Source organism: Algibacter aquimarinus, from assembly GCF_039543265.1.
In the GTDB taxonomy this organism is placed as follows: domain Bacteria; phylum Bacteroidota; class Bacteroidia; order Flavobacteriales; family Flavobacteriaceae; genus Algibacter_B; species Algibacter_B aquimarinus.
The window spans coordinates 1-57,671 of the sequence record NZ_BAABJK010000007.1 but is presented as its reverse complement, the minus strand read 5'-3'; the positions used below and the strand labels follow the sequence as shown (position 1 = coordinate 57,671).

Below are 57,671 nucleotides of genomic sequence, written 5' to 3'. Positions count from 1 at the left end.
AACAGTATTAACAATAGGGTCATATAATTTCACATACACTATTACAGATTCTAATGGTTGTACAAATAGTTCAACTGTTGTTGTAACTGTTGAAGATGCACCAGAATCAGGAACAGTTAATCCACCACTAGAAGTTTGTTTAGTTGATGTAGGAATTGTTTTTGTTGTAGATTTATTCTCTTTACTAGAAAATGAAGATCAAACGGGAGTTTGGAACGATGATGATGCTACGGGAGGTTTAACAGGAAACTCAGCCAATATTAGTGGTTTGCCAGCTGGAACATACAATTTTACATATGATGTAGATGCCATTGGTACTTGCGATGATGTAAATGTTACAGTTAGTATTATTATTAACGATACACCAGCACCTTCGGCTACATCGCCTCAGGAATTTTGTGATACGGCTACAGTTGCAGATCTAGCAGCCACTGGAAATGCTATTCAATGGTACGATGTTTTATCGGGAGGTACACCTTTAGCAACTACAGATGCTTTGATTGATGGTCAAACCTATTATGCTACTCAAACAGATGCTTCAACAAATTGTGAATCATCAGTAAGAACAGCAGTAGCGGTTACAATATATCAATCACCAAATGCGGGTAGCCCAAATACCACGGCTATATTAGCATGTAACAATAATAATGGTATAGATTTAAACACTGGTTTAGACGGCACACAGGATACAGGTGGTGTTTGGCAAGATACAGATGGAACAGGTGCACTTACTGGTAATTTTTTAGATGCTACTGGCCTTACAGCAGGCACCTATCAATTTACTTATTTGGTAACAGCAACAGCACCATGCGTTGATGATAGTACAATAATTACAGTAACCATTGATGAACCTTTAAATGCAGGTACAGATGGTGCTCCATTAGACCTTTGTAGTAATAATGGCACTATAGATTTATTTACCCAATTAGGAGGAACTCCTGACACAGGAGGCACATGGTCACCAGCATTAACAAGTGGTTCAGGTATTTTTGATCCTTTAGTTGATACTTCAGGTACATATACTTATACCTTAACAAATGGCTGCGGAACGGCATCAAGTGAAATCGTTGTAACAGTTACTCAAGCACCAAACGCTGGAACAGATAATTCAGTTACAATTTGTGTAATTGATGGAGTTACGGATTTATTTCCTTTACTAGGAAATGCCGCGCAAAGTGGAGGAACGTGGTCACCTGCTTTAATTAGCGGAACTGGAGAATTCGATCCAAATTTAGATGCAGCAGCAGTTTATACATATACAGTAGTAGCGGTATCGCCTTGTACAACAGATGCCACTGCTGAAATAACAGTAACTATTGATGATACGCCAACACCAACTGTAAGCGATCCTAACCCTGAATTTTGTTTGGGTGATAGCCCTCTAGTTTCAGATTTAGATGCTAGTATTACATCAGCAGGAAGTATAATATGGTATGAAGATGCAGCATTAACAATAGTTGCTGGTTCAACAGATAATTTAATTGATGGTGAAGATTATTATGCAACGCAAACCAACGGTTCTGGTTGTGAGTCTTCAACAAGTGTTTTAATTACAGTTACAATAAACGACGCTCCAACACCAACGTTGATATCTTCAAATCAAGAATTATGTATTAACGATAATCCTACTATAGGCGAGTTAACATCTAATATAGATTTTGATTCCTCTTTATATAGTGTGCTTTGGTACGACAATGATACTTTAGGTTCTGCTATCTCAGACAGCAGTTTATTAAGTAATGGATCAACGTACTATGCTGTTTTAGTAGATTTAGCAACAGGCTGCGAAAGTAGTGTAAGATTAGCAGTTACGCCCGATTTAACATCGTGTGGAGATTTAATAATTCCAGATGGGTTTTCACCAAATGGAGATGGAGTTAATGATACGTTTGATGTAGATAATTTAGCCATTCTATATCCAAATTTCGAAATAGAAATATTTAACCGAAACGGAAACGTGGTCTACAAAGGAAATGCAAATACACCAAGATTTGATGGAACATCAAACCAATCTAGAGTTGTCTCTAATGGCAATTTACCAGTTGGCGTGTATTTCTATATTTTCAAATATAATGACAATGAAAACAAACCAGAACAAGGACGCTTATACTTAAGCAGATAATTTATATATAAAGCAAAATTTAAGACAATGAAAAATTTAAATATATATCATAAAATAGCTGCTTTGTTAAGTATCATCGTTTTGTCCTTTCAAAGCAACGCACAACAAGATCCTCAATTTACACAGTATATGTATAATATGAGTGTAATAAACCCAGCTTACGCAACTGCAGATGAAGGTATTTTAAACCTCGGTGCACTTTACAGAACGCAATGGGTTGGTTTAGAAGGAGCTCCCAAAACAGGAACCTTTTTTGCTCACACACCCATAAATGATAAAATTGAGATGGGTATCTCTTTTACAAATGATAATATTGGTGATGTTGTAAACGAAAACAATGTATTTGTAGATTTCGCTTACGTATTACCTGTAGGAATTGAAAGTAAAATATCCTTCGGATTAAAAGGAGGATTTACGTTTTTCGATACGACATTTGATGGTTTCATATTACAATCTGGAAACACAACTACAGATGTCGCTTTTAATGAGAACGTGAGTAAAGTATTCCCAAACATAGGAATTGGTGCTTTCTTCTTTACCGATAATTATTATTTAGGTTTATCGGCTCCAAATATGTTATCAACTAAACATCTTGAAACAGAAAATGGAGTAAGAGCAACAGGAGTACAAAATGTACATTATTTTTTAACAGGAGGTTACGTTTTTGATATTGATCAAAACCTAAAGTTAAAACCTGCGTTTATGGCAAGAGCTGTAAAAGGAGCACCGCTAGCAGTAGATATTACAGCAAATGTTTTAATAAATGAAAGATTAGAAGCTGGATTGGGATACCGTTTAGGAGATGCCATTAGTGGTTTAGTCAATTTTAGAATAAGTCCAGAATTACGCATTGGATATGCTTACGATTTTACAACTTCTAACTTAGGTGACTTTAATTCAGGGTCGCACGAAATCTTCATTTTGTTTGATGTCGATTTATTCGGTTTCAAAGGAGGTTACGACCGTTCACCAAGATTCTTCTAAAATTTAATAATAGGAAAACATGAAAAAACAAATATACATACTTGCAGGCCTTTTATTAGTTAGTGGAATAGCATTAGCACAAAAAGGGAAAACAAAAAGAGCCAATAAACTTTTTGAAATGCGCGCTTATACTCAAGCGGCAGAATTATACGAAACCAAAGAAAGAAACCAAGAAGTACTACAAAATTTGGCAGATAGCTACTATTATAATACAAGCCTTCAAAAAGCGATTAAAACTTATAGAGAGTTATTTGTGGAATATGGCGATTCAATAGATATAGAATATCATTTTCGTTTTGCACAAGCATTAAAAGGTGTGGAAAACTATAAAGAAGCAGATAAACACTTAAAAAGGTACTATAATAAACCAATTAATACAAGTGAATTTATTGAGGCTAATACAAAAACGACTCCTCACAATTTTGAATTAAAACAAATTGTAAATCAAGGGTCTAGTAGCGACTTCGGATTGTCGTTTTATGGTGATAATAAAGTAGCTTTTGCATCTGCAAGAAATACCGAAAACCCATCGTATTCTTGGAACAATTTACCATATCTCGATTTGTATAGTGCAACATTAACAGATAACAATACTTTAAAAGATATTACACCTTTTTCTGAAGCTATAAATACAGATTCTCATGAAAGTAATGTTGTTTTTACAAAAGATGGTAAAACCATGTATTTTAATAGAACAAATACAACCCGTAAAAAAACAGATGCGGAACGTATTGCACATATTAAAATCTATAAGGCAGAATTAGTTAACGAAGAATGGACTAATGTTACTGCTTTACCATTTACATCAAACAGTTATAGTACAGAGCATCCTGCATTAAGTAAAGATGGAAAAACACTTTATTTTGCTAGTGATATGCCCGGAACATATGGAAGTTTTGATATTTATAAAGTTTCAATTAATGAAGATGGTACTTATGGCGAGCCAGAAAATTTAGGAGAAACCATCAATACAAAACACAGAGAGCAATTTCCTTTTATGAGCGAGTTTAATGTATTGTATTTCTCATCAATAGGTCATCAAGGTTATGGTGGTTTAGATGTTTTTAGAAGCAATATGGTAAACGGTGGTTTTGATAAACCGGTAAATTTAGGAAGTTCTATAAATAGCAATTTAGATGATTTTGCTTATGTAGTTAGAGAGAAGGATAATATGGGTTATGTATCATCAAACAGAACTGGTTTTGATAGATTATATGGTTTTGCAAGAGAAGAAAACCCATTAACTAAATATCAAGTTGAAGGTTTAGTACAAGACTTAAATAGTAAAGACTTATTAGCAGGTTCTTTGGTAACATTGTTTGATGAATCCAATACGGTAATTCAAGATACTATTGTTGGAGACGATGCATATTATATTTTTAAAATTGAGCCTAATAAAAAGTATAAAGTTAGAGGAACTCGAAAAGCATACATACCTCAAGATGTAGAATTCTCGACTGATAGTAAAGGAAAAGTACAGCATAATATTTATTTAAATCTAGAATCTTTTGCTGATGCCGAAGAGCGTGTAAAAGAAAAAGAAGATGGTAATATGCAAGTTGAATTAGATAAAATTTATTTTGATTTTGATGCCTCAGAAATACGAGAAGATGCTGCAGTAACTTTACAAGTATTAGTTGATTTAATGAAGAAATACCCAACTATGGAAGTTGAAGTATCTGCACATACAGATGCTCGTGGTCCAGATCAATACAATCTAGATTTATCTAAACGTCGAGCAGCATCTACTTTAGAATATTTAGTAAGTCAAGGCATTGAAAGAAACCGATTAAAAAGTATTGGTTACGGCGAAATGCAACCACTTAATAAATGTGTAAAGGAAGGTATTTGTGATGATGAAGAATATGATATTAACAGACGATGTGAGTTTACAATTTTAAAATAACCAAAAACCTATAACCAACCCTTAACCAACCAAAATTATTTGCCAAAGCCTTTCCAATTCGGAAAGGCTTTTTGTTTATATTTGTGAAGCATGAACGAGAATTTAGATCCAACAGACGAAAATTTTTCACCAGAAGAATTAGATGTAGAAAGAAAGTTAAGGCCTTTATCATTTGATGATTTTACAGGTCAAGATCAAGTGTTGGAAAATCTTCAAATTTTTGTTCAGGCTGCGAACTTAAGAACCGAAGCTTTAGACCACACTTTATTTCATGGTCCTCCAGGATTAGGAAAAACGACACTTGCTCATATTTTGGCAAACGAATTAGAAGTTGGAATTAAAGTAACCTCTGGACCTGTTTTAGATAAACCTGGTGATTTAGCAGGATTGCTTACTAATCTTGATGAGCGAGATGTATTATTTATTGATGAAATTCATCGCTTAAGCCCCATTGTTGAAGAGTATTTGTACTCGGCTATGGAAGATTATAAAATTGATATTATGATTGAAACGGGGCCAAATGCCAGAACGGTTCAAATCAATTTAAATCCATTTACACTTATTGGAGCAACAACACGTTCCGGTTTATTAACGGCACCTATGCGTGCACGTTTTGGAATTCAAAGCAGACTTCAATATTACAAAACAGATTTACTAACTACTATTGTACAACGAAGTGCTATGATTTTAGATGTTCCCATTTCTATGGAAGCAGCTGTTGAAATTGCTGGGCGAAGTAGAGGAACCCCTAGAATTGCTAATGCACTATTACGTCGTGTTCGAGATTTTGCACAAATAAAAGGCACCGGAAGTATCGATATTAAAATAGCAAAATATGCTCTTGAAGCTTTAAATGTTGATGCACATGGGTTGGATGAAATGGATAACAAAATTTTAACCACAATTATTGAAAAATTTAAAGGTGGTCCTGTAGGAATTACAACTATAGCAACAGCAGTAAGTGAAAGCTCTGAAACTATTGAAGAAGTTTACGAACCTTTTTTAATACAACAAGGTTTTATAATGCGAACTCCTCGCGGCCGTGAAGTAACCGAGCAAGCATACAAGCATTTAGGCAAGGTTAAAGGACCTACTCAAGGAGGTTTATTTTGATCGATAATAAAACGAAATACACACAACTTATAAAAACCGAAGCAAAACGCCTCGGTTTTTTGTCTTGTGGTATTAGTAAAGCACAATTTCTAGAAGAAGAAGCGCCAAGGTTAGAGAAGTGGTTAAATAATAATATGCATGGCGAAATGCGTTACATGGAAAACCATTTTGATAAGCGTTTAGATCCAACATTATTAGTTGATGGTTCGAAAAGTGTGGTTTCATTACTACTTAATTATTTTCCTTCTGAAGAGCAAAACCAAAACACCTTTAAGGTTTCAAAATATGCTTATGGAACAGATTACCATTTCGTAATAAAAGATAAATTAAAAGCACTTTTACACTTTATTCAAGATAAAATTGGAGACGTTCATGGTCGAGCTTTTGTAGATTCTGCACCAGTATTAGATAAAGCTTGGGCAGCCAAAAGTGGTTTAGGTTGGATAGGGAAGCATAGTAATTTGCTTACCCAACAAGTAGGTTCGTTTTATTTTATAGGAGAATTAATTATCGATTTAGAATTAGAATATGATACGCCAGTAACAGATCATTGCGGTACTTGTACTGCTTGTATTGATGCTTGCCCAACAGGGGCTATTACAGAACCTTATGTAGTTGACGGTAGTAAATGCATCTCTTATTTTACCATTGAATTAAAAGAAAATATCCCAACAGAATTCAAAGGAAAATTTGACGATTGGATGTTTGGTTGCGATATATGTCAAGATGTTTGTCCGTGGAACCGCTTTTCAAAATCTCATAACGAGCCACTTTTTAATCCGCATCCAGAATTACTTTCTATGACTAAAAAAGATTGGGAGGAGATTACAGAAGATACCTTTAAAAAAGTATTTCAAAAATCTGCAGTAAAGCGAACCAAATATTCTGGTTTAAAAAGAAATATCAATTTTTTAAAAGAATAGATTTATTTTTCTGTTGATTCTCTTTCAATCAATTTAGTTTCAAGCGTAATGGTTTTGGGTCTTTTAGGTTTATTATTTTTAATAGCTTGTATTTCTTTATAGAGCTGTTTAAATGCTGTCTTTCCCATTTTAAAACCAGGTTGATCAATTGTGGTTAGAGTTGGAGAAATAACGGAAGACATAAACCAATTACTAAATCCAACTATGCTTATATCTTCAGGAACTTTTACACCTTGATTATTAAATTCTGTCATAGCACCAATGGCTACTAAATCCGTATTGATAAAAATACCATCCACATCATCATGGTCTTTTAATAATTGTTTCGCATTTTTTTTACCCTCTTCAAAACTCATATCTCCGCATTCGCAGATATAAACCAAAGAGGGGTCATAAGGAAGATTATTATCTAACAAAGCTTTTTTATAACCTAGAAATCTATCTATTGAATTTTGGGGTAGAAGTGCACCTCTAAAATGTGCAACACGTTTACAGCCAATATCTATTAAATGTTGTGTTGCTATATAAGCTGCTTTTCTGTCGTCGATAATAACTTTAGAACATTGTACTATTTTGGCAATTTTGTCAAACATTACTAAAGGTTTTTCCTGATCAATTATTTGATTTAAATGGCTAAAATCTGCAGTCCCATTTGCTAAAGAAATAATAATACCATCAACTCTTTGGCTTAATAATAAATCTATTTGTTTTTTTTCTAGTTCATAAGATTCATTAGATTGAAGAATAATAACTAGATACCCTTTTTTTTCGGCTTGCGAAATAATACCTTTAATAACATTTGAAAAAAAATGATGGACAATAACGGGAATTATTAAACCTACAGTTTTAGATTCTTTAGTTCTGAGGTTAACCGCAAAAGTATTGGGTTTATAATTTAATGTTTTGGCTAGTTCTTTAACTAAACCTTTGGTCTTTTTGCTAACATCAGGATAATCTTTTAATGCTTTCGAAACTGTAGTAACAGATATGTTTAATTGTTCTGCAATTTCTTTTAATGTAACAGGTTTCATATATTTATTTTAAAGTGTAAATATAATAATTAAAACATCATCGAAAACGTTTTCGGTAAAATCGAAAACGTTTTCGTTATGAAAAATATAAATTGAATGTATCTTAAATATAGATTTGTCAAAAATTAACTAAATAAAATATCAAATAACTAAAATTTAGACAAATGAATTCGATTAGAAAAAATGGATTTTTATTGATCTTGCTATTAATCTCAGTTAGTACTGCTATGGCACAATCAATATCAGGAAATGTAAAAGATCAAGCTGGAGTGCCTTTACCAGGAGTAAATGTTATTGTTGATGGAACCACAAAAGGTGCCGTTACAGATTTTGACGGTAACTATATCATTAATGATTTAGAAAATGGTAGCTACACTCTATCTGCAACGTTTATTGGGTATGCAAAAACATCACAAAGTATTACTATTGATGGAGCAGATATTACTGTAAACTTTACTATGTTGGAGGACGCTCAGTCTTTAGATCAAGTAGTAGTAACAGGTGTTGTTAACCAAAAATCAAAATTAGAGTCTAGTGTGTCTGTTTCTACTATGGGTGCTAAACTTATTGAACAAGCTTCTCCAAGAAGCGCAGGTGAGCTTTTTAGAAATATACCAGGTATACGTGCCGAATCTTCAGGAGGTGAAGGTAATGCAAACTTTAATGTACGTGGTATTCCAGTATCTTCTGGTGGTTCAAGATATTTTCAAATTCAAGAAGATGGTCTTCCGCTTATGTTATTTGGAGATATTTCATTTGGTAATGCCGACAACTTCTTAAGAATCGATTCTAATATTGGCAGAGTTGAAGCTATTAGAGGTGGTTCTGCATCTACACAAACATCAAATGGGCCAGCGGGTATAATAAACATGATAAGTAAAACTGGTGCTACTGAAGGCGGTTCTTTAGCTACAACTTTTGGTTTAGACTATCAGACTAGTAGGTTAGATTTTGAATATGGTTCGCCACTAGGAAATGGATTTTCTTTTCACTTAGGAGGATTTATGAGAACTGGTGAAGGTCCAAGAGATATTGGATATCAAGGAAATAAAGGTGGGCAATTTAAAGCGAATCTTACAAAAAGATTTGAAAATGGATATGTACGTGTTTATACCAAATTTTTAAATGATAGAACTGTTATGTACATGCCAATGCCTGTAGGTTTAACAGGAACAAATGATAATCCTACTTTTGGAAACTTAGATGGATTTGATATCACTAGTGATGCTCCTCAGTCTGCTAACATCCAAAACACTTATGGTGTATATGATGGTAATCCTGTTCAAAACGATATGAGAGACGGTAATAACCCTGTAAGTAAGTCAATTGGTGCAGAGTTTTCTTTTGATCTTGGAGATGATTGGAAAATTAAAGGTAAAGCAAGATACTCTAATAATTCAGGGCAATGGAATGCTCCATTTACTGCTGGTGTAGGAACTGTAGCAGATATAGAGCAAGGCGTAAGAGATGCTAGTGGAGCAACTGGAGCTTTAGTATATCAAGACGGAACACCATTTGCTCCTGCTAATGGGCTTGCACAGGATATCAGATATTTTGATGTAACTATAGATGATTTAGGTAACTTTTTTAGTGATGTAAAAATTACAAAGGCTTTTGGTGAAAATATAGGTGTAACAGCAGGTTTGTTTACTGCAACACAAAATACTAAAATTGGTTGGCACTGGAATTCTGCAATTTCTGAAGTTGCTGGAAACGGAGAAGCTAGATTGGGAATATTTGAAGGATTTTCTGAAGGTGGAGCCTATTCTTTTGGTCAACCAGTTTGGGGTAACTGTTGTCAAAGAAAATATAATACAGTACATAATGTAAACTCTCCTTATGTTGGTGTAGATGTTGCTATTAATGAGAAATTAAATTTTGACGGTAGTATTCGTTTTGAAAATGTTAGTGTTAATGGTACAATTAATTCAGGTCAGTTATCTAATTTAGATGCAAACGGAGACTTAATAGGTTTTGATTATAATAGTGATGGAGTTATAAGTCCTTTTGAATCAACTATTCCTACAATTGCTGGTAATCCAGGTCAGACTGTAAACGATGAATATAATTTCACTTCTTTCTCAGCTGGTTTAAATTATAAAATGAATGATGGAGCTGCTGTATTTTCAAGATATAGTAAAGGTGCTTCAGGAAGAGCAGCAGATAGAAATACTTATGGAGCAAATGGAATAGCTGATGTACAGTTTGATGAAGTAGCTCAATTTGAAGTTGGATATAAACAAAGATTGAATAATGGTGTTTTTAACGCTACTCTTTTTTCAAGTAAAACCGAAGAAGGTTTAAGCAACGAATTAAATAATGTTGTTGGTAGCCCATTTAAAGCTATTGGTTTAGAGTTAGAGTCAGCAATGAGATTTGGTGATTTCTCTGTAAACGGCTCAGTTACTTACACAAAAGCTGAGATTGACGGTGATGGCCCAAATGCTGGTAATACACCAAGAAGGCAAGCTGATTTTGTTTATAATCTAGCGCCTACTTATTCTTTTGGTAAGAGTAAACAACATCTTTTAGGTTTAACATTATTAGGTACTTCAGAATCTTATGCTCAGGACGATAACGATCTTGTTATGCCAGGTTACGCATACTTAAATGCAGTTATTAGAGTAGGATTAACTGAAGGGTTATCTTTAAGCTTAAATGCCAATAACTTGTTTGATACAATTGGAGTTACAGAAGTAGAAGGTAATGGAAATATTTCTGCTGGTTTAGCTAGAGCTAGAACTATATCTGGTACTTCAACAACTATGTCATTAGCATACAAATTTTAAGAAATGTATTTAGTTTGATTTGAGTTTGTTAACAAAAGAGTTGGAGTTTTATGCTAAGTTCCAACTCTTTTTAATTAAATATTTTAAATAATGAAAGCTTTTATTTATTCAATAGTATTTATTTTAAGCATTACTAACGTTAGTTTTGGTCAAGTTTCAAATTCAAAATTAGGTAGTGGTACAGAACTAAAAAAATCTAAAAAGATGATTGTTTACGGTAGTGATACCTGCCATTATTGTATTGATACTAAAGCATATTTAAAAGAAAGAAATATAGATTTTATTTATTACGATGTAGATGTGAATCTTTTAAAACAAAGAGAAATGCTAATAAAACTTCAAAAGGCAGGAGTTCCGGTTGATAACTTATCCTTGCCAGTTGTAGATTTAGGAGAGAAGCTTATTATGAATGGTGCTAATTTTGAAAATTTCCTTAAAAAATTAAACTAAGATGAAGATAAAAAAACCAAGTTTATCCTTTTGGCAAATTTTCAATATGAATGTGGGTTTCTTAGGCATTCAATTTAGCTTTGGTTTGCAACAAACAGCAGTTAATCCTATATTTTCATTTTTAGGAGCACATCATGAAGATTTACCATTATTGAATCTTGCTGGGCCAGTTACAGGTCTAATTATTCAGCCAATTATTGGAGCAATTTCAGATAAAACATGGTCTCCACGTTGGGGAAGGCGTAAACCGTTTTTTTTAATAGGTGCGATAATAGGTAGCTTATGTTTATTCGCATTTCCTTTCAGTCCAACACTTTGGTTTGCTGTTGGTTTGTTGTGGATTCTTGATGTTGGGAATAACATGGCTATGGAGCCTTATCGTGCTTTTGTAGGGGATAAATTACCAAATAAGCAGTTAAGTTTTGGGTATCAAATGCAAAGTTTATTTGTTGGTGCTGGTATTGTTTTGGCAAATGCTTCTATATTTCTTTTTCAAGATTGGTTTGGTGCTCCAGAAGCAGTTGAGGCATCAAGTGGTATTCCTAGATGGTTGTATTATTCATTTTTTATAGGTGCTTTGTTATCGGTTTCAACAATTTTGTGGTCGGTTTTAAAAACACCAGAAATACCTCCATCTGATGAAGAATTTGAAGAGATAAAAAAGCATAATGCTCTACCATTTTCTGATAGGATAAAAACACCATTTATAGAAATAGTAGATGCCATAAAGGATATGCCCAAATTTATGTGGAAATTATCAGGGGTGTATTTATTTCAATGGTATGCGCTATTTGTATACTGGCAGTTTATCTCTCCAATGTTTGAAGAGAGTATGGGTTTTAATAAATCTGAAGCTTTAAGTCAAGCAGCAAAAATGAATACGACATATAATGTCTCAACAATAGTTTTTGCATTAGCACTTGTGCCATTGGCTTTAAAGTTTGGAGGAAAAAAAGTATATGTGTTTAGTTTGTTTTTAACAGGAATTGCAATGCTTAGTATTCCGTATATACAGGATCCGCTATTAGTTATATTACCAATGATTTTGTTTGGTATAGGTTGGGCTGCAATGATGGGTATTCCTTATTCTATGGTTTCTAAAATTGTACCTCAAGAACGACGCGGTGTTTACATGGGAATATTAAATATGATGATTGTTATTCCTATGGGTATTCAAACTGTAACATTTGGTCCTGTTGTAAAAAATCTATTGAATAATAGTGCAGTTAATGCCATATTATTTGGTGGTATATTTTTTATAATAGCTGGTGTTTTAGCCTTGAGACTCAAACAACCAGAATCTAATGATGAAATCGAAAATTTAGACATTCAAGTGGGTGGCGGTCATTAATTTATAATTAAGAAAAAATAGTTTTGAAAAATAACAATAAAGATATAGATGTTCTTTGTGTTGGTGAGGTACTTGTAGATTTCATTGGGCATCAAACAGGAGTGCTTATTAATAATACAAGAGACTATCACAGATATCTAGGAGGTTCTCCAGCAAATGTTGCTATGAATTCAGCAAGATTAGGTTTGAAATCTGTATTAGTAGCAACTGTAGGTGATGATGGTTTTGGTGAGTATATTTTTGAAAGACTCAATGAAGTTGGTGTAAATACGAATCATATTAAAATAATAAACAAAAAGCCTACAAGTGTTATTTTTGTATCAAAAACAGATAGTACACCAGATTTTATTCCTTTCAGAAAAGCAGATTCTCATATTTTAGAAGGCCAAATTTCAAAAGACTTACTTTTAAAAACAAATATATACCATACAACTTGTTTCGCTTTAAGTAAAGACCCTGCACAAACTACTATTCTAAAAAAAGCAGAAGAGGCTTTTGGTTTAGGTTGTAAATTGAGTATTGATGTTAATTATGCAAAAAAATTATGGCAAAATCAAGAAGAAGCACTAAATGTTATAAAATCGTACTGTAAATTTAATCCTTTGGTAAAGGTTAGTGAAGACGATATGCTTAGGCTTTTTGAGAAAAAGATGGAACATCAAGACATATTTGATTTTTTCCATTCTGAAGGTGTAGATACTGTTTGTTTAACCTTGGGAAGTAAAGGCGTAAAGTTATCTCAAAAAGGAAAAGATATTGTTCAATTACCTGCCATAAAAATTGATGTTGTGCAAGATGCAACAGGTGCAGGTGATGCATTTTGGTCTGGGTTTTTGTTTGCATATATAAAAGAAAAGCCTATTGAAAAATGCTTAGAGGTAGCGCTTCAATTGGCGGCATTAAAACTTCAAAATGTAGGCAGACTACCAGATAATATAAATATTCTATCCGAACTTTTATAAAAATTAATGATGTCTAAAAATTCAAATATTACTAACGGCGTTATGCTTAATGCATACCCAGATAGTATTGGTAATACATTAAGCGATACTATAAGTGTACTTGAAATGCCAGAGTTTAAAGGTGTTTTTTCGTTGTTTTATGTATTGCCAACCTTTTTTAATAGTGATTTAGATAGAGGGTTTTCTATAATAGACTATAATCTTAATAAAGATTTGGTTTCAAAAGATGATCTGAAAGCGTTAGAGAAATTAAATATTCAACTCAAATTTGATATTGTACTAAATCATTTATCGGTAGCATCACCCCAATTTAAAGATTTACTCAAAAACGGTGAGCAATCAAAATACAAAGATTTTTTTATCAATTGGAATAGCTTCTGGGAAGATCATGGTGCTTTAGGGGAAGATGGTATCATCATTCCAGATGAAGAATTTCTTAGTAAATTGTTTATGAGAAAATCAGGTCTTCCAATTTTAAAAGTACCTTTTCCTGATGGTACAGAGCAACCATATTGGAATACCTTTTACCAAAAAGTTAATGAGGATAACACCTTATTAGGTCAAATGGATGTTAATGCAAAATCTGAATTGGTTTGGGGTTTTTATGAGGAGACCTTACAAAAAGTTAGCGACTATGGTTGTAAAATTTTAAGACTAGATGCCTTTGCTTATTTACATAAAGAAATTGGACAATCTAACTTTTTTAACACACCAGGTACTTGGCAATATTTAGAGCGAATTAAGGACATTGCAGATAAAAATGATTTAACGCTTTTACCAGAAATTCATGCAGAATACGGTTTGCATTTACATGATGAGGTTGCAAATAAAGGGTATCAAATTTATGACTTTTTTTTACCAGGATTAACTATTCATACCATTGAAACTAGTAATTGTAAAGCGCTTATTACATGGGCTAAAGAAATTATTAGTAAAGGTTATAAAACAGTAAATATGTTGGGTTGTCATGATGGGATTCCTGTACTAGATTTAAAAGGTAAAACAGTTAATGGTAATTATAACAAAGGTTTACTGGAAGATGATGAGATTGAAACTATCATGAGGACAATTATGAAACGTGGTGGTCGTGTAAAAAATTTATATGACCCTGAAGGAAACAAGATTTCATATTATCAAGTAAATGCTACATTTTTTAGTGCATTAGGTGAAGATGAAAAAAAATTATTACTAGCCAGAGCTATTCAAATATTTATGCCAGGGATTCCTCAAATATGGTATTTAGATATTTTTGCGGGTGAAAATAATTATGAAGCAGCTGATACTGGAGGAAGTGCTGGACATAAAGAAATTAATAGAACTAATTTAACCATGCAAAATGTTAAAGAAGGACTTAAAAGAAAGGTTGTGTTAAATCAGCTCAAATTATTAAGATTAAGGAATACTTCCAAAGCATTTTTAGGAACCGTAAGAATCAATGAAACTTCAGATAAGATAATCGATATTAAATGGGTTAATCAAAATGAATTTGCTCATTTTGTAGCAAACCTTAACACATACAGCTTTAAAATAAACTACACAGAAGGAGAGCGACTCAAATGTTATACTTTTTAAAGTATAAATTTATATTTAAAAAGAAATATCAATTTCATAAAAGATTAGGCATTTACTTCTAAGGATTGTTATATTTGTTCGTTTAGTTAATAATCCATTATCATGAGCGAAGAAAGCAAACGAAGAGAGGCCCTTATATACCACGCAAAACCAACTCCAGGAAAAATTAAAGTTGTTCCAACCAAAAAATACGCTAGTCAAAGAGATTTGTCACTGGCCTATTCACCCGGAGTTGCTGCACCTTGTCTAGAGATTGAAAAGGATAAGGATTCAGTTTATCGTTACACTGCAAAAGGAAATTTAGTAGCTGTAATTTCTAACGGAACGGCTGTTTTGGGTCTGGGAAATATTGGTCCTGAAGCCTCAAAACCAGTGATGGAAGGGAAAGGTTTATTGTTCAAAATTTTTGCAGATATAGATGTTTTCGATATTGAGGTTGATACCGAGAATGTTGATGAATTTATTGAAACCGTAAAAAATATTGCGCCCACTTTCGGTGGAATAAACCTTGAAGATATTAAAGCGCCAGAAGCGTTTGAAATTGAAAGACGTTTAAAAGAAGAACTGGATATTCCAGTAATGCACGACGACCAACATGGTACAGCAATTATTTCGGCCGCAGCTTTACTAAATGCAGTAGAATTAGCAAACAAAAAACTTGAAGAAGTAAAAATAGTTATTAGTGGAGCTGGAGCTGCTGCAATCTCATGCTCACGATTATATCAAGCCTGTGGCGCAAAACTTGAAAACATGGTGATGTTGGATAGTAAAGGCGTTATTAGAAAAGATAGAGCTAGTTTAACTCCTGAAAAAGCAGAATTTGCAACAGATAGAAAAATAGATACACTTGATGAAGCTATGAAAGATGCCGATGTATTTATCGGGCTTTCTATGGCAGATATTGTTACTCCAGAAATGTTGTTAGTAATGGCTAAAAACCCAATAGTTTTTGCTATGGCTAACCCAAATCCAGAAATAAAATACGATTTAGCTATTGCAACACGAAAGGATATCATTATGGCCACTGGGCGAAGCGACCATCCTAATCAAGTAAATAATGTTTTAGGATTTCCTTTTATCTTTAGGGGTGCATTAGATGTTCGAGCTACTAAAATTAATGAAGCTATGAAAATGGCAGCGGTTAAAGCGCTTGCACGATTAGCTAAAGAACCAGTGCCAGAACAAGTTAATATCGCATACGGGGAAACACGTTTAGCTTTCGGGAAAAATTATATTATTCCAAAACCTTTCGATCCGCGTTTAATTGCCGAAATACCACCAGCAGTTGCTAAAGCTGCTATAGAAAGTGGTGTAGCTAAGCATCCTATTAAAGATTGGGTAAAATATGAGGACACACTGCTTGAGCGATTAGGTTCTGATAATAAGTTGGTAAGATTGCTTTTAAATAGAGCGAAATTAAACCCAAAACGAGTTGTTTTTGCTGAAGCAGATCAGTTAGATGTTTTAAAAGCTGCCCAAATTGTATATGAAGACGGTATTGCAATTCCAATTTTATTAGGTAGGAAAGAGACTATTGAATCATTAATGAAAGAAATTGAATTTGATGCCGATATTACGATTATTGACCCAAAAACTGAGGAAGAAAACCACCATAAAAATAAATACGCTAAAGTATATTGGCAACAACGAAAACGTAGAGGTGTTACCTATTATGCGGCGCAACGTTTAATGAGAGAGCGAAATTATTTCGCAGCTATGATGGTAAATGAAGGCGATGCAGATGCTGTAATATCTGGATATTCAAGAAATTATCCTACGGTTGTAAAGCCTATGTTAGAGCTTATTGGTTTAATGCCAGGTGTAAGTAGAGCAGCTACAACCAATTTAATGATGACCAAAAGAGGTCCTCTATTTTTAAGTGATACCTCAATAAATATAGATCCAGATGCAAAAACATTGGCTAAAATTACTCAAATGACTAATAGTGTTATTAAAATGTTTGGGTTAAATCCTGTTTTGGCTATGGTTTCTTATTCCAATTTTGGTTCATCAGGAAACGAGAGAGCTTCAAAAGTAAGAGAAGCCGTTTCATTGTTGCACAGAAATTTTCCTGATATGGTTGTCGATGGAGAGTTGCAAACAGATTTTGCCTTGAATGATGAGATGCTTCGTGAACGTTTTCCGTTTTCAAAATTAGTTGGCAAAAAAGTGAATGCGCTAATCTTTCCAAATTTAGATTCAGCCAATATTACATACAAATTATTAAAAGAATTACATGAGGCAGATTCAATTGGGCCAATAATGTTAGGTATGCGAAAACCGGTTCATATTCTTCAATTAGGAGCTAGCGTTGATGAAATTGTAAATATGTCGGCTATTGCTGTTATTGATGCACAGCATAAAGAAAAATGGGAAATGGAACATGCAGAAAAATAGAGTATTTAAATGTGAATAATTTTATTACATTTGGCTAACTAACAACAACTCATGATAACTCATATTCAAGGAAAGCTTTCCGAGAAAAACCCAACACACGTCGTTATAGATTGCAACGGTGTTGGCTATATGTTAAATATTTCACTTCATACCTATTCTCAAATTCCTGATGATGAAAATTTAAAATTGTATACACATCTTCAGGTTAAAGAAGATTCCCATACATTGTTTGGTTTTTCATCTTTAGCAGAACGAGAAATTTTCAGATTACTACTATCTGTAAGTGGTATAGGTGCTAGTACAGCACGAACTATGTTATCTTCCTTAACACCAAAACAAGTAAGAGAAGGTATAGCAACTGGTGATGTGGCTTTAATACAGTCTATAAAAGGGATTGGTGCAAAAACAGCACAACGTGTTATTTTAGATTTAAAAGACAAAGTTTTAAAGATTTATGATATTGATGAAGTTTCTGTTTCTAAAGGCAATACCAATAAAGAAGAAGCGTTATCTGCTTTAGAAGTGCTTGGTTTTATAAAAAAACAGGCTGAACGTGTTGTGGACAAAATTGTTGTGCAACAACCAGATGCTAGTGTTGAAGTTATTATTAAGCAAGCCTTAAAAAATTTGTAATAGATTTTGAATATAACTAACCTCGAATTATATAAATCACTAAATTATTGTTACTCAAAGCGCAGAAGTACTTTTTTAATTTTCGTGTTTTTGTACTCAGCGTTTGCTTGGTCGCAACAACCAAGTCAGCCTCAAGATTCCATAAAAAAGGGCTTTAATTTAGGGACAATTAAAACACCAAATCCTAATAGTGTTGAGTCTAAATATACTTACGATCCTATTTCTAACAGATATATTTATACCCAAAAAATTGGAAGTTATGATATTAATTATCCAATAATACTTACTCCAAAAGAGTATTATGATTTAGTAGCCAAGGAAAGCTTAAAATCATATTACAAAGAAAAGATTGATGCGTTTTCGGGTAAAAAAGATGGTACAGACGATTCGCAGAAAAACTTATTGCCAGAGTTTTATGTGAATTCAGATTTTTTCTCGTCTATTTTTGGTAGTAATACTATAGAGGTAGTGCCTCAAGGATCTGTTGAAATGGATTTAGGTATACTATTTTCTCAACAAGATAATCCATCATTCTCTCCAAGAAATAGAAGTAATTTCACTTTCGATTTTGACCAACGAATTAGTTTAAGTTTATTAGGAAAAGTTGGTACTCGACTTCAAGTAACAGCAAATTACGATACGCAATCTACTTTCGATTTTCAAAACCTTGTAAAGTTAGAATATACTCCAACCGAGGATGATATCATTCAAAAGATAGAAGTAGGTAACGTAAATATGCCACTAAATAGCTCTTTAATTACTGGCGCACAGAGTCTATTTGGTGTAAAAGCACAATTACAATTCGGAAGAACAACGGTTACAGGTGTGTTTTCTGAACAAAAGTCGCAAGCGAATACCGTTGTAGCACAAGGCGGTGGCACTCTTGAAGAGTTTGAATTGTTTATTAGAGATTATGATGAAAATAGACACTTCTTTTTATCGCAATACTTCAGAGATAATTATGATATTGCCCTAGAAGACTATCCATTTATAAACAACAAAGGATTACAAATAACAAGAATTGAGGTTTGGATGACAAACCGTAGTAATAGAACAGATAATGTTAGAAACATAGTAGCACTTCAAGATTTAGGAGAATCTGATATTATTGGGCTGCAAACACCTCCTGCAGGTTTTGTAAACACTGGTTTTGGGGCTTTTCCTGATAATAACAATAATGATTTTGACCCAAGCAATATTGGAGGGGCTGGCTCTCAATTAACAGAATCTATTAGAGATATAGCAACCGTGCCATCTGGAATATTAATTCCAAACGTTAACGAAGGTTTTGATTATGCCAACCTAGAAAATGCTCGAAAATTAATTCAAGGACAAGAATATACTTTAAATACGCAATTAGGTTATATATCGCTTAATCAACGTTTAAACAATGATGAGGTTTTAGCTGTAGCATTTCAATTTACAGTTGGCGGACAAGTTTATCAAGTAGGTGAATTTGCAAACGATGGTGTGGACGCAACCGATGTAGATAATAACTCAGGGCAGATTACTAATCAGAATTTAATATTAAAACTATTAAAAAGTAGTATTACAAATGTAGATTTACCAGTTTGGGATTTAATGATGAAAAACATCTACGACACGGGTGCCTTTAATTTGAGTCAAGATGATTTTAAGCTTAATATTTTTTATAATGAAGCATCACCGCTAAACTTTATTACACCAGTTGGTACAACACCATTCCCAGATCCAGGGCAAAATGAAGATCCTCTTGATGAAAGTCCTTTATTACGTGTTTTTAATTTAGATAAATTAAACTTTAACAACGACCCACAGTTAAAAGGTGATGGGTTTTTTGATTTTGTACCAGGAATGACGGTTCTTCCTCAATCTGGTAGAATAATATTTCCAAGTGCAGAACCTTTTGGAGAATTCTTATTTAAGAAATTATCCCTTAACACTTCTGAAGATTACGCAGATACTAATACCTACAACGAAAATCAAGCAAAATATGTTTACGATATACTTTACAGCAGTACAAAAACAGCTGCTTTAGAAGAGGTAGAGAAAAACAAGTTTAAACTTCAAGGGCGTTATAAATCTTCTGGTAGTAGTGGTGGTATTCCTATAGGCGGCTTTAATGTGCCCAGAGGATCGGTAAGAGTTACTGCTGGTGGGCGTGTCTTAGTTGAGGGTGTAGATTACACCGTAAATTATACCGCAGGAACTGTGCAAATTTTAGATGAAGCTTTAAAAGCTTCTAATACTCCTATTGAAGTATCTACAGAAAATAACGCCGTTTTTGGTCAACAAACAAGACGTTTTACAGGAATTAATATTGAGCATAAGTTCAATGAAAATTTCATAATTGGAGGAACATTACTAAACTTAAATGAGCGGCCAATAACACAAAAAGCTAACTTTGGTACAGAACCTATAAATAATACTATTGTTGGTTTTAATGGGAATTTCTCATCTAAAGTACCATTCTTAACACGAATGGCTAATAAGTTGCCAAATATAGATACAGATGTAGAGTCTAACTTATCTTTAAGAGGCGAGTTTGCTTATTTAGCTCCAGGAGCACCAAAAGGTACTAATTTTAATGGTGAAGCAACATCTTACATTGATGATTTTGAAGGCTCTCAAAATGGTATAGACTTACGCTCGCAGCAATCTTGGTTTTTATCGAGTAGACCTTTGGGTTTAAATACAGATATAAATCCAACAGCAGATGAGAATGGAGTTCAAAATGGTTTTGAGAGAGCTTTGTTAAACTGGTATAGTATAGACCCTATATTTTACAGCAGCCAAAGACCAGCCGAAATTTCAGATGAGGATTTATCAAGTTTATATACCAGTCGCGTTTTTATAAATGAATTATTTCCTGATAGACAAGTAGTGCAGGGGCAAAATTCGGTACTTTTCACTCTAGATTTGGCGTATTACCCACAAGAAAGAGGACCATATAATTATGAGCCTTCAGCTTCAGATGATGTTCTAGAAAATCCAGAAGATTCTTGGGCAGGAATTACAAGGCAATTAACGTCGACAGATTTTGAACAACAAAATGTAGAGTATATAGATTTTTGGGTGCAAGATCCTTTTCAAGATAATCCAACAAATCCTGGTGGTAAACTAGTATTTAACTTAGGAAATATTTCTGAGGATATTATAAAAGATGGTAGAAAATTATATGAAAACGGTTTACCACAAGATGGAGATGTGTCGCTTCTGCCAAAAACACAATGGGGGAGTGTTGTTCCGCAAAACCAATCATTAATTTATGCATTCGATACTACTGGCGAAGAACGTACAAATCAGGATGTAGGTTATGATGGTTATGATGATTCGGAAGAAGCACCAAGTGATGATCCTAGGTTTTCAGCATTTAGTAGTTTAGAAGACCCTGCGAAAGATAATTATGAATTTTTCTTAAATGCAGAAGGTAATATTTTTGAACGCTATAAAAAATACAATGGTATTGAGGGGAATACTCCAGATACGTTTACAAATACGGATCGAGGCGCAAATACGCAACCCGATGTTGAGGATATTAATCGTGACAACACCATGAACACGATTGATAGTTATTTTGAATATGAATTAGATATTACAAGACAAAATTTGCCATTATCAAAAGCTGATTTTGAAAATTTACCAAGCACCAATCGTTTAAAAGATTTTTTAAGAGATTTTAAAGAAACACCTCGTACATTACCAAATGGAGAAACCAGAAATGTAAGATGGTATCAATTTAGAATTCCAATTAATGTACCATTAGAAAAGTTTGACGATACAAATTTTCCAGAATACAAAAGATTTGGAGGAATTACCGATTTCAGATCCATTCGATTTACCAGAATTTATTTAAAAGAGTTTCAACAACCTACTGTATTTCGTTTTGGAACACTAGACTTAGTAAGAAGTGATTGGAGACGCTACACACAAGCTTTGGATGTAAATGACCCAACGCCAGACGACCCACAAACAGATTTCACAGTTGGTATTATTGGTACTTTAGAAAACGAGGGGAGTTATGATAGGCCCCCAGGAATTGAGCCTGAGCAATTGTTTAACAACAATACAGTAGTGCCTCAAAACGAGCAATCTTTAGTCGTTAAGGTATGTAATCTAGAAACAGAAGACTCTAAAGCAGTATTTAAAAATATCAGCATTGATATGCGTCAATTTAAACGTATAAGAATGTTTATGCACGCAGAGGATGATGATGTAGGCACTTTAACTGATAATGAGTTGGTAGGTTTTATAAGAATGGGTAACGACCTTAATGAAAACTACTATCAAATAGAAATTCCTTTACAGGTTTCAACGTCAACAACAAGAGAAGGTTTATGGCCAGAAGCCAATGAAATCAATTTACCAATTGAATTATTGGGTCAAATTAAAGCTCTAGGTATTGCAGATGGCTCTTTGTCAAATGTAGATGCTACGTTTTATGATGTTATAAATGATGAGGCTATTCTTGCTTCAGACCCTTTTTCTGGTTACGTTTCAGGACAGCAAAGAATTGCCATAAAAGGGAACCCGAATTTTGGAGATGTTAGAACACTTATGGTTGGTGTTAAAAACGCAACCAATAGAAACGATCTTTGTGGTGAAGTATGGTTTAACGAATTGCGTTTATCTGATATGGATAATGAAGGTGGTTGGGCTGCCGTAGTTAGTATGGATACTAATATTGCCGACTTTGCAAATATTAGTGCTACTGCAAGACAAAGTACTTCTGGTTTTGGTTCGATAGAGCAAGGCCCAAGTCAACGTAGTTTAGAAGACGTTAAGCAGTACGATGTAGTAACTAATATAAATGTTGGTCAGTTATTACCAAAAAAATGGGGTTTACAAGTGCCTTTTAATTATTCACAGAGCGAAGAACTTGTTACACCAAAATACGATCAATTTTATAAAGATTTAACCCTAGAATCTAGATTGGCTGCTGCAAATGATAATGCAGAAAGAGAGCAGATTAAACAAAATTCTGAAGATTATACTAGGCGCCAAAGTATAAACTTTATAGGTGTTAGGAAAAACAGAACAACAGACAAGAAACCACGTATATATGATGTTGAAAATTTAACACTAAATTACTCATACAACAAAGTGGAACACAGAGATTTTGAAATTGAAAACTCGGTTGATAAAACCTTGCGAATGGGAGCTAATTATGCTTTTAATTTTAATCCTGTAAAAATTGAACCTTTTAAAAAGAATGACTCGCTTTTTACAGGTAAATATTGGAAAATTTTAAAGGATTTCAACCTTAATTTGTTGCCAGCAAGTTTTACAGTTAATACAAATTTAAATAGACAGTTTAATAAGCAAAAGTTTAGAGAAATAGATCTTGGTGGAGGCAATATTGGTATAGAGGAATTGTTTAGGCGTAACTATACTTTCGATTTTGAATACAACATAAACTATAATTTAACTGATGCTTTACAGTTTAATTTTTCGGCATCAAATAATAATATAGTTCGTAATTATTTTCAAGATAACATTTTAAATGGAGAACAAGATCCAACTTTAGATGTTTGGGATGGGCTTTTTGATTTTGGCGACCCTAACAGGCAATACCAACGATTAGGGGTAACATATCAATTACCTATAAATAAAATTCCAACCTTTAGTTTTATAAATGCAACTTACGAGTACAGTGGCGATTTTCAATGGCAAAAGGGATCGGATTTATTTGGAGATCTTGAGTTTGAGGGGGAAACTTACGACTTAGGAAACACCATTCAAAATTCTAATACGCACAATATAAATGCTTCATTAGATATGAATAGGTTTTATAAGTATATTGGATTGGTTAAAAAACCAATCAGACGAGTTAGAACAAGAACAAGTGGAGGGCCTCCGGGAGCAAAACCAAAAGACTCTAAATCTGTAAAACAAAAAAGTCAGGCAGTTACGAAGCTTCTAAATGCTGGAGTTGATATATTAACAAGTATTAAAAGAGTACAAATTAACTATTCTGAAAACAACGGAACCTTTTTACCAGGTTTCACTCAAACACCAGGTTTTATAGGTACTTTAAGGCCTACTTTAGGCTTTACATTTGGAAGTCAAAGTGATATAAGAGATTTAGCTGCCAGAAGAGGATGGTTAACCTTTTTCCCAGAATTTAATCAACAATACACAACAACAAATACAAAGCAATTAGACTTTTCTGCGAATTTAGAGCCTGTAAAAGACTTGAAAATTGATATTGTAGGTAATAGAGCATACAATGAGAATTTTTCAGAAAACTTTAATGTAGATCAAAGTACAGGTATTTACAATCCTTTAACGCCAAATACTTTTGGTAATTTTAATATATCTACAATTTTAATTAAAACAGCTTTTAGTAAAAGTGATGGAGTATCATCTGATGCGTTTGATGATTTTAGAGACAACAGAATTACAGTAGCTAGAAGATTAGCAGCAGAAAGAGGTTTTGATGTAAATGATGTAGATGCTGACGGTTTTCCGAAAGGTTTTGGAAAAACCAACCAAGCAGTATTGTTGCCAGCATTTTTAGCAGCTTACTCAGGACAAGACGCAAGTAAAGTAAAAACAAGTGCTTTTAGAGATGTTCCAATTCCTAACTGGGATTTGAAGTATACAGGTTTCATGAAATTTAATTGGTTTAAAAAACGATTCAAACGTTTCTCATTAACTCATGGCTATCGCTCTACTTACACAATCAATCAATTTCAAACAAATTTAGATTACAATTCAGCAAATCCCAATATTCCATATGAATCACCTTTACAATCTATAGCATTAGATCAAGCAGGGAATTTTAAAAACGAAAGATTATTTAGTAATATAAATTTAACAGAAACTTTTAGCCCTTTAGTACGAATAGATATGGAGATGAAAAATTCTATAAAAATTCTTGCTGAAGTTAGAAAAGATAGGATGCTTTCATTAAGTTTTGATAATAACTTAATGACTGAAATTTTAGGAAACGAATACATTATTGGTCTAGGTTACAGAATTAAAGATTTAAGAATTCGATCTAATTTAGCAGGACCAAGTAAACGAATTGTAAGCGATTTAAATATGAAAGCAGACATTTCTGTTCGAGATAATAAAACCATTATTAGATATTTAGATTTAGAAAACAATCAAGTTACAGCTGGTCAAACTATTTGGGGTTTAAAATATTCAGCAGATTATGCGTTTAGTAAAAACTTAACAGGAATATTTTATTTTGATTATTCTTTCTCTGAATACGCTATATCTACAGCATTTCCATTAACAACAATAAGGTCTGGATTAACTATCAGATATAATTTTGGGAATTAACAAATATCTGTTTGAATTTTGAATTTGAATAAATACATTTGTGAAAACTAACTTATAAAAAACATGAATATACCATCAGGATTAAAATATACTAAAGACCACGAGTGGATAAAAATAGATGGCGATGTTGCTACAATTGGTATAACAGATTTTGCACAAAGTGAATTAGGCGACATTGTTTATGTAGAAGTTGAAACACTTGACGAAACATTAGAAGCTGAAGAAATTTTTGGAACTGTTGAGGCTGTTAAAACAGTGTCAGATTTGTTTTTACCATTATCAGGAGAAATTACCGATTTTAATGAAGCTTTAGAAGATGAGCCAGAAAAAGTAAATAGCGACCCTTACGGCGATGGCTGGATGATTAAAGTGAAGTGTTCAGATTTGTCTGAAGTTGATGGTTTGATGTCTGCAGAGGATTATAAAGCTTTAATTGGTGCTTAAAAAATCAGCTTTATTAGCTGCTCTGGTTTATTCATCTATATTAATTTATGTAAGTTTAATAAGACTCAAGAATGTCCCAGATATTGGAGTAGAATTTGGCGATAAAATATTTCATTTTTTAGCATATTGCGTCCTAACTTTTTTATGGTTTAGTGCCTTTAGTTATAACTTTTACTTCAAAAGAAATAAGGCCATAATTTACTCAGCAATATTTTCTATAACTTTTGGTATAATTATTGAAGTACTTCAAGATACAATGACATCTTATAGGTCATTAGATGTTTTTGACATAATAGCAAATACCTCCGGAGTAATTTTGATAGTATTATTGCTTATTTTAAAAAAGAATATTGACGTTAAAAAAATATAAAGGCTTGTTTTTTTAATAAATAAATAGTTACTTTAGCAATCCTGAGTAAAACAAGAAAATTATGGAACCTAAAAAAAATCCTAAAGCAAATGTTGGACGTAACAGTTCACTGTATTTCGCAATTGGTTTAGCATTAATGTTGTTTCTAACAAATTATGCTATCAATTACAAAACCTATGATAAATCAGATATTGACATAGGACAGTTAAACTTAGATGAACTGGATGATGAAGAAATTCCAATCACAGAACAATTACTTACGCCACCACCTCCACCACCTCCACCAGCAGCTCCTGAAGTTATAGAAGTTGTTGAAGATGAAGAAGAAGTTGAGGAAACTGTAATTGAGTCAACAGAAGCAGATCAAGAAACTGAAATTGTTGAGGTTGAAGAAGTACAAGTTGAAGAAGTAGAAGAAGATATAGAAGTTCCATTTGCAGTTATTGAAAACGTACCCGTTTTTCCAGGCTGTGAAAAAGGAAATAATGCAGCAAAAAAAGCATGTATGTCTAAAAAAATATCTCAATTTGTAAATAGAAAATTTAATACAGAATTAGCTTCAGATTTAGGTTTATCGGGAAGACAACGTATAAACGTTATATTTAAAATTGACAAAACTGGAAATATAACAGGAATTCGTGCAAGAGCTCCGCACCCAGGTTTGGAAAAAGAGGCAGCTCGTGTTATTGGGCAATTGCCTAAAATGAAACCGGGTAAGCAAAGAGGTAAAGCGGTTACAGTACCTTACTCATTACCAATTATCTTTCAAGTACAAGACTAATATTTTAAGCATCTAGCTTAATATATTCTAAATATAAAATCCCGTTACATTTATGTAACGGGATTTCTTTTTTTGGTATACTTATTGTGACTTCATCATAATATTAACATATAAACTATAATAATTATGAGTAATTCAAAGAAAACTCACGAACTCATTCGGCAAAATGAGCAAATCGTGAAGAAATCACAAAAGCATGATGCAAATTTACGAAAAAACTCAACCCTTTACTTTCAAGTAGGATTGATTATTTGTCTCTTATTTACCTATGGTCTTTTTGAAATGACTTTCGAAACAGATATTCCAGAAATATCTAAGCGAATTGAAATTGTAGAACCTTTTTCTATAGAGATTCCAATAATCAAACCTGTAGAGCCAACCTTTGATGAACCAATAGAAAAAAAAAGAGTAAAAGATCCATCTGACTACATTGAAGTTCCAAATGAAACTCCAGATGAAATTTTTAAAAAGGACCCCACTGAAACAGTTCCTTCTGAACCAGACTTTGATCCAAATAGTATTCCTCCTTTGGAAAAGAAGCCAGAAGATGATGTTGATATTCCTTTTACTTCAATTGAACAGGTTCCTGTCTATCCAGGTTGTGAAAATAAAAAGACAAACGATGCAAAACGTAAATGCATGTCTGATAAGATTACTAAACTAGTACAAAGAAAATTTGATACAGAATTAGCTAACGAATTAGGTCTTTCAGGTAAACAGGTTATTCGTACTCAGTTTAAAATTGACAACACAGGAAAAGTAGTTGATATTAAAACAAGAGGTACACATCCAGATCTTGAAAAAGAAGCAGAGCGTGTAATTAATATAATACCAGAAATGACACCGGGAAAACAACGTGATATAAATGTAGGTGTTATTTATAGTTTACCAATAGTATTTCAGGTGCAATAGAACTACCTTATAATTTCATGCTTTAAAAACCGTTATCAATTGTATGATAGCGGTTTTTTTATAACTTGTCTTATCAAATTATAGTATCTTTCAGTTTTGAATCAATTCTTTACAACAATTATGAAGCAATTCATTGTTCTACTCCTACTTTTAGTTCAATATAATAGTTATACACAAAGTAATTCTTATTTCGAAAAACCACCAGTTTTTCCAAATTGTCAATCTGTAGCAATAGACTCGTTGCAACAATGTTTTGATAATAAGGTATACACTCATATTTATGAGAATTTTAAAGTGCCCCAAAAGGTTTTAGATGAAAAATATAAAGGTGAAGCGGTAGTGCTTTTTGAAGTAGATACTACAGGGCAATTTAGAGTTATGTATGTTGATGCCATGTATTCAGAGCTAAAAACAGAGGTAAAGCGTGTGTTTTCAATATTGCCAAAAATTAAACCAGCAACTTATAACGGACGAGTTACTTACAAGCAATATTCCATGCCTATTAAAATACCATTGATAGACCAAACAGTTTCAACTCAAGATTTAGCAAAAGAAAAGGAATTTTCAGAATTAGAAGAACGTGCAAAAGCTGAGTTTGATAGTGTTAATAGAAGTCTACAGGTTTTTAATGACAGGAGGTTTTCTAGTCAGTTAAATATTCAGTTTATACATAGTGATTATGCTAGATTCGACAGACAAATGAATCTTGTTGGAACAAATAGCCATACCGCATCAAAACCCTTTGTTTATGAAGAGGTTTCAAAATATTATGATTTTAATGCTGAAAAAGAAAAACTTCAAAAAGAAACTGAAACTTGGTTTGGCAGAAAATTTTGGAATGAACACTTAGTGCAATTGCAGGGTAAGGACTATTGGTTTACTATAGATCCTGTGTTTGATTTACAAGTTGGTAAGGATACCGATGCAGATTTTAGCTCAACCTATAATAATACTAGAGGCTTTTTTGTTCAAGGTGGTTTAGGGAAAAAGTTTAGTTTTTTTGCTTCAGTTTTTGAGAGTCAAGGACGTTTTGCCGACTATGTAAACCGCTATTCAGAAAGCTTAAAAGCTTTTGGTCCAGATCCAGCCATTATCCCAGGTCGCGGCATAGCAAAGCGTTTTAAAACGGATTCTTACGATTACCCTGTAGCTGAAGGCTATCTATCTTATGCTCCTGCAAAATTCATCAATGTTCAATTTGGGCATGGTAAAAATTTTATAGGTGATGGATATCGTTCATTGTTATTAAGCGATGTTACTAGCCCTCATCCTTTTTTAAAACTTAACACCAAATTCTGGAAATTAAAATACACAAATACTTGGATGTGGTTAAAAGATGTAAGGCCAGAAGTTACAGAAGATGGTGCCTTCTTAACAAAATATATTGCAAACCATTACTTAAGTTGGAATGTGTCTAAGCGGTTTAATCTTGGTTTGTTTGAATCTGTAATGTGGAGAGATACTAACGATAGGGGCTTTGATATTAATTACTTAAATCCTGTAATATTTTACAGAGCTATAGAATTCCAAACGGGGCAAGCAGCCGGTAATGCTATTTTAGGAGCTACAGCTAAATATAAATGGAATGATAATATTAATATTTATAGTCAATTTATTCTTGATGAATTTTCTTTAGAAGATGTTAAAGCTGGAGAAAAAAGCTGGAAAAATAAATTCGGTTATCAAATAGGTGTCAAGTATTTCAATGCTTTTAAGGTTGATAATTTATTACTTCAGTTTGAATATAATAGGGTTCGTCCTTTTACCTATTCGCACAATACAATTGTTTTAAACTATGCTAATGCTAATCAACCTATGGCCCATTTATGGGGTGCTAATTTTAGTGAAGCTATTTTTATTGGTCGATACCGCTATAAACGTTGGTACGCAGATGCAAAACTTATTTTTGGAGTTCGTGGGCTAGATTTTAATGATGGTACAGACAATTTTAGCTACGGAGCTGATGTATATAGAAACTATAATGATAGACCATTTGATAATGGAGTTGAAATAGGACAGGGGATTAAAACTAAAGTGTTTAATGGAAATCTTCAAGCGGGTTATATTATCAATCCATCATCTAACATGAAAATATTTACGGATATAACTGTACGTAATTTTGATCCAGAAGCCACTACAGCTACTACTTTTAAAAACAGTACCACTTGGTTTAATTTTGGATTGAGAACAGATTTATTTAACTGGTATTTTGATAACTAATACACATCTTTAAAAAACAATATAATGCCTATAATTAAACCTTTAAACGGTAAATCACCGCAAATACCAAATGATTGTTATGTGGCAGAAAACGCTACAATAGTTGGCGATGTAATTATGGGAAACCAATGTAGTATTTGGTTTAATGCTGTAATTCGAGGAGATGTGCACTTCATAAAAATGGGTAATAAAGTAAATGTTCAAGATGGAGCTGTTATTCATGCAACTTATCAAAAATCTCCAACTACAATTGGTAATAATGTGTCTATTGGACATAACGCTATTGTTCACGGATGTACTATAAATGATAATGTTCTAGTTGGTATGGGAAGTATTATTATGGATGATTGTGTGATTGAAAGCAACAGTATTATAGCTGCTGGTGCAGTTATAACCAAAAACACAAAAGTAGAAGCAGGAAGCATTTATGCTGGTGTTCCAGCAAAAAAAGTAAAAGACATTAGTAAAGAATTGATCTCTGGAGAAATAGATAGAATTGCTAATAATTATGTGAAGTATTCCAGTTGGTTTAAGGAATAATTTATTAATTAGTAAAGATTAACTAAAAATCTAAGTATTCAATATTAGCTTTTTCTTCTAAAAGAGATGCCATTATTTTAGGATTTCCATTTGTGTAAAAGTTGTTTTTACTACTTGTATTACTAGTATTCAACAAATTATGTTTTTCCAAAATAGCTTTAGTTTGTCTCGCTACAGCTTCACCAGAATCTATAATTTTTACATGTTTTGGTAGCAACTCTATAAGTATGGGAATTAAATAAGGATAATGTGTACACCCTAAAACCAGATAATCAATATTAGCATCAATCATTGGTTCTAAGTATAGCTTTAAAAGTGATTTCATTTCATCAGAATATAATTTTCCACTTTCAATAAGTTCTACAATACCATTTCCATTCTGTTCTATAACTCTAATATTACTTGCAAAAATGGTAGACGTTTTAGAAAATAATTCACTACTGAGTGTGCCTTGAGTTGCTAAAATACCAATGGCATTGGTTTTAGTTTGTAATGCAGCGGGTTTTATTGCGGGTTCTATACCTATAAAGGGAATAGAGTAAGTAGCTCTTAAATAATCTATAGTGTTTGTTGTAGCAGTATTGCATGCCACTACTATAATTTTACAGTTTTTACTTAGTAAGTACTCTGTGTTTTTGATACTTAAGTTAATAATAGTATCCTTCCCTTTTGTACCGTAAGGTGCATTTTTACTATCAGCAAGATATATAGTATTCTCATTTGGTAAAAGATGATGAATCTCTTTCCAAATTGATGTACCACCAACGCCAGAATCAAAAATGCCAATAGGGTTTTTACTCATAATTTAACAAAAATAAAAAAGCTGCCTTTTAAAAGCAGCTTTTAACATATTTATTATTTTACAGATATAATTATATGCCTAATTCTTTTTTAACATCGTCAAGTAAGTTTTTACCGTCAGCTAAAATAGCAACTCCTAATGAAGAATCTAAAACATAGTCAAAACCCTGGGCTCTTCCAACTTTTAAAATAGCTGTTTTTGCTTTTTCTGATATTGGCTTTATTAATTCTTCCTGTTTTTTTGCTAAATCTTGCTGAGCATCAGCTTGAAATTGCTGTATACGTTGTTGTTTTTCTTGAAGTTCAACTGCTCTTTTTTGATTTTCTTCAGCTGTTTTAGTATTAACCTCTGCTTCATACTGTTTTACAGTATTTTGGTATTCAGTTCCCATAGCTTGAAAATCTGTTTGATAGGTTTTGCTTAAAGTTTCAAGCTCAGTTTGTGCCGCTTTCATCTCAGGCATTGCTTGAATTAATTCCTGAGTGTTTATATGGGCAACTTTACTTTGTGCTTGTGTGAAACTTAAAGTTCCAATACATAATGCAGTTGCTAATAAAATAGTTTTTAATCGTTTCATTTTAAATAGTATTAATGTGTTATAAATATTAATTGTTTTTGTTTATACTGTCTTGTGCCTTTTGTCGATCTTCTAAAATTTTCTTTTTCTTGTCTTCTAAAGCCTTTTTTCTAGCGGCTCTATCAGCTAACTTTTTTTGTCTATTTTCTTCTATTAGTTGCGCTCTTGTTTTTGTTTCTTTTACTGGCTCTTTTTTTATTTCAGTTTTGTTACTAATAGTATCGTTTTCTGTTTTTACAGTTGTTGTTTTGCTTCTTTCATCAAGTTTTGCTTGTTTAGCTTTTGCTCTATCATCTAATATTTTCTGGCGTCTTTCTTCAGCAGCTTTTACTTTAGCAGCTCTAGCGTCTAATTTTTCTTGTCTAGCTTTTTCAATTGCACTTTCTCTTTGCGCTTTCTTTTCTTCTAATGCTTTTTCGCGAGCTTCAAGTTCTAAATTAACTTCAGGTATTAATTCTTCATCTTTAGCTGCTCTTTTTTCAGCTTTTGATTGTGCTTGTTTACGTTTTGACGATCTTGTTATACTTCGTAACACTTGTTCGCTTACATCAAGTGATTTATTAGAGTATAGCATTATCGTTTCAGTTTTGTCAAGAATAAGATCATACTTTCTTCCTGCTGCCATATCTTGTACTGCTGCAAAAATTTGATCTTGTATGGGCTGCATTAATTGCTTTTTTTGAATAAACAAATCGCCATTTGGACCAAATCGTTTTTGCTGATAATCTAGAATTTCCTTTTCCTCAAATGAAATATCCTCTTCTCGTTCGCTAATAAGCTCTGCTGTTAAAAGTGCTTTTTCATTGCTTAAGTTTTTTCGCTTTTGCTCAATAATATCCAGTTTGGCTGCAATTTCATTTTTCCATTTATCTGCTTTTGCATTTAATTGCACTGTTGCTTCTTGATATTCTGGAACATTTTCTAAAATATATTCAGTATCTATATAAGCGATTCTTACACCACGCTGTGCATCTACAGAAAAGCTACATAGCACAAAAACTAATATCAGTAAAAAAAGAACTTTATTTCGCATCTGTTTTAATATTTTTCAAATTTATATCTTATAAATTCTAAAAACGACAGATGATTTATTTGTAATTCTGCCACCTTTTTGAATTGTATCTTCAAAATTAACGAATTTTAATCTTAAAAATTTCAATTCTTATTCAAATCATCAAAGTGTTATTAGAAAATATCGTGCCAAAGTTAAAATTGCTGTCCAATTATGAAGTGTGTTTCCCATCCATTTTTAGGTCCTGTATTGCCAATTGGATCAAATCCATGACCAAAATCAATACCTAATAAACCAAATGCTGGCATGAAAATTCTAACACCCAAACCTGCAGAACGCTTTAACGTAAAAGGGTTATAATCTCTAAAACTGTTATACGAAGCTCCACCTTCTAAAAAACCTAAAGCATAAATTTTTGCTGAGGCTTTTAGTGTTATAGGATAGCGAAGTTCTAAAGAAAATTTATTGTAAATAGTACTTCCATCTTGGTCTGATAAAGATTGATTTGGATAACCACGTAACTGAACAACTTCTCTACCATCTAATGCGAAATTACCTAAACCATCTCCTCCTAAGAAGAAACGTTCGAAAGGAATTTCACCTCTGTCATTATTATAAGCTCCTAAAAACCCAAATTCTACACTTGGCCTTAAAACTAAGTCTTTAGCTAATTGTGTGTACCATTCTCCTTTAAAGTTTACTTTGTAAAATTCAAGCCATTTATAGCGTTCTTGGTCTATTTCAGCAATTCTATTTGAAGCGTTGGTTCTAACAGTTTCAGATTGTGTAGGGTCGTTTAAGATGGTTTCATTTATGTCACGTTCATCTTTTAACTCACCATAATCTACATCACTAAATAATGAGTAAGGTGGTGAGAACTTAGCAGTAACAGAAAAACTTGAACCGTTTGTTGGGAAAATAGGATCTACACTAGTATTATTTCTACTTAACCCAACTGTATAAGATAAATTGTTTGAGAATCCATCACCAAAGGTAAATAGTCCAGTATTATAATTATTTAAATCGTAACGTTGAAAACTGATCGATTGAGATAATATAAAGTAATCATCAGGAACCGTTAAGCGTTTTGCTAAACCAAACGTTATACCTGTAATATTAAAACTTCTGCTTTTATCGGCATCTCTTGTTAAAGGGTTAAATAAAAACTGTTTTGTATGCGATATTGAGGTTGAAAATTGCACAGGGCGTTTGCCTCCTAACCAAGGTTCGGAGAAGGAAAAACTATAGGTTTGAAAAAAGCGACTCGCTTGTAAGCGCAATGCTAATTTTTGACCATCTCCCATCGGTATTGGCTTATAAGCATCTTTCTTAAAAATATCTTTAATGGAGAAGTTATTAAAAGATAAACCAAGCGTACCAATAAAACCACCACCACCATAACCACCTTGTAGTTCAATTTGACTAGACCCGGTTTCTTTAACCGAATATTCCATATCTATAGTGCCTTCAACTGGATTAGGATTAATAAAGTTAGGTGCTATTTCTTGAGCATCAAAAAAGCCTAATTGACCTAATTCCCTAACTGTACGTACCACATTGGCTTTACTGTATAATTGTCCTGGTTTTGTGCGTATTTCTCTGTATATAACGTGGTCGTTAGTTTTGTCATTTCCAACTACACTAACACTATTAAAATAAGCTGGTTTACCTTCAGATATTCTAATTTCCATATCAATTACATTACCATCTGCACTTACTTCAACAGGGTTTATACTTGAAAACAAATAACCGTTATTTTGATAAAGGTTTGTTATATCTGCGGCATCTGGTTTAGTATTATCTGCAATTCTTTTTTGTAATTCTACACCATTGTAAGTATCACCTTTTCTTATTCTTAAAAGTCTATTGAGTTGTTCGTTTGTGTAAACGGTGTTCCCAATAAATGTAATATCTCCAAATGTATATTGATCACCTTCAATTACATCTATTTCAAGAGAGATGGTTTTGTCATCATTATATATGATGCTATCAGAAAGTATTCGGGCATCACGATATCCGTTTTCTTTATAAAAATCTATTACATGTCCCAAATCTGCCTGATAAGTAGAATCAATAAATTTAGAACGTTTTAAAATACGAATACGATTAATCTTTTTTGTGCCCTTCATGCTTTTTCTAAGCTTTTTATCGCTTAAAACTTCATTCCCATTAAATGTAATATCTTTTATTTTTACTTTTTCTCCCTTGTCTATATTTAGTACCATATTAACTCTAGCAGTTTTGATAGAGTCTTCAACTTCAATGGTATTGATAAGTACTTTGGAATTTAAAAAACCTTGTTTTTTGTATTTCTTTTCAAGAAAGTTTTTTGTAGTTGTTATAAGGTTTTCAGTGACTTTAGTTCCTTTTTTTAATTTATTATCTGCAATAATAGATTCTTTTTTAGACTTTTTTACTCCGTTAATCTTGAGTTCATTTAATTGCGGTAAGTCTGAAAGGCGTATTTCTAGAGTAGCAACATTACCTTCTATTTTGGTAATGTATATTTCTATATCACTAAATAAGTTAGACTTCCAAAGTTTTTTAATAGCGTCACTAATATCCTCTCCAGGAATAGTCATTTCTTTTCCTTTTCTCAATCCAGAATAAGCGACTATAGTTTGTTCGCTAAAACTAGTGTTTCCAGAAACTTTAATTTCGCCTAGAGTATATTTTTCACCATTACTATATTTTAGGTTTTGAGCAGAAACATTAAAACAAAGCCCTAAAAATAATATGGCAATGAGGTACTTTATATGTTTAAAAAGTAAAGTATTAGCTAAGTTGTTCACTTGTCTTCCCAAATCGTCGTTCTCTTTTTTGATATTCAATAATAGCTTCATACAAATGTTGCTTTGTAAAATCTGGCCATAAAACATTTGTAAAATGTAATTCGGCGTAAGCAATTTGCCAAAGCAAGAAGTTACTTATACGTTGTTCTCCACTGGTTCTAATAAGCAAATCTACGTCTGGTAAATTTTGCGTGTAAAGATGCTCATTTATAATTGATTCATCAATATTTTCGAGAGAAATTATATTATTTTTAACTTTAAAACTAATTTCTTTAACAGTGTTTAGCAATTCTTCGCGCGAACCATAACTTAAAGCTAATGTTAAAGTCATTCTGTTATTATTTTTTGTGATTTCTATAACATCATGAAGCTCTTTAAATACCTTTTTTGGTAAATTCTGCAGGTTTCCAATAGCAGCAAGTTTAATATTATTATCTTGAAGTGTATTTATTTCTTTCTTTAATGATGAGACTAGAAGTTTCATTAGCGTTTGAACTTCTAATTTAGGGCGGTTCCAATTTTCAGTAGAAAATGCATAAAGCGTTAAATTCTCAACTCCAATTTCTGCTGAAGCCTCAACAACCTGACGTACAGATTTTGTGCCATTTTCATGACCAAAAGCGCGTAACATCCCCTTTTGTTTAGCCCAACGCCCATTACCATCCATAATAATGGCAATGTGTTTAGGGAGTCTTGTAGTTATAATGCTTTCTTTTAAATCCATTTTATTCCACGCAATAGCAAGGGTTTTCTCCAAAGGTGTAAGTTAAGGTAATTCCTGAAAATACATACCAATCGTTATTGTTTATATTTCCGAATTGAAATTGCTGTAATGCATCTGTGTCTGGAGCGCTTCCATCCAGCTGGTCCGAAAATGTGTAACGTGCTCCTACTTCAATTCCTAAAATGAAATTGCCTAGAAAATTAGTTTTATAACCTAAAGCCATAGGTATTCCATATGCCCAACTAGAATTATTTTCAGGGGTTTGACTTCCATTTAAGAAATAATGATTGTCGTGTTTCGCCGCACTTAAACCAGCAAATAAATATGGTGTTCCTATTTTTTCGCCAGTATGAAGATTAAAATCTAAGAAAGTGAATTCCATACCAAGAGAAATTTCTAACAAATTAGACTCAAAACTATAATCTCGTTGGATTCGTTTTATATCGTCAGATTCATTGTCATTGGCTTGTAAATCAGAATATATTATTGATGCTCTCCATGAGTGTCTTGCACTAGCATTCCATTTATATATTAAGCCTAAAGTGGGGCTATTTGGTGCGATATAATCTGTTGCGCCAACATCACCTATAAAATTACTACCACCTGCAAAAAAACCAATTTCGTTAATTTGAGAGTGGCTTAATTGAAGTGTTAAAATGCTTAATATCAATATGTTTAAATACCTCATAGATGTTTAAAAGTTTGCAAATATAATAAATAAGATTAGTTAAGTATAATCTGAATCAATTAGTATGAGTTTAAAACAGGATTTTTGTAGAATTATTGTTTAATTACGCTTATCCTCACCCCAAAGAAGTTTTTTACGAAGTGTTACTAAAAAGCTTTCATTTAATAAGTCTATCATTTTTATTTTAAAATCGGCTTTTTTTATTTTTATAATGGTTCCATTATCTAATGTAGCAATTCTAGAGTCTAAGGATACTAAATGCTGTTCTTCTCTGCCAAATACTTTTAGTCTTATTTCTGTAGAATCTGGGATTACCAGTGGGCGAGCGCTTAAGTTATGAGGAGCAATAGGTGTTAAAACAAAACTGTTTGTGCCTGGTGTTATTACTGGACCTCCACAACTTAAAGAATACCCTGTGGAACCTGTTGGCGTTGATATAATTAAGCCATCACTCCAATAGGATGTTAAATATTCGTCATCTAAATGGGTTTCTACAGTAATCATAGAAGTGGTGTTTTTTCTACTTACCGCAATTTCGTTTAACGCAAAATTTAATGAGGTTATATCATCATTTTCTGGAGTTGTCTCAACAGATAGTAAACTGCGCTCAGAGATTTTGTAGTTACCATCAATAATGTCTTGAATAGCATTTTCTATTTGGTTTACTTGAATGGTTGCTAAAAAACCTAGTCGGCCAGTATTAATTCCTATTATTGGAATATCAAAATCTTTAACAAAAGTAATGGCTCTTAAAATGGTGCCATCTCCACCAACACTTACTAACAAATTAAAAGAATCATCTAAAACGTCAAAGTTTTTAAATGAAGAATAATCTATTTTATTTTGAGATTCGTTTTTTATAAGGTTAGAAAACTCTGTTTCTATGTATGCATCAATACCTTTTTTTAAAAAATAATTAAAGAGTGTTTCAACCGATGTTGTGGTTGTTTTATTGTAAAATCGCCCAAAAACTGCAACCTTCATTTGTTTACATGTTTAAGTATTTGTTTAAATAGTCTGATCGCTCTTTCAAACTTTCAATATAACCATCTTCTTCGTGTCCAGAAACAATATTGTAGCTATATCGCCTAAATGTTTGAATAACATCATTAAGTCCCGTATTGCCTATTTTTAAGGTGATTTGAACCAAATCTGTATTCATTTTAGAGATAAAAGCACCAAGTAATTTCCCATCATTAGATTCTACTATTTGACTTACCTCACTAAACGAATAATCATTAATTCCTTTTTCTACAACTAAAATACCTCCAGCTTCAGAGAAAAATGGAGACTCGCTAAATAGACTAATAATATCGTTAAGTTCATAATAACCTAAATACTTGTTTTCAGTGTTTAAAACAGGCATAATGTTAGCAGAATTAACAGCGAAAGCTTCTAAAACATCAAGCCATAACGTAGTATCTCGAACAAAAAAATCCTCAAGAGCATATATATGTTCGCTTAAAGGATTTTCAGCATCAAAACAATGCGCGTCTGTTTCAGAAAAACAACCTATATAAGCATTGTCACTATTTTTAACCGGAATATGAGAAAATGTAAGCTGATTAAATAATTCTTGTAAATCACTCACTTTACTCAAGTTATTTAGAGGTTTTATATCGTTAATTATAAGTTCTGAAAGTTTCATTTGTAGCTTCTATTTTATTAATTCTTTCAAATGTATTCGCTTATTAATTTGCTAAATTAAAACTAAATTTATGGTTTAGCTCGGTCCATTTGTTCAAATAAATAGAACTGCAAATTAATTAAAAAAATAGTATCAATGGGTGTTCTACTTTGTATTTTTGTCTTTTAAAATTGATTTATGACCAAGTTAAGTGTTAATATTAATAAGATTGCAACTTTAAGGAACTCCCGAGGTGGCGATGTCCCTAATGTAGTTGAATTTGCTAAAGATGTGCAACGTTTTGGTGCTGAGGGCGTAACTATACACCCACGACCAGATGAAAGACATATTAAATATCAAGACGCTCGTGATTTAAAACCTGAAGTTTATACAGAGTACAATATTGAGGGAAACCCCATAGAATCTTTTGTTTATTTAGTTTTAGAAGTTAAACCAACACAAGTTACTTTGGTACCAGATGCTGTTGATGCAATTACCAGTAATGCAGGTTGGGACACTATAAAGCATAAAGATTTTTTGGTTGATGTTATTAAAGAATTTCAAAGTAATGATATTAGAACGTCCATTTTTGTAGACCCTGTATTAAAGCAAATTGAAGGTGCAAAGGAAACTGGAACGGATAGAATTGAATTGTATACAGAAGCTTTTGCACACCAACACAATATAGGAAATAAAGATGCTGTTAAACCTTACGCAGAAAGTGCAGAGTTAGCAAATAGTTTAGGATTAGGTATAAATGCGGGTCACGATTTGTCTTTGGATAATATCAAATTTTTTAAAGAAAATATTCCAGATTTATTAGAGGTTTCTATTGGGCATGCTCTAATTGCTGAAAGTTTATATTTAGGAGTTGAAAATGTTATTCAAATGTATTTACATAAATTAAAATAATGCTTTTACACTCAAATATCTTAGGTGAAGGAAAGCCTTTTGTAATTTTACATGGGTTTTTAGGAATGAAAGACAATTGGAAAACGCTTGGGACCCAATTTAGCGAATTAGGATTTCAAGTGCATTTAGTAGACCAAAGAAATCACGGTAGAAGTTTTCATGATGATGCTTTTAATTATGAAGTTTTAGCAGAAGATTTGAAACACTATTGTGAAGTACATAATTTATCGGATGTTGTTTTACTTGGTCATTCTATGGGCGGAAAAACAGCCATGTTATTTGCAGCAGAATATCCTGAATTGGTATCGAAATTATTAGTTGCAGATATTTCTCCTAGATTTTATCCAGTGCACCATGATGCTATTTTAAATGGGTTAAGCGCGTTAGATTTTAATATTATAAAATCTAGAGGGCAAGCAGATAAAGCTTTAAGTAATTATGTGTCTGATATTGGAACACGAATGTTTTTGCTTAAAAATTTGTATTGGGTTGAAAAAGGACAATTAGGTTTAAGAATAAACCTTGAAGTTTTAAAAAATGAAGTTGCAGAAGTAGGAGAGTCATTACCAAGCTATGCTATCTTTGAAAAAGATACGTTGTTTTTGCGTGGAGACCGCTCAGAATATATAGGTGTTGATGATGAACGGATCATTTCAAACCACTTTCCAAAGTCTGAAATAGCTACTATTTCTAATGCAGGACATTGGTTACATGCAGAAAACCCTAAAGATTTTTTTAAGGCCGTTGTTAAATTCATTGGTTAGATATTTTTTGTACATTTAATAAAAATCAAAATTCATGAAACTTATCATCAAACTTTTATTAAACGCTATCGCAGTATTTATTTTAGCACACGTTTTGTCTGGAGTAAATGTTGATGGTTATGTAACAGCAATAATAGTTGCCGTAGTTTTGTCTTTATTAAACCTTTTGGTTAAGCCTATTTTAGTCATTTTTACATTGCCCATAACAATTGTAACATTAGGCTTATTTCTATTAGTAATAAATGCATTAATTATTCTTTTGGCAGATAAATTAATAGATGGTTTTTCGGTTAGTACGTTTTGGTGGGCTATACTTTTTAGCGTTTTACTTTCCATACTTCAATCAGCATTACATTCGTTACTAAAAGAAAGTAAAAAATAGCCTCAAAATCAAGCAATTAAAAACTTTGCTAGGTGGTAAAAAAAGTTGTATTTTTGCCACCCAATTTTAGGTATATTAAACCCAATTTTTAAAATGAATATTACAAGAGAAAACGTTGATGCATTAAATGCTGTAGTAAAAGTAGATATTGCTAAAGAAGATTATAATGATAAAGTAGAAAAAATCTTAACAGATTACCGTAAAACAGCAAACATTCCTGGTTTTAGAAAAGGTCATGTGCCAATGGGTATGGTAAAAAAGCAATATGGTAAAGCTGTTTTGGTTGATGAGGTAAATAAGCTTTTACAAGATGCCTTAAATAAATATTTAACTGAAGAAAAGTTAGATGTGCTTGGGCAGCCACTTCCAAAAACACAAGATGAGATAGATTGGGAAGCAGATGGATTTTCTTTTGAATTTGAGTTAGGTTTAGCACCAGAATTTGATGTTAACTTAAAAAGTAAAAAAGCCATCACACATTATAATATTATTGCTGATGACAAAATGATTGACGAACAAATTGAGCGTATTCAAAAGCAATACGGGAAATTAGTTTCTCAAGATGTAGTTGTTAAGGACAGCGAGATAACAGGAGTTTATACCAACGAAGAAAAAGAGATTGATAATAAAGTTACTTTAACATTAGATAAGTTTAAAGGAAAAGCTACAGCTAAGCAGTTTATTGGTGCTAAAGTTGGTGATGTAGTTACACTAAAAACAAAAGGACTTTATGATGACGAGCATGAATTAATGCATGCTTTAAAATTGGGTCATGATGATGTTCATGGTTTAGATATTGAAGTGAATTTTGAAATTACAGAAATAAACCAACGTGAATTAGCAGACTTAGACCAAGAATTATTTGATAAACTTTTTGGACCAAAAGCTGTTACCTCAGTAACGGAATTGAAAGCTAAGATAAAAGAAGATGCAGAAAAGCAGTTCTTACAACAATCTGACCAAAAACTTTTAAATGATGTTACAGAATATTTAGTTGAAAACACCAAATTTGATTTACCAGCAGAGTTTTTAACCAAGTGGATGCAAACAGCAGGAGAAAAGGATATGGATTTAGATCAGGCTAAAGACGAATATGAGAAGTCTGAAAAAAGCTTACGCTACCAATTAATCGAAGGAAAATTAATTGAGGATAACGATATTAAAGTAACTATGGATGATATAAAAAATCATTCAAGAGAAATGATAAAAGCGCAAATGGCTCAATTTGGACAGATGAATCCTTCTGATAAAGAGCTAGATGATATTGCTGCACGTGTACTTTCTAATCAAGAAGAAGCGCGTCGTATTTCAGAGCAGTTGGTAAGTCAAAAGTTATTAAGTGTCTATAAAGAAAAAGCAAATATCAAAGTAAAAGAATTAAGTTACGAAAAGTTTGTTAAAGAAGTTTACGGCGACAAATAATTAATAGAATAATTCATTATATTTAGGCGTTTAAATCTCAAGGTTTAAACGCTTTTTTATTCAAAGACTACCTTTCAGATAAAAAAAATAACTCATCTTGATGTAAATCAAGAGTTTAAACAAAACAATTACAAAAAGACTATGGATTACGCAAAGGAATTTGAAAAATTCGCGATAAAAGATCAAGGTATTAGTAGTACGTATTACAATAAAATTATAAGTAGTATGTATCCAACTAATCTAACTCCAAATATTATTGAAGAACGACAAATGAATATTGCCGTTTTTGATGTGTTTTCTCGACTAATGATGGACAGAATTATATTTCTTGGTACAGGAATTAACGATCAAGTGGCAAATATTGTTCAAGCACAATTATTATTCTTGGAAAGTACAGATGCTTCAAAAGATATTCAAATTTATATTAATTCTCCAGGAGGAAGCGTATATGCTGGCTTGGGTATTTATGATACCATGCAATTTATAAAACCAGATGTTGCAACAATTTGTACAGGTATGGCAGCATCTATGGGAGCTGTTTTATTGTGTGCCGGAGAAAAAGGAAAGCGAAGTGGCTTAACTCACTCTCGAGTTATGATTCATCAACCATTAGGTGGCGCTCAAGGTCAAGCAAGTGATATTGAAATTACTGCGAGAGAGATTTTAATTTTAAAAGAAGAACTTTACAAAATTATTAGTAAGCATTCGGGACAAGATTACGACAAAGTATACGAAGACAGTGATAGAGATTACTGGATGAAAGCTGATAAGGCCAAAGAATACGGCATGATTGACGAGATTTTAGCTCGTAATTAAATAAAAATTCGTAATTTTAAATAATAATTGCAGAGGGATTTGTAATAGATTATTCCCAAAATAACAAAGATTAATGGCAAAAGAAGAACTAGAATGTTCGTTTTGTGGCAGAAAAAAGCCAGAAACTAACTTACTAATAGCTGGGTTAGATGCACATATTTGCGATAGATGTATCGAGCAAGCTCATGGTATTGTTTTAGAAGAATCTAAGCAAAGCGATAGTAGCGATTTATCTGCAGAATTAAAGCTCCGTAAGCCTCTACAAATTAAAACATTTCTTGATGAATACATTATTGGCCAAGAAATGACTAAGAAGGTAATGTCTGTTGCCGTCTATAATCACTACAAACGTTTATTACAACCACCATCAAATGATGATATTGATATTCAGAAAAGTAATATTATCATGGTTGGGCAAACAGGAACAGGTAAAACCTTAATGGCTAAAACAGTAGCGAGAATGTTAAATGTACCATTGGCAATAGTTGATGCTACAGTTTTAACAGAAGCAGGTTATGTTGGTGAAGATGTTGAGAGTATACTAACCAGACTTTTGCAGGCTGCTGATTATAATTTAGAGAAAGCAGAAAAAGGAATCGTATTTATTGATGAGATAGATAAGATTGCCAGAAAAAGTGATAATCCTTCAATAACTCGTGATGTTTCGGGAGAAGGTGTACAACAAGCCTTATTAAAATTATTAGAAGGTACTGTTGTAAATGTACCACCAAAAGGAGGTAGAAAACATCCAGATCAAAAATTTATTGAAGTAAATACTGAAAATATTTTGTTTATAGCAGGTGGTGCCTTTGATGGAATAGAGCGTGTTATATCAAAACGTTTAAATATGCAAGCTGTTGGTTACAGTGCATCAATATCTGATGAGGTTGTAGATCAAGATAACTTACTGCAATATATAATTCCAAAAGATTTAAAAGACTTTGGGTTGATTCCTGAAATTATAGGAAGACTTCCTGTGCTTACCTATATGAATCCTTTAGACTCTAAAACGTTAAGAGCTATTCTTACCGAACCTAAAAATGCCATTATAAAGCAATACAAAAAATTGTTTGCAATGGATGAAATAGATTTTACTATTACAGATGGCGCGCTAGAATTTATAGTTGATAAAGCAATTGAGTATAAATTAGGAGCAAGAGGTTTGCGTTCTCTTTGTGAGGAAATTTTAACTGATGCCATGTTCGAATTACCTAGTAGTGATGAGAAAAAGCTAAACGTTACTAAATTATATGCCGAAGATAAATTAACAAAAACAACATTAAAGAAACTAAAAGCGGTATCGTAAATCAGTTTTAAGTTTCTAAAATAGAGATATAAAAAAACCACGCTAACAGCGTGGTTTTTTATTTTATGGATGTTAATTAATAAAGTACACTACGAAAAAATCTTGTCATAAGAAGTAAATAAAATGATGAGGGTATCAAAATATTTACTGTAGTTTATTATTCTATGTGATAAAAGTATACTTATTTAATATGTGAGCAAAAGATTTCTTTTAGTTTTAGATTATAAGATGAAATACTCGTTCAAAAACTTTTACAAAACACTTTATCGGTTTTTTATAGTCATATAAATTAATCTTCCAAGATAACAAACTCAACACGACGGTTAGCTTGTAAGTCTTCTTCAGAACAATTATTCTTACAATCAATTAAAGGTTTTGCTTCTCCAAATCCTTTAGATTGTAATCTATCTTTCGAAATACCATTAGCGATTAAATACTTTAAAGCAGAAGCAGCACGTTTATCAGAAAGTTTTAAATTGTAACTTTCTCTACCTTTATTATCAGTATGAGCATTTAGCGCTAATTTCATCTCTGGATTATCTTTAAGAACTTTAATAATTTTGTTTAACGAAATAGTTGATTCTTCTTTAACAGAGTATTTATTGAAATCGAAATAAATGTTTTCTAAAACAATTCTTAGTTCATCATCAACTTTAGCAATAACAGGTTCTGTGGTATTTAATTCTAAATCTTTATTATAAGTTGTATTGTAATTTCTAGTACTTAGAAATTCAAAAGAACCGTTTACAAAACCATCTTTGTTTGTTGTAATAGTATAGTTTTCAAAAGGTACAACATTAAAGTTGTAGCTAGCATCTTCACCAGTTATTTGTCTGTCAACTTCAACACCGTCTTCATCTAATAATAGAATTAAAGTATTTGGTAGTTTTATTTTAGTAACTAAATCTAAAACTTCACCCTTTACACTTTGAATTATTTCTTTGTTTGTGGCTGTGTAGATATCAAAACCTCCTTTACCTAGGGGCTTGTTAGAAGACACGTAACCTTTATGGTCTGTTGCTAAAAAGTAAGCAACTTCATCATAACTTGTATTAATAGTGTTCCCTAAATTTCTTGGAGCTTTATATCCTGTGCTTAAAATTCTACTTACAAAAAGGTCGTAACCACCAATGTTTTCGTGTCCTTTAGAGGAGAAATAAAGATATTTAGAATCTTTAGATAAGGAAGGATATTTTTCATCTGAAGCTGTATTTACCTTACTACCTAGGTTTTTAGGAGTACTTAAAGTACCATCTGCATTTACGTCAGAAACATAAAGGTCGTAACCCCCATAAGAATCGTCCATATTATTAGCAGCAAAATATAACTTATCGCCTTTACTGTTAATGAAAGGAGTTTCAATTGAAACATTTTTACTATTAATATCTAGTAATTCTTGGTTTATCCAATTACCATGAGATTCTTCTTCTAAATCTGCTTTGTGTAATTTGTATACTAAAGAGTTTTCTTTACTACTTCTTGTGTAGTATACCGTTTTTTGGTTAGGTGAAAACGTAAGCTGACCTTCACTATCATTTGTATTTAAAATTCTAGAAAATAATTGCGGTGAACTTAAAGCTCCACTTGTGCTAACATCTAAACAGAATAACTCTTTGTAAGCTTCATTTGTATTGAAATCAATTTTGGCAAAACCACCTATTTTTTTAGATGATACCATAATGAGTTTATTTCTAAAGAAACCTGAGCCAAACTCAGAGTATTTTGTGTTTACTCCAGCATCTAAAAGTTCAAACGAAAAGCCATTAGCATCAATGGTTTTAACTTTGGTTGGTTTTATATCAAAAGAAGGCTTATTATTTACTGCTATACTAGATGGTCCTTGGCTGTACATAAAAAATGACACAAGGCAAATGAAAAAACATAACTTAGTTTTCATTGTATTGAGGGTTTAGGATTAATTAGATTGTAAATATAATGTTGTAGCTAAGTTTTATCAGAATTTTTTAGACCAATAGCTATTTAATTCGGTAACTCATTGCTTAAGAGAAAGTTCTGGTAGTAAATTTGGCACTATTTCTATGAATTTAGATTGATAAGTGTATCCATATATTCTCGGGTATTAGATAGTCTTGGTATCTTATGTTGTCCACCAAGTTTGTCGTTATCCTTTAACCAGTTATAAAATAAATCTTTACGAGCCACATTAATTTTAGGTTTATTCAATGTGATGTTGTTGTAGCGTTTTGCTTCGTAATCAGAGTTTAAAGATTTTAAGGCATTATCAAATAACTCGTTGAAGTAATTAATATCGCTTGGAGGTGTTTTAAATTCAATAAGCCACTCGTGCGCCCCTTTTTCTTTGCCTTCCATGAAAATGGGAGCTGCGGTATAATCAACAATTTCTGCCTTAGTGCGTTTGCAAACTTTTCTTAATGCATCTTCAGCATTTTCGATAATTAACTCTTCTCCAAAAACATTAATATGATGTTTAGTTCTACCAGAAATTTTAATTCTGTATGGATTTAATGAGGTAAACCTAACCGTGTCTCCAATTTTATAACGCCATATGCCAGCATTAGTAGTTATTATTACTGCATAATTTTGATTTAGTTTTACTTCATTTAATGGGATGGCTTTTTCTTCGGAAGTTGCATATATATCCATTGGTATAAACTCGTAAAAAATACCATAATCAAGCATGAGTAATAATTCGCTAGAATTGTTTTGATCTTGAATGGCAAAGAAACCTTCAGATGCATTATAAATTTCGTAGTACTTAAAATTAGATTTAGGAAGTATTCTTTTATATTGGTCCTTATAAGGAGTAAAGCTAACACCACCATGAAAATAAACTTCTAAATTTGGCCAAATATCTAGTAGACTTTCTTTTCCTGTGGTCTCAATAACATTGTTTAGTAAAACTAACATCCATGAAGGCACTCCTGCTAAGCTAGTAACGTTTTCATTTATAGTTTCATCAACTATGGCTTGCATTTTATGCTCCCAATCACTCATTAAAGATACTTTGTTGCTTGGGGTGCTACTAAACTCTGCCCAAAACGGCATATTATCTATTAAAATAGCAGATAAATCGCCAAATACTGTTCCGTTTTCTTTGTATAATTCTTTACTTCCACCAAGGCGTAAACTTTTACCAGTAAACAATTGCGAGTCCTCGTTGTTATTTAAATACATGCATAGTAAATCTTTACTAGCAGCGTAGTGACACTCTTCTAAAGATTCTTGACTTACTGGTATAAATTTACTTTTTGCACGAGTTGTACCACTAGATTTGGCAAACCATTTTATAGGTGTTGGCCAAAAAATATTGTTCTCTCCTTTTCTAGAACGCTCAATTACATCTTGCCAACCATCGTAGTTTTTTATTGGAATACGTTGTGCAAAGGTTTCATAGTTTTTTATAGACGCGAAATCATATTGTTTCCCAAATTCTGTGTTTTTAGCAAAATCTACTAAGCTTAAAAGTAGCTCATTTTGTACTTCATTTGGGTATTTTAAGAACAATTCAATTTGATGAAATCGTTTTTTTAAAAACCAAGAAGCAATTGAATTTACTAAAGGGATTGGCATATTTATTTTATCTTTAAGATTTTAAAAATAAGATATTTTTTTATGAATTACCAAGGGGTTTTAACAAAAATGGAAACTGAGTTTTCTAATCCAATTAAATATTATTTAGTGTTTGAAAATGATTTTTTAAATATGAATCAATTATTGAATAAAAACATCACGATTCAATTTGTTAAATATCAATGTTTAAATTGTGGATTGGATAAGCCTATTTACAGGCAAGGTTTTGATAAACAATGTTTCTATGATACCGCGAGAGCTGGAGATTGGATTATGCGTCCTGAATTAAGTACCGCGCATTTAGGTAAAGAAGACCGCGATTTGGAGTATGAAAAGAAAGTGCAACTGCAACCTCATATTGTGTATTTAGCTAATTCTAGTAATGTTAAAGTTGGTGTAACCAGAAAAAATCAAGTGCCTACACGATGGATAGATCAAGGTGCACATGAAGCTATTGAAATTGTTGAGGTACCTAACAGGTATCTTGCAGGAATTACCGAAGTTGCATTAAAAAACTATGTAGCGGATAAAACAAATTGGCGAAAAATGCTTAAAAATGATATTGAAGACGAAAATTTAGTTGAATGGAGAGAGCGTTTAAAGCAATATATTCCTGATGAAGCAATAGATTATTTTATTGAAAGTAATTCTGAAACAAATTTAGAATTTCCTGTTTTTAAATATCCAGAAAAACCAAAGAGTTTAAATATTAAAAAAGAACAACAATATTCTGGAAAGCTAGTTGGAATAAAAGGACAATATCTCATTTTTGAAGATGAAACCGTTTTTAATGTTCGTGCCAATGAAGGTTTGGTAGTAAATATTTCTGTAAACTAAATAATAGAAAGTTTAATGGTTTGCGCAAAACCAATTACTATTAGTAAAATACCAGTTACTTTATTAATTACTAAAGAGATATTCTGAACTTTGTTTTTAATAGCAGTACTAATTATACTGTAAAAGTATAATGTAAATAACTTACCAATGTAGACCCCAAGAAAGAACAAAAACAACACAGAAAAAGACGATTGTAAAGACAACATAATATCGTTATTATTTAAAACGCCATAAGCAATAACCCAATAAATTAAAACTGGGGGATTTATAATGCCAAGAATAAAACCAGTGGCATATTTTGATTGTGTTATTTTGCTTTTTTTAGTAGAATGTCCAGATTGTTTTTTGAAGAATAAAAAACTTCCTGCCCCAAAAAGAATAATTACAATAGAAATTTGAACCCATAAATTATCATTAAAAAATGCTTTTATGGGTTTGTTGCAATGTAATGCGTAGTAAGAGAGAAGTACTTCTGCAATACCTGCAGCAATAGAAATTTTAAAAGCCTGTTTTGCATTTTGCTTTAATGTAGTATTTATAACTGCAATATTAGAAGCTCCTAATGGTAAGGCGCTTAATGTTGCTGCTAATATTCCAATTAAAAGATAAAACAAAATCATAAACTATTTGTAGCAAAACAGTTTAAAAGCTTACAAATAAAAAACCCATTTACAAAAAATTGCAAATGGGTTTTCAATATTGTTGTAATAGTAAACTATTAAATATCTTCCTGATCTCTTAAATTTTGAATATAGGCCGCTTTTTGAATTTCACGACGTCTTTTAACAGAAGGCTTTGTGAAAAATTGGCCATCTCTTAAGTTTTGCATTACTTTAATATTTCTGTGCTTTCTTTTGTAGCGTTTTAATGCTCTCTCGATGTTTTCACCATCTTTAACTATGATTTTTAACATAAATATATTTTAATTTTTTATGGTCTTCCTAAAAGGGATGCAAAGTTGTAATTTTTTTTTAGTAAAACCTAATATTTTTAGGTCTTTGTTAATTTAAGATTATCCTAAATATGTTTTTAATACTTTGCTCTTTCCAGGACGCCTTAATTTTCTAATACCTTTTTCTCTTATTTGTCTTACGCGCTCTCGAGTTAAACCAATGTTATCGCCAATTTCTTGAAGACTTTTAGGTTGCTTGATATTTATGCCAAAATAATGTTTAATAACATGCGCTTCGTTTTCAGATAAGGTATTCAATGCACGATTTACTTCAACATTCAGTGAGTTTTTAATCAAATTAGAATCTGGTCTTGGTGATTCATCAGATTGCACAACATCGTACAAATTGGAAGATTCTCCCTCTCTAAAAGGGGCGTCCACAGATACATGTCTGCCTGAAACACTCATAGATTGCTTCACATCAGAAACTGATAAATCTAAGTTTTTAGCAATTTCATGGGCATCAGGCTCGCGCTCGTGCGTTTGCTCTAAATATGAATACGCTTTTCTAATTTTATTAATAGAACCAATTTTATTTAATGGCAATCGTATTACTCTAGATTGTTCTGCAATGGCCTGTAAAATAGCTTGCCTAATCCACCATACAGCATAACTTATAAATTTAAAACCACGTGTTTCATCAAAACGTTTTGCAGCTTTTACCAATCCTGCGTTACCCTCATTAATCAAGTCTGATAACGATAGCCCTTGGTTTTGGTATTGTTTCGCAACCGAAACCACAAATCTCAAATTAGCCGTAACCAGCTTATCCAACGCTTTTTTGTCGCCCTCTTTTATTCGTTGCGCCAATTCCACTTCCTCATCGGCGGTAACCATGTGTAATTTACTAATGTCTTGAAGGTATTTGTCTAGCGATTTAGATGCTCTGTTGGTAATTTGTTTCGTGATTTTTAATTGCCTCATAAATTATCTTGAATTAAAGTTTTAAATTAAACATAGCTATAACATACACGGATAATCGGGAATTCCAAAAAATTAACCACTTTTTATTAAAAATGGATCAAAATCAATGAAAATTGACGCTTTTTTGATGTTTTTTATCAATTTTCGAGTAAAATGGAGTTTTTAGATTCCCTAAAATTTAGTCATCAGACAAAGGAGTCTTACATTTAGAATTTGGGCGTTTCCCTTCTAAGTTCGGGTCGGGCTTTCACTACTCAATCCCTCCTGCGTCGGGGATTTCAAACATGCCGTTCAATCCCTAACGCTGGCAAACCTACCATAATTTATGCTTGTACAAATTCTTATATATTTTGCTAAAGTCATTATTAGCAGGAAAAACTAATTAAACGTAACTTATACTTAACTATCATCTATTAAAAAATAACTAAAAGCAGCATCCCTAATAAAGATGTTACTAAAGTTGCAATTAAAATGGGTAAAATAGTTTTATGTAGTATGCTTACATATTTGCCTACCCCAGCAACAGCAGCTGCGGCAATAATGTTGAATAGACATATCGCGTTTCCTAATGAGGCACCATTAAGTTGCATAGCTAGAACTATTTCTTTAGATAGAGAAAGATTTTCTGCAGCATTATATTGAACAGAACTAAAAATAATATTTGATACGGTTGTGCTACCTGTTATAAATGTACCAACAACACCAATAAAAGGACTTAAAACGGGATAAGCAGCTCCAGTTTTTGTAAAAAGAGTTGACATTGATGATATCATAGAAGGCATCTGACTTCCACTAGATAACATCAGTTGTGTAATAGCTAATGATGGGAACAATATTATAAAAATAGTTACTATTTTCTTAACTACTGGTTTAAGATTAGTCTTAGAACTTTTACCTAATAATGCAGCACAAATAGAAGCAAATATAAAAGGAAAAAGAGGAGATCTAAAGGGTTGAAATGCTGCACTAACTGAAGAATTTAAAATATTATCAAATGGGAGCGAAAGTGAAACTATAGTTTTTAAAGGAGGTACTACCTTGGGTAGTAAAAGAAAAATAATTAAAACCATGTATGGTAGCCAAGGCTTCCAAGCTAATTTTCTATTTGTAAAGAGGAAAAAATAAGCAAAAACACCCATTAAAGCTGATGCTACTATTCCTGTTAATTCCTTTAAAAAAAATGATAAGCTTACAAAAGGGATTGCAATACAAAAAAATAGTTTCCAGCCGTGAAAGTCTTTTTTATAACCTTGTTTATTTAAAATCTGCTCTATAAAAAATAAAATAATGCTTCCTGAGATGACCATAAAACAAGATGCGTAAATATAAATTCTTCGTATTTGGTAATCAGTTAAATCTAAAGTGCTTTCAAAGCCAGCTATAACAGGTGTACCTATTGCCCCTGTAATTGCAAAAAGGCCATCAATGAGAAGTACAACTACTATAGATGTAATTGGCGAAAATCCCAGAGAAATCAATAATAAGGGAACTATTGCTCCGGGTGTACCAAAACCTGATACGCTTTCAAAAAAAGCGGTTAAAAAAAACGCTAAGAAGTAAAATTGAAATTTTTTTTCTTTATGAGTGTTTGTTAATGAGTTTTTAATCTGATTAATAAAGCCAACATGTTCCATATTTTGGTGTAGAAGTAATGCACCAAAAACAATCATTAAAATAGATATGGTATTGATAAATGCAGCAATCAATGCTGCGGGAAAAGTAATTAATTGGCTATCCCAAATAAAGAAAAGTACTATTGTTACTGCAAACCCTGAGTATATACCAACTTTTACTCCTTTTACTAAACTTACTAATAGAAGTAATACTATAGGTATTAAAGAGAGAACTGAAAAAAAAACCTCCATACTTTATTTTGATATCAAAAATAAAACAGGTTTTACTTTTTAAGTATGACAATTATCAACTTTCAAGATTACTTTTATTTAATTTGATAGATGCTATAAAGGTTTTACATATTTTCTAACAAATAACTCAAAGTTTAGCTAAATGTAAAACCTAACGTACCGAATCTTTTTCCTTTTTCTTCTTACTTCCCAACAAACCACCCAATACATTTTTAATTACTTTGGTTGAGGATTTTGTAGTATCAGTTGCAGTAGAGTCTTGTGGTTTTTTAGACTTTAAAATATCAGTTAGCACATCAGTAACCGAATTGTTTTGCTCTTTTTTTAAAGAGTCCGTTTTGGTTTTGTTACCGCCAATAACATCGCCAATAAGATCTTTAACTTTATCCTTTCCTTGATTTAATAGCTTTTGTTTTTGAATTTCAATAAGCTGATTGGTCAAATTTTTCACGCCACTAGTCAAGTCTGTTTTAACTGTAGGATTTGTAAAAGCCCCAGAAATATTTGCAGTTACAGGAATGGTAATATTATTCACTTCAGCATCATTTATTTTGCCAATCAATTGGTTTACTTCGCTTCCTAAATATTTTGCAGGTACATTAAACACAGCATTATAGTTAAGTGTTTTGTCAAAACCATGTGACCCAGAAACTTCAATAGCGATATCCTTATATTTTAAATCAAAAGGTTTTACAGCAACTTTTCCGTCAGCAAAATCAAGTTTCGTTTTTACATCTTTTAAATCCAGTTTATCAAATTCAACAAAACTTAAAGAGCTTTGTAGTTTACTTATTAATCCATCTTGTGTATTAATTTGACTGGTTAATAATTCCGCTAACGCATCACCAGAAACAGAACTCATTACAGGAGAAAATTCTTTATCCAAAGATCCTGAAAGGCTCAATGTGGTATTTAGTTTTCCTTGTAATAGTTTTGCAATTGGGGCTAAGTTTTGAAGTAATTCCAAACCTTTAAAGGACTGGGCAATATCAAAATCTTGAGCTCCTAGTTTTAAATCAAAAACAGGTATGTCTTCTTTGGTAGAGACTGCGCCATTTATGGCTAATTTTCCATCAAAAAGAGACGAAGTCATATTTTGTAACGATGCCTTTTGGTCTTTTATAAAAAGCGTTCCCGTAACATTTTTAAGATTCAAATTATCGTAAACAACAGTTTGCGCATTGGCATTTATGGTACAGTCTAAAAATGCTGGAATTTTTAACGATTCTGAATCACTTGAGGTTTTATTGCCTTCAGAAACAGTTTCATCTTCAGACATAAAATCACTTACTTTAAATACGTTAGAGTTTACATTAAAATTACCCTTTAGCGTATTATCACTTAAAAGAAACCCTAATAAATTATTAATAGTTCCAGAAGCATTTAAATCGCTATCGCCAGTTTTGGCTTTAAAATTATTTAGTGAAACTTTTCCTGGATTAAAGGTCATATTAGCTTCAGAAATATGAATTGGGTTTACAATATCCTTCGAAGAAAACACAAAATCTGTGATACTCGCTGAACCATTATTTTTTATGCGTTCGTAAGCATTAGTTTCAATAGCGTTCATATCAAAAGATGTATTTACTTTTCCTTTTAAAATACCGGTAAGTGTATTTTCAAGCGCAACAGGATACACTTTTGTAATGTTTCCTAAATTCAAAACGCCATCCACATTGGCATTAACCAACATGTTTTTCGTCAAGTTTTTTAGTGTAGCGGACGACTTAAACACATCTTCATCAATCTTAAAGTTTAAGGTTTTAATATCTATGTAAGTCTCATCCGTTTTTCCAGTTTCGTTTTTAATGCGCGTATCTATTGTAATATTGCTGACGCGTTTTGGTAAATCAGGATATTTAAACGATGCGTTGTTTGAAGTCATACTAACATCTAAGTTTGGAATGGTTTCTTCAGAACTTAATCCTTTAATGATACCTTTTACTTTAAAATCGCCAGTGGTTTGAACGTTTTCTATGTTTTTAGAATATGTTTTCGGAATTACGGCTAAGAAACTTTTAAAGTCTGATTCTGGATTTTCAAACAATATGTCTATTTGTTGTCCGTTTTCAACTTGCTGCACATAGCCTTGAAATTCCAGAGGCAAATCGTTAATAAAACCTTTGTTGTCTTTAAAAGTATACTTTGAGTTTTCAAGATCTAAACCAATCAAAGCATCAAGTTTTACAGGATTGTTGCTTAAATAATTTGTGCTATCCAATGAAATACTAACATTAGCTTCACTTTGTGTATCTAATTCTGAAGCTTCAGCAGAAAACGTGCCATGACCTTCATGATTCAATTCCGTAACCTGAATTAAAATATGAGAACCTTCGTCAATATACGTAAAAGCACTTTTCTTTATTTGATAGTCTTCAATATCAAATCCAAATCCATTGTTGTTATCACTTTCAATGGTGGTTTGGTTTTCTTTTTCTTTAGTAATATTGTAATTATTATTTCCGAATTTATCAGTTTTCAAGGTTAAAAGTGCCTCGTTAATATTAATGGTATTTACAACAATTGGGTCTTCATTAGCAGATTTAAATAATTCAGTAATATCCATGGTGAACGAAATGTCCTTAGCTGTGGCAAATGTTTCATCTTTAAAAGGTTCGAAATTAGTAATCACTAAGTCGTTTACATTAACGTGGGCATGCGGAAAACTTCTAATAAAACTCAGGCTAACATCGCTAAATTCTACTTTAGCATTTACATTTTCGTTTATAAAACGTTTTACCATGTCTTTAATTTGTCCTTGAAAAGCAAACGGAATGGCTATTAAAAGTGCAATGATGATTAATATGGTTATTCCAACAATTTTTAAAACTTTTTTCATAAAGATTATTTGTTATTCTGACTATACAGGAATTTTTTAAAGAAACTAACTAAAATAATATACGTAGAAAAAGTGTTAAAGGTTGAAAAAGAAACCTTATCATTTTGTTAAGATTTAAAATATCAGAGTAAATCTATCTCCTCGTTCACTTTTAAATTGAATCTTGTTCTAAATAAATATACACCAAGATACAGAAGAGGTGTATCTAAAATGGCTACAAAAACCTTAAAAAGAAAGCCGCTTACCAACAAGCCTTTAAAATTTGCCCAATCTATAATACCAAAAGAACACAATAAAAATACGATAGTAAAAGTATCTACAAATTGAGAAAACCAAGTAGAGAAATTATTTCGAAGCCATAAATGTTTGCCTTTCGTTAAGCGTTTCCAGAAGTGATAAATTTGAATGTCTACAAACTGTGCAAATAAGTAGGTAAGCATACTTGCAAATACTGCAATTGTAGAGTTGCCAAAAACGGTTTTAAACATCTCGTTATTTACAGGGGCCCAAGGTGTTGCAGGAACAATATCAGCCATGTAAATAATTAAAAGTGAAAAAATAGAAGCAAAAATTCCCACTACAACCACGTCATTTGCACGTTTTTTACCATAAATTTCACTTATTAAATCGGTAATTAAAAAGGTAATTGGGTAAGGTAAAATACCAACTGAGATTTCGAAGAGCTTACTTCCAAAAACCTCAATATCAAAAGGATACCAATAAAAAAACTTTTGAAAAATAAGATTTGAGACGACCAACGATGTGATGAATAAACCTCCTAATAAAATATAAATACGTTGTGCTGCGAGCTTATCTTTAACTGTCATTTACAATTGTGAATAAATAGGTTCTGTAAATATAAAAGAAACCATTTACTTTTTATTATTTTGCTTCCTTATGTTAAAACCAACAACATATTATATTGCCTTAGGAAGTAATAAAGGTGAAAAGTTAAAACATTTACAACATGCCGTAGATGCTATTCATGAGCGTATTGGTAATATAAAACTGATTTCTAAAGTATATAAATCGCCAGCAATTGGTTTTCAAGGTGATGATTTTTTGAACTGTTGCTTGGTGTTAGAGGCCTATTTAAAACCACAAAAGGTTCTAAAAACATTACTTAAAATTGAAATTGATTTAGGGCGAACACGAAGCAAAAAGGAAGGCTACGAAGCTAGAATTATAGATTTAGATATTGTTTTAGCTGAAGACAATATTATTAATACAAAAACATTACAAGTGCCGCATCCTGAAATGCAAAAACGTAAGTTTGTCTTGCAGCCTTTAAATGATATTGCTTCAAAAATAAAACACCCAAAGTTAGATAAAGAAGTAGCGGTTTTACTGAATGAGTGCGAAGATGAATCGGTTTTAGAACCTATTAAAATTTGGTTGAAGAATCCGAGTAAGTTATACGACTTTTCAAAATTTAACTATATAGCTATTGAAGGAAACATTGGTGCCGGAAAAACAAGTTTAGCAACTAAAATGGCTTACGATTTTAATGCAAAACTCATATTAGAACGTTTTGCTGACAACCCGTTTTTACCAAAGTTTTATGAAGATGCTAACCGGTATGCTTTTACTTTAGAGATGTCTTTTTTAGCAGACCGTTATCAGCAAATTTCTGATGATTTATCGCAACTCGATTTATTTAAAGATTTTATAGTTAGTGATTACGATATTTTTAAATCACTTATTTTTTCAAAAATCACATTAAATGAAGATGAGTTTAGTTTATACCGAAAGTTGTTCTACTTGATGTATAAAGACATTGCAAAACCAGAATTGTACATTTACTTATATCAAAACACTCCACGTTTACAGGAAAATATAAAAAAACGCGGACGTGAGTACGAACAGAATATTGCAGATGATTATTTGGAAAAAATTAACGCTGGTTATTTAGAATTTTTAAAAACTCAAAAAGATTTCAACGTGAAAATTATAGATGTATCTGATAGAGATTTTGTTGAAAATAGAAGTGATTATTTATGGGTTTTGAGTGAGATTTGTGAGGAGTGATTTTGAGTTACGCTTATCGGTCTCGTATAAGAATAGTTGCGGTTTTGTGTGCAAGGATTTTCCGCAGGAAAATCAGAC

General features: G+C 32.2%; 44 protein-coding genes (1 of these 44 running past the window's edge). 27 read left to right on the top strand and 17 right to left on the bottom strand.

Annotation, left to right across the window (positions count from 1 at the left end; translation table 11 throughout):
- The 5 genes from ABD939_RS11375 to queG all read left to right on the top strand — a co-directional run.
- Positions 1-2,122 carry the end of an Ig-like domain-containing protein gene (locus ABD939_RS11375; protein WP_345168612.1) on the top strand. It extends 2,588 nt beyond the left edge of the window, so the window shows 2,122 of its 4,710 coding nt (coding positions 2,589-4,710); the start codon falls outside the window, past its left edge; it ends in the stop codon at positions 2,120-2,122.
- A gap of 27 nt (positions 2,123-2,149) precedes the next feature.
- Positions 2,150-3,106, top strand: coding sequence for a PorP/SprF family type IX secretion system membrane protein (locus tag ABD939_RS11370; RefSeq protein WP_345168610.1), 957 nt, complete (start codon positions 2,150-2,152; stop codon positions 3,104-3,106).
- Between the two features lie 19 nt (positions 3,107-3,125).
- Positions 3,126-5,012: an OmpA family protein gene (locus tag ABD939_RS11365; protein WP_345168608.1), complete on the top strand. Its 1,887-nt coding sequence runs from the start codon at positions 3,126-3,128 to the stop codon at positions 5,010-5,012.
- Positions 5,013-5,102: 90 nt separating this feature from the next.
- Positions 5,103-6,125: a Holliday junction branch migration DNA helicase RuvB gene (gene ruvB, locus ABD939_RS11360; protein ID WP_345168606.1), complete on the top strand. Its 1,023-nt coding sequence runs from the start codon at positions 5,103-5,105 to the stop codon at positions 6,123-6,125.
- Positions 6,122-7,048 carry a tRNA epoxyqueuosine(34) reductase QueG gene (queG, locus tag ABD939_RS11355; RefSeq protein WP_425550287.1) on the top strand — a complete coding sequence of 309 codons (927 nt, stop codon included), beginning with the start codon at positions 6,122-6,124 and terminating at the stop codon, positions 7,046-7,048. Before ruvB ends, queG begins: the two co-directional genes overlap by 4 nt.
- Before the next feature lie 2 nt (positions 7,049-7,050).
- On the opposite strand, the gene ABD939_RS11350 is transcribed toward queG, so the two are convergent.
- Positions 7,051-8,079: a LacI family DNA-binding transcriptional regulator gene (locus tag ABD939_RS11350; RefSeq protein ID WP_345168604.1), complete on the bottom strand. Its 1,029-nt coding sequence runs from the start codon at positions 8,077-8,079 to the stop codon at positions 7,051-7,053.
- A gap of 164 nt (positions 8,080-8,243) precedes the next feature.
- Between ABD939_RS11350 and ABD939_RS11345 the strand changes: the two genes are divergently transcribed.
- The 14 genes from ABD939_RS11345 to ABD939_RS11280 all read left to right on the top strand — a co-directional run bounded on the left by ABD939_RS11345 (position 8,244) and on the right by ABD939_RS11280 (position 30,772).
- Positions 8,244-10,868: a TonB-dependent receptor gene (locus ABD939_RS11345; protein WP_345168601.1), complete on the top strand. Its 2,625-nt coding sequence runs from the start codon at positions 8,244-8,246 to the stop codon at positions 10,866-10,868.
- 90 nt (positions 10,869-10,958) lie between these two features.
- Positions 10,959-11,318: a glutaredoxin domain-containing protein gene (locus ABD939_RS11340; protein WP_345168599.1), complete on the top strand. Its 360-nt coding sequence runs from the start codon at positions 10,959-10,961 to the stop codon at positions 11,316-11,318.
- Between the two features lies 1 nt (position 11,319).
- On the top strand, positions 11,320-12,669 hold the full coding sequence (locus ABD939_RS11335; protein WP_345168596.1) for an MFS transporter: 1,350 nt from the start codon (positions 11,320-11,322) through the stop codon (positions 12,667-12,669).
- 23 nt (positions 12,670-12,692) lie between these two features.
- Positions 12,693-13,631 (top strand): carbohydrate kinase family protein, encoded by a 939-nt coding sequence (locus tag ABD939_RS11330; RefSeq protein WP_345168594.1) that lies wholly within the window; start codon positions 12,693-12,695, stop codon positions 13,629-13,631.
- 6 nt (positions 13,632-13,637) lie between these two features.
- Complete coding sequence (gene gtfA / locus ABD939_RS11325) at positions 13,638-15,203, top strand: sucrose phosphorylase (protein WP_345168591.1); 1,566 nt, start codon at positions 13,638-13,640, stop codon at positions 15,201-15,203.
- A gap of 102 nt (positions 15,204-15,305) precedes the next feature.
- Complete coding sequence (locus tag ABD939_RS11320) at positions 15,306-17,600, top strand: NADP-dependent malic enzyme (RefSeq protein ID WP_345168588.1); 2,295 nt, start codon at positions 15,306-15,308, stop codon at positions 17,598-17,600.
- Between the two features lie 51 nt (positions 17,601-17,651).
- A complete protein-coding gene (gene ruvA / locus ABD939_RS11315; RefSeq protein WP_345168586.1) occupies positions 17,652-18,233 on the top strand; it encodes a Holliday junction branch migration protein RuvA in 582 nt (193 codons plus the stop codon).
- Between the two features lie 6 nt (positions 18,234-18,239).
- Positions 18,240-25,505, top strand: coding sequence for a T9SS outer membrane translocon Sov/SprA (sov, locus tag ABD939_RS11310; RefSeq protein ID WP_425550286.1), 7,266 nt, complete (start codon positions 18,240-18,242; stop codon positions 25,503-25,505).
- 63 nt (positions 25,506-25,568) lie between these two features.
- Positions 25,569-25,949 (top strand): glycine cleavage system protein GcvH, encoded by a 381-nt coding sequence (gene gcvH / locus ABD939_RS11305; protein WP_345168578.1) that lies wholly within the window; start codon positions 25,569-25,571, stop codon positions 25,947-25,949.
- Positions 25,942-26,319, top strand: a complete 378-nt coding sequence (locus ABD939_RS11300; RefSeq protein WP_345168575.1) for a VanZ family protein — start codon at positions 25,942-25,944, stop codon at positions 26,317-26,319. The genes gcvH and ABD939_RS11300 overlap by 8 nt, the downstream gene beginning before the upstream one ends.
- Positions 26,320-26,380: 61 nt before the next feature.
- The gene (locus ABD939_RS11295; RefSeq protein ID WP_345168571.1) at positions 26,381-27,100 is read left to right on the top strand and encodes an energy transducer TonB; all 720 of its coding nucleotides are present in this window, start codon (positions 26,381-26,383) and stop codon (positions 27,098-27,100) included.
- Positions 27,101-27,226: 126 nt separating this feature from the next.
- Entirely contained in the window at positions 27,227-28,012 is a 786-nt protein-coding gene (locus ABD939_RS11290; protein ID WP_345168567.1) for an energy transducer TonB, read from the top strand.
- 120 nt (positions 28,013-28,132) lie between these two features.
- Positions 28,133-30,232 (top strand): gliding motility protein RemB, encoded by a 2,100-nt coding sequence (locus ABD939_RS11285; protein WP_345168564.1) that lies wholly within the window; start codon positions 28,133-28,135, stop codon positions 30,230-30,232.
- Between the two features lie 24 nt (positions 30,233-30,256).
- Complete coding sequence (locus ABD939_RS11280; protein WP_345168561.1) at positions 30,257-30,772, top strand: gamma carbonic anhydrase family protein; 516 nt, start codon at positions 30,257-30,259, stop codon at positions 30,770-30,772.
- A gap of 22 nt (positions 30,773-30,794) precedes the next feature.
- On the opposite strand, the gene murI is transcribed toward ABD939_RS11280, so the two are convergent.
- The 8 genes from murI to ABD939_RS11240 all read right to left on the bottom strand — a co-directional run bounded on the left by murI (position 30,795) and on the right by ABD939_RS11240 (position 39,015).
- Positions 30,795-31,574: a glutamate racemase gene (gene murI / locus ABD939_RS11275; RefSeq protein ID WP_345168557.1), complete on the bottom strand. Its 780-nt coding sequence runs from the start codon at positions 31,572-31,574 to the stop codon at positions 30,795-30,797.
- A 70-nt stretch (positions 31,575-31,644) separates the two neighbouring features.
- Positions 31,645-32,151 carry an OmpH/Skp family outer membrane protein gene (locus ABD939_RS11270; protein WP_345168553.1) on the bottom strand — a complete coding sequence of 169 codons (507 nt, stop codon included), beginning with the start codon at positions 32,149-32,151 and terminating at the stop codon, positions 31,645-31,647.
- Positions 32,152-32,179: 28 nt separating this feature from the next.
- Entirely contained in the window at positions 32,180-33,184 is a 1,005-nt protein-coding gene (locus ABD939_RS11265; protein ID WP_345168552.1) for an OmpH family outer membrane protein, read from the bottom strand.
- 173 nt (positions 33,185-33,357) lie between these two features.
- Positions 33,358-36,006, bottom strand: a complete 2,649-nt coding sequence (bamA, locus tag ABD939_RS11260; RefSeq protein ID WP_345168548.1) for an outer membrane protein assembly factor BamA — start codon at positions 36,004-36,006, stop codon at positions 33,358-33,360.
- On the bottom strand, positions 35,939-36,679 hold the full coding sequence (uppS, locus tag ABD939_RS11255) for an undecaprenyl pyrophosphate synthase (RefSeq protein ID WP_345169075.1): 741 nt from the start codon (positions 36,677-36,679) through the stop codon (positions 35,939-35,941). The genes bamA and uppS overlap by 68 nt, the downstream gene beginning before the upstream one ends.
- 1 nt (position 36,680) lies before the next feature.
- On the bottom strand, positions 36,681-37,367 hold the full coding sequence (porG, locus tag ABD939_RS11250) for a type IX secretion system protein PorG (protein WP_345168542.1): 687 nt from the start codon (positions 37,365-37,367) through the stop codon (positions 36,681-36,683).
- Positions 37,368-37,466: 99 nt separating this feature from the next.
- Positions 37,467-38,351: an NAD kinase gene (locus tag ABD939_RS11245; RefSeq protein ID WP_345168540.1), complete on the bottom strand. Its 885-nt coding sequence runs from the start codon at positions 38,349-38,351 to the stop codon at positions 37,467-37,469.
- A 4-nt stretch (positions 38,352-38,355) separates the two neighbouring features.
- Complete coding sequence (locus tag ABD939_RS11240; RefSeq protein ID WP_345168537.1) at positions 38,356-39,015, bottom strand: CBS domain-containing protein; 660 nt, start codon at positions 39,013-39,015, stop codon at positions 38,356-38,358.
- A gap of 177 nt (positions 39,016-39,192) precedes the next feature.
- Between ABD939_RS11240 and ABD939_RS11235 the strand changes: the two genes are divergently transcribed.
- The 6 genes from ABD939_RS11235 (at position 39,193) to clpX (ending at position 44,596) form a co-directional block, all read left to right on the top strand.
- On the top strand, positions 39,193-39,906 hold the full coding sequence (locus ABD939_RS11235) for a pyridoxine 5'-phosphate synthase (RefSeq protein ID WP_345168535.1): 714 nt from the start codon (positions 39,193-39,195) through the stop codon (positions 39,904-39,906).
- Complete coding sequence (locus ABD939_RS11230; protein WP_345168532.1) at positions 39,906-40,670, top strand: alpha/beta fold hydrolase; 765 nt, start codon at positions 39,906-39,908, stop codon at positions 40,668-40,670. Before ABD939_RS11235 ends, ABD939_RS11230 begins: the two co-directional genes overlap by 1 nt.
- 34 nt (positions 40,671-40,704) lie before the next feature.
- On the top strand, positions 40,705-41,052 hold the full coding sequence (locus tag ABD939_RS11225; protein WP_345168530.1) for a phage holin family protein: 348 nt from the start codon (positions 40,705-40,707) through the stop codon (positions 41,050-41,052).
- A 93-nt stretch (positions 41,053-41,145) separates the two neighbouring features.
- Positions 41,146-42,474, top strand: coding sequence for a trigger factor (tig, locus tag ABD939_RS11220; RefSeq protein WP_345168526.1), 1,329 nt, complete (start codon positions 41,146-41,148; stop codon positions 42,472-42,474).
- A gap of 141 nt (positions 42,475-42,615) precedes the next feature.
- The gene (clpP, locus tag ABD939_RS11215) at positions 42,616-43,290 is read left to right on the top strand and encodes an ATP-dependent Clp endopeptidase proteolytic subunit ClpP (RefSeq protein ID WP_345168525.1); all 675 of its coding nucleotides are present in this window, start codon (positions 42,616-42,618) and stop codon (positions 43,288-43,290) included.
- Positions 43,291-43,363: 73 nt separating this feature from the next.
- Positions 43,364-44,596 (top strand): ATP-dependent Clp protease ATP-binding subunit ClpX, encoded by a 1,233-nt coding sequence (gene clpX / locus ABD939_RS11210; protein WP_345168522.1) that lies wholly within the window; start codon positions 43,364-43,366, stop codon positions 44,594-44,596.
- Positions 44,597-44,885: 289 nt separating this feature from the next.
- Here the strand turns inward: clpX and ABD939_RS11205 are convergent, their stop codons facing one another.
- A complete protein-coding gene (locus ABD939_RS11205; RefSeq protein ID WP_345168520.1) occupies positions 44,886-46,493 on the bottom strand; it encodes an OmpA family protein in 1,608 nt (535 codons plus the stop codon).
- A 140-nt stretch (positions 46,494-46,633) separates the two neighbouring features.
- Complete coding sequence (locus tag ABD939_RS11200; RefSeq protein ID WP_345168516.1) at positions 46,634-48,148, bottom strand: GH3 auxin-responsive promoter family protein; 1,515 nt, start codon at positions 48,146-48,148, stop codon at positions 46,634-46,636.
- A gap of 42 nt (positions 48,149-48,190) precedes the next feature.
- On the opposite strand from ABD939_RS11200, the gene ABD939_RS11195 reads away from it, so the two are divergent.
- Positions 48,191-48,985, top strand: a complete 795-nt coding sequence (locus ABD939_RS11195) for a DUF2797 domain-containing protein (RefSeq protein ID WP_345168513.1) — start codon at positions 48,191-48,193, stop codon at positions 48,983-48,985.
- Here the strand turns inward: ABD939_RS11195 and ABD939_RS11190 are convergent.
- The 6 genes from ABD939_RS11190 to ABD939_RS11165 all read right to left on the bottom strand — a co-directional run bounded on the left by ABD939_RS11190 (position 48,982) and on the right by ABD939_RS11165 (position 56,392).
- Positions 48,982-49,605: a LysE family transporter gene (locus ABD939_RS11190; protein ID WP_345168509.1), complete on the bottom strand. Its 624-nt coding sequence runs from the start codon at positions 49,603-49,605 to the stop codon at positions 48,982-48,984. The two genes, ABD939_RS11195 and ABD939_RS11190, sit on opposite strands and share 4 nt — an antisense overlap.
- Positions 49,606-49,703: 98 nt before the next feature.
- Positions 49,704-49,898, bottom strand: coding sequence for a 30S ribosomal protein S21 (rpsU, locus tag ABD939_RS11185; RefSeq protein ID WP_099563377.1), 195 nt, complete (start codon positions 49,896-49,898; stop codon positions 49,704-49,706).
- Positions 49,899-49,997: 99 nt separating this feature from the next.
- Complete coding sequence (locus ABD939_RS11180; protein ID WP_345168504.1) at positions 49,998-50,861, bottom strand: sigma-70 family RNA polymerase sigma factor; 864 nt, start codon at positions 50,859-50,861, stop codon at positions 49,998-50,000.
- 413 nt (positions 50,862-51,274) lie between these two features.
- The gene (locus ABD939_RS11175; protein ID WP_345168501.1) at positions 51,275-52,726 is read right to left on the bottom strand and encodes an L-lactate permease; all 1,452 of its coding nucleotides are present in this window, start codon (positions 52,724-52,726) and stop codon (positions 51,275-51,277) included.
- 151 nt (positions 52,727-52,877) lie between these two features.
- A complete protein-coding gene (locus tag ABD939_RS11170) occupies positions 52,878-55,565 on the bottom strand; it encodes an AsmA-like C-terminal region-containing protein (RefSeq protein WP_345168498.1) in 2,688 nt (895 codons plus the stop codon).
- 122 nt (positions 55,566-55,687) lie between these two features.
- The gene (locus ABD939_RS11165; protein ID WP_345168495.1) at positions 55,688-56,392 is read right to left on the bottom strand and encodes a queuosine precursor transporter; all 705 of its coding nucleotides are present in this window, start codon (positions 56,390-56,392) and stop codon (positions 55,688-55,690) included.
- A 70-nt stretch (positions 56,393-56,462) separates the two neighbouring features.
- On the opposite strand from ABD939_RS11165, the gene folK reads away from it, so the two are divergent.
- On the top strand, positions 56,463-57,593 hold the full coding sequence (gene folK / locus ABD939_RS11160; RefSeq protein WP_345168489.1) for a 2-amino-4-hydroxy-6-hydroxymethyldihydropteridine diphosphokinase: 1,131 nt from the start codon (positions 56,463-56,465) through the stop codon (positions 57,591-57,593).
- Positions 57,594-57,671 lie beyond the last annotated feature (78 nt).

Excerpts from the sequence above, each read along its gene's own strand:
- ABD939_RS11370 (WP_345168610.1), top strand. The coding sequence starts at position 2,150 with ATGAAAAATTTAAATATATATCATAAAATAGCTGCTTTGTTAAGTATC.
- ABD939_RS11365 (WP_345168608.1), top strand. The coding sequence starts at position 3,126 with ATGAAAAAACAAATATACATACTTGCAGGCCTTTTATTAGTTAGTGGA.
- ruvB (WP_345168606.1), top strand. The coding sequence starts at position 5,103 with ATGAACGAGAATTTAGATCCAACAGACGAAAATTTTTCACCAGAAGAA.
- ABD939_RS11350 (WP_345168604.1), bottom strand. The coding sequence starts at position 8,079 with ATGAAACCTGTTACATTAAAAGAAATTGCAGAACAATTAAACATATCT.
- ABD939_RS11345 (WP_345168601.1), top strand. The coding sequence starts at position 8,244 with ATGAATTCGATTAGAAAAAATGGATTTTTATTGATCTTGCTATTAATC.
- ABD939_RS11340 (WP_345168599.1), top strand. The coding sequence starts at position 10,959 with ATGAAAGCTTTTATTTATTCAATAGTATTTATTTTAAGCATTACTAAC.
- ABD939_RS11335 (WP_345168596.1), top strand. The coding sequence starts at position 11,320 with ATGAAGATAAAAAAACCAAGTTTATCCTTTTGGCAAATTTTCAATATG.
- gtfA (WP_345168591.1), top strand. The coding sequence starts at position 13,638 with ATGATGTCTAAAAATTCAAATATTACTAACGGCGTTATGCTTAATGCA.
- ABD939_RS11320 (WP_345168588.1), top strand. The coding sequence starts at position 15,306 with ATGAGCGAAGAAAGCAAACGAAGAGAGGCCCTTATATACCACGCAAAA.
- ruvA (WP_345168586.1), top strand. The coding sequence starts at position 17,652 with ATGATAACTCATATTCAAGGAAAGCTTTCCGAGAAAAACCCAACACAC.
- gcvH (WP_345168578.1), top strand. The coding sequence starts at position 25,569 with ATGAATATACCATCAGGATTAAAATATACTAAAGACCACGAGTGGATA.
- ABD939_RS11295 (WP_345168571.1), top strand. The coding sequence starts at position 26,381 with ATGGAACCTAAAAAAAATCCTAAAGCAAATGTTGGACGTAACAGTTCA.
- ABD939_RS11290 (WP_345168567.1), top strand. The coding sequence starts at position 27,227 with ATGAGTAATTCAAAGAAAACTCACGAACTCATTCGGCAAAATGAGCAA.
- ABD939_RS11285 (WP_345168564.1), top strand. The coding sequence starts at position 28,133 with ATGAAGCAATTCATTGTTCTACTCCTACTTTTAGTTCAATATAATAGT.
- ABD939_RS11280 (WP_345168561.1), top strand. The coding sequence starts at position 30,257 with ATGCCTATAATTAAACCTTTAAACGGTAAATCACCGCAAATACCAAAT.
- murI (WP_345168557.1), bottom strand. The coding sequence starts at position 31,574 with ATGAGTAAAAACCCTATTGGCATTTTTGATTCTGGCGTTGGTGGTACA.
- ABD939_RS11270 (WP_345168553.1), bottom strand. The coding sequence starts at position 32,151 with ATGAAACGATTAAAAACTATTTTATTAGCAACTGCATTATGTATTGGA.
- ABD939_RS11265 (WP_345168552.1), bottom strand. The coding sequence starts at position 33,184 with ATGCGAAATAAAGTTCTTTTTTTACTGATATTAGTTTTTGTGCTATGT.
- bamA (WP_345168548.1), bottom strand. The coding sequence starts at position 36,006 with ATGAAGCTATTATTGAATATCAAAAAAGAGAACGACGATTTGGGAAGA.
- uppS (WP_345169075.1), bottom strand. The coding sequence starts at position 36,679 with ATGGATTTAAAAGAAAGCATTATAACTACAAGACTCCCTAAACACATT.
- porG (WP_345168542.1), bottom strand. The coding sequence starts at position 37,367 with ATGAGGTATTTAAACATATTGATATTAAGCATTTTAACACTTCAATTA.
- ABD939_RS11245 (WP_345168540.1), bottom strand. The coding sequence starts at position 38,351 with ATGAAGGTTGCAGTTTTTGGGCGATTTTACAATAAAACAACCACAACA.
- ABD939_RS11240 (WP_345168537.1), bottom strand. The coding sequence starts at position 39,015 with ATGAAACTTTCAGAACTTATAATTAACGATATAAAACCTCTAAATAAC.
- ABD939_RS11235 (WP_345168535.1), top strand. The coding sequence starts at position 39,193 with ATGACCAAGTTAAGTGTTAATATTAATAAGATTGCAACTTTAAGGAAC.
- ABD939_RS11230 (WP_345168532.1), top strand. The coding sequence starts at position 39,906 with ATGCTTTTACACTCAAATATCTTAGGTGAAGGAAAGCCTTTTGTAATT.
- ABD939_RS11225 (WP_345168530.1), top strand. The coding sequence starts at position 40,705 with ATGAAACTTATCATCAAACTTTTATTAAACGCTATCGCAGTATTTATT.
- tig (WP_345168526.1), top strand. The coding sequence starts at position 41,146 with ATGAATATTACAAGAGAAAACGTTGATGCATTAAATGCTGTAGTAAAA.
- clpP (WP_345168525.1), top strand. The coding sequence starts at position 42,616 with ATGGATTACGCAAAGGAATTTGAAAAATTCGCGATAAAAGATCAAGGT.
- clpX (WP_345168522.1), top strand. The coding sequence starts at position 43,364 with ATGGCAAAAGAAGAACTAGAATGTTCGTTTTGTGGCAGAAAAAAGCCA.
- ABD939_RS11205 (WP_345168520.1), bottom strand. The coding sequence starts at position 46,493 with ATGAAAACTAAGTTATGTTTTTTCATTTGCCTTGTGTCATTTTTTATG.
- ABD939_RS11200 (WP_345168516.1), bottom strand. The coding sequence starts at position 48,148 with ATGCCAATCCCTTTAGTAAATTCAATTGCTTCTTGGTTTTTAAAAAAA.
- ABD939_RS11195 (WP_345168513.1), top strand. The coding sequence starts at position 48,191 with ATGAATTACCAAGGGGTTTTAACAAAAATGGAAACTGAGTTTTCTAAT.
- ABD939_RS11190 (WP_345168509.1), bottom strand. The coding sequence starts at position 49,605 with ATGATTTTGTTTTATCTTTTAATTGGAATATTAGCAGCAACATTAAGC.
- rpsU (WP_099563377.1), bottom strand. The coding sequence starts at position 49,898 with ATGTTAAAAATCATAGTTAAAGATGGTGAAAACATCGAGAGAGCATTA.
- ABD939_RS11180 (WP_345168504.1), bottom strand. The coding sequence starts at position 50,861 with ATGAGGCAATTAAAAATCACGAAACAAATTACCAACAGAGCATCTAAA.
- ABD939_RS11175 (WP_345168501.1), bottom strand. The coding sequence starts at position 52,726 with ATGGAGGTTTTTTTTTCAGTTCTCTCTTTAATACCTATAGTATTACTT.
- ABD939_RS11170 (WP_345168498.1), bottom strand. The coding sequence starts at position 55,565 with ATGAAAAAAGTTTTAAAAATTGTTGGAATAACCATATTAATCATCATT.
- ABD939_RS11165 (WP_345168495.1), bottom strand. The coding sequence starts at position 56,392 with ATGACAGTTAAAGATAAGCTCGCAGCACAACGTATTTATATTTTATTA.
- folK (WP_345168489.1), top strand. The coding sequence starts at position 56,463 with ATGTTAAAACCAACAACATATTATATTGCCTTAGGAAGTAATAAAGGT.